The 57,671-nt window shown below is 45.1% G+C and carries 57 protein-coding genes (1 of these 57 running past the window's edge); 30 read left to right on the top strand and 27 right to left on the bottom strand.

Translation table 11 applies throughout. The features are described 5' to 3' along the window. From ABMY42_RS24310 to ABMY42_RS24285, 6 genes are all read right to left on the bottom strand, one after another. On the bottom strand, positions 1-1,447 hold the 5' portion of the coding sequence (locus tag ABMY42_RS24310; protein WP_349266876.1) for a sigma-54 dependent transcriptional regulator. It extends 95 nt beyond the left edge of the window; 1,447 of the gene's 1,542 nt are visible here — the first part of the coding sequence; its start codon is at positions 1,445-1,447; the stop codon falls past the left edge of the window. 213 nt (positions 1,448-1,660) lie between these two features. Further along, the gene (locus ABMY42_RS24305) at positions 1,661-2,044 is read right to left on the bottom strand and encodes an Hpt domain-containing protein (RefSeq protein ID WP_349266875.1); all 384 of its coding nucleotides are present in this window, start codon (positions 2,042-2,044) and stop codon (positions 1,661-1,663) included. Positions 2,045-2,056: 12 nt separating this feature from the next. Beyond that, the gene (locus ABMY42_RS24300; RefSeq protein ID WP_017817416.1) at positions 2,057-2,746 is read right to left on the bottom strand and encodes an AAA family ATPase; all 690 of its coding nucleotides are present in this window, start codon (positions 2,744-2,746) and stop codon (positions 2,057-2,059) included. Next, positions 2,746-4,845, bottom strand: coding sequence for an SLBB domain-containing protein (locus ABMY42_RS24295; RefSeq protein WP_009697760.1), 2,100 nt, complete (start codon positions 4,843-4,845; stop codon positions 2,746-2,748). Before ABMY42_RS24295 ends, ABMY42_RS24300 begins: the two co-directional genes overlap by 1 nt. After that, the gene (locus ABMY42_RS24290; protein ID WP_005445864.1) at positions 4,842-5,690 is read right to left on the bottom strand and encodes an OmpA family protein; all 849 of its coding nucleotides are present in this window, start codon (positions 5,688-5,690) and stop codon (positions 4,842-4,844) included. The genes ABMY42_RS24295 and ABMY42_RS24290 overlap by 4 nt, the downstream gene beginning before the upstream one ends. Before the next feature lie 29 nt (positions 5,691-5,719). After that, complete coding sequence (locus tag ABMY42_RS24285) at positions 5,720-6,040, bottom strand: STAS domain-containing protein (RefSeq protein WP_005445863.1); 321 nt, start codon at positions 6,038-6,040, stop codon at positions 5,720-5,722. A 316-nt stretch (positions 6,041-6,356) separates the two neighbouring features. Here ABMY42_RS24285 and ABMY42_RS24280 point away from each other — a divergent pair, with 316 nt between their 5' ends. Then, the gene (locus ABMY42_RS24280; protein WP_005445862.1) at positions 6,357-7,199 is read left to right on the top strand and encodes a DNA ligase; all 843 of its coding nucleotides are present in this window, start codon (positions 6,357-6,359) and stop codon (positions 7,197-7,199) included. A 7-nt stretch (positions 7,200-7,206) separates the two neighbouring features. On the opposite strand, the gene ABMY42_RS24275 is transcribed toward ABMY42_RS24280, so the two are convergent. Together ABMY42_RS24275 and ABMY42_RS24270 are read right to left on the bottom strand one after the other, a co-directional pair. Beyond that, positions 7,207-8,223, bottom strand: a complete 1,017-nt coding sequence (locus ABMY42_RS24275; protein ID WP_349266874.1) for a DUF3080 domain-containing protein — start codon at positions 8,221-8,223, stop codon at positions 7,207-7,209. 106 nt (positions 8,224-8,329) lie between these two features. Then, on the bottom strand, positions 8,330-9,700 hold the full coding sequence (locus tag ABMY42_RS24270; protein ID WP_005445850.1) for an MATE family efflux transporter: 1,371 nt from the start codon (positions 9,698-9,700) through the stop codon (positions 8,330-8,332). A 281-nt stretch (positions 9,701-9,981) separates the two neighbouring features. On the opposite strand from ABMY42_RS24270, the gene ABMY42_RS24265 reads away from it, so the two are divergent. Further along, complete coding sequence (locus ABMY42_RS24265; protein ID WP_005445847.1) at positions 9,982-10,593, top strand: riboflavin synthase; 612 nt, start codon at positions 9,982-9,984, stop codon at positions 10,591-10,593. A 114-nt stretch (positions 10,594-10,707) separates the two neighbouring features. Here ABMY42_RS24265 and ABMY42_RS24260 read toward each other — a convergent pair whose 3' ends face one another. Continuing rightward, a complete protein-coding gene (locus ABMY42_RS24260; RefSeq protein ID WP_005427574.1) occupies positions 10,708-10,902 on the bottom strand; it encodes a CPXCG motif-containing cysteine-rich protein in 195 nt (64 codons plus the stop codon). A gap of 252 nt (positions 10,903-11,154) precedes the next feature. Next, positions 11,155-12,021, bottom strand: a complete 867-nt coding sequence (locus ABMY42_RS24255) for a fructosamine kinase family protein (protein ID WP_029788481.1) — start codon at positions 12,019-12,021, stop codon at positions 11,155-11,157. A 224-nt stretch (positions 12,022-12,245) separates the two neighbouring features. Between ABMY42_RS24255 and ABMY42_RS24250 the strand changes: the two genes are divergently transcribed. The 3 genes from ABMY42_RS24250 to ABMY42_RS24240 all read left to right on the top strand — a co-directional run bounded on the left by ABMY42_RS24250 (position 12,246) and on the right by ABMY42_RS24240 (position 14,830). Next, positions 12,246-13,214, top strand: coding sequence for a response regulator (locus ABMY42_RS24250; protein WP_009697765.1), 969 nt, complete (start codon positions 12,246-12,248; stop codon positions 13,212-13,214). After that, a complete protein-coding gene (locus ABMY42_RS24245) occupies positions 13,214-14,176 on the top strand; it encodes a sensor domain-containing diguanylate cyclase (protein WP_005445843.1) in 963 nt (320 codons plus the stop codon). Before ABMY42_RS24250 ends, ABMY42_RS24245 begins: the two co-directional genes overlap by 1 nt. Positions 14,177-14,485: 309 nt before the next feature. Then, a complete protein-coding gene (locus tag ABMY42_RS24240; RefSeq protein ID WP_005445842.1) occupies positions 14,486-14,830 on the top strand; it encodes a DUF3802 family protein in 345 nt (114 codons plus the stop codon). A 33-nt stretch (positions 14,831-14,863) separates the two neighbouring features. Here the strand turns inward: ABMY42_RS24240 and ABMY42_RS24235 are convergent, their stop codons facing one another. After that, positions 14,864-15,352: an NlpC/P60 family protein gene (locus ABMY42_RS24235; RefSeq protein ID WP_045489279.1), complete on the bottom strand. Its 489-nt coding sequence runs from the start codon at positions 15,350-15,352 to the stop codon at positions 14,864-14,866. Between the two features lie 141 nt (positions 15,353-15,493). Here ABMY42_RS24235 and ABMY42_RS24230 point away from each other — a divergent pair, with 141 nt between their 5' ends. From ABMY42_RS24230 to ABMY42_RS24205, 6 genes are all read left to right on the top strand, one after another. Then, a complete protein-coding gene (locus tag ABMY42_RS24230; RefSeq protein WP_188015151.1) occupies positions 15,494-17,512 on the top strand; it encodes a methyl-accepting chemotaxis protein in 2,019 nt (672 codons plus the stop codon). 208 nt (positions 17,513-17,720) lie between these two features. Continuing rightward, positions 17,721-18,134 carry an NUDIX domain-containing protein gene (locus ABMY42_RS24225; RefSeq protein ID WP_349266873.1) on the top strand — a complete coding sequence of 138 codons (414 nt, stop codon included), beginning with the start codon at positions 17,721-17,723 and terminating at the stop codon, positions 18,132-18,134. Beyond that, the gene (locus ABMY42_RS24220; RefSeq protein WP_050908090.1) at positions 18,124-18,558 is read left to right on the top strand and encodes an NUDIX domain-containing protein; all 435 of its coding nucleotides are present in this window, start codon (positions 18,124-18,126) and stop codon (positions 18,556-18,558) included. The genes ABMY42_RS24225 and ABMY42_RS24220 overlap by 11 nt, the downstream gene beginning before the upstream one ends. Next, complete coding sequence (locus ABMY42_RS24215; protein ID WP_100224511.1) at positions 18,509-18,829, top strand: hypothetical protein; 321 nt, start codon at positions 18,509-18,511, stop codon at positions 18,827-18,829. The genes ABMY42_RS24220 and ABMY42_RS24215 overlap by 50 nt, the downstream gene beginning before the upstream one ends. A gap of 51 nt (positions 18,830-18,880) precedes the next feature. Next, on the top strand, positions 18,881-19,261 hold the full coding sequence (locus tag ABMY42_RS24210; protein ID WP_005445835.1) for a hypothetical protein: 381 nt from the start codon (positions 18,881-18,883) through the stop codon (positions 19,259-19,261). A 37-nt stretch (positions 19,262-19,298) separates the two neighbouring features. Beyond that, the gene (locus tag ABMY42_RS24205) at positions 19,299-19,517 is read left to right on the top strand and encodes a hypothetical protein (protein WP_349266872.1); all 219 of its coding nucleotides are present in this window, start codon (positions 19,299-19,301) and stop codon (positions 19,515-19,517) included. Positions 19,518-19,523: 6 nt separating this feature from the next. Here the strand turns inward: ABMY42_RS24205 and ABMY42_RS24200 are convergent, their stop codons facing one another. Further along, positions 19,524-19,748, bottom strand: coding sequence for a hypothetical protein (locus ABMY42_RS24200; protein WP_049536023.1), 225 nt, complete (start codon positions 19,746-19,748; stop codon positions 19,524-19,526). Continuing rightward, positions 19,745-20,563 (bottom strand): sterol desaturase family protein, encoded by an 819-nt coding sequence (locus ABMY42_RS24195; protein WP_009697773.1) that lies wholly within the window; start codon positions 20,561-20,563, stop codon positions 19,745-19,747. Before ABMY42_RS24195 ends, ABMY42_RS24200 begins: the two co-directional genes overlap by 4 nt. Before the next feature lie 180 nt (positions 20,564-20,743). On the opposite strand from ABMY42_RS24195, the gene ABMY42_RS24190 reads away from it, so the two are divergent. Then, positions 20,744-21,493: a tRNA-uridine aminocarboxypropyltransferase gene (locus tag ABMY42_RS24190; RefSeq protein ID WP_009697774.1), complete on the top strand. Its 750-nt coding sequence runs from the start codon at positions 20,744-20,746 to the stop codon at positions 21,491-21,493. 172 nt (positions 21,494-21,665) lie between these two features. After that, positions 21,666-22,574, top strand: a complete 909-nt coding sequence (gene nagK / locus ABMY42_RS24185) for an N-acetylglucosamine kinase (protein ID WP_005445828.1) — start codon at positions 21,666-21,668, stop codon at positions 22,572-22,574. Positions 22,575-22,740: 166 nt separating this feature from the next. On the opposite strand, the gene ABMY42_RS24180 is transcribed toward nagK, so the two are convergent. The 6 genes from ABMY42_RS24180 to ABMY42_RS24155 all read right to left on the bottom strand — a co-directional run bounded on the left by ABMY42_RS24180 (position 22,741) and on the right by ABMY42_RS24155 (position 27,708). Further along, on the bottom strand, positions 22,741-23,007 hold the full coding sequence (locus tag ABMY42_RS24180) for a DUF2960 domain-containing protein (RefSeq protein ID WP_005377584.1): 267 nt from the start codon (positions 23,005-23,007) through the stop codon (positions 22,741-22,743). A gap of 74 nt (positions 23,008-23,081) precedes the next feature. Further along, positions 23,082-24,860, bottom strand: a complete 1,779-nt coding sequence (locus ABMY42_RS24175) for a bifunctional molybdopterin-guanine dinucleotide biosynthesis adaptor protein MobB/molybdopterin molybdotransferase MoeA (RefSeq protein WP_349266871.1) — start codon at positions 24,858-24,860, stop codon at positions 23,082-23,084. Then, positions 24,857-25,444, bottom strand: a complete 588-nt coding sequence (gene mobA / locus ABMY42_RS24170) for a molybdenum cofactor guanylyltransferase MobA (protein ID WP_005441549.1) — start codon at positions 25,442-25,444, stop codon at positions 24,857-24,859. The genes ABMY42_RS24175 and mobA overlap by 4 nt, the downstream gene beginning before the upstream one ends. Further along, positions 25,422-26,141, bottom strand: coding sequence for an energy-coupling factor ABC transporter ATP-binding protein (locus tag ABMY42_RS24165; protein WP_005445824.1), 720 nt, complete (start codon positions 26,139-26,141; stop codon positions 25,422-25,424). Before ABMY42_RS24165 ends, mobA begins: the two co-directional genes overlap by 23 nt. A 43-nt stretch (positions 26,142-26,184) precedes the next feature. Then, positions 26,185-26,883, bottom strand: a complete 699-nt coding sequence (locus ABMY42_RS24160) for an ABC transporter permease (protein ID WP_005445822.1) — start codon at positions 26,881-26,883, stop codon at positions 26,185-26,187. A 6-nt stretch (positions 26,884-26,889) separates the two neighbouring features. Beyond that, complete coding sequence (locus ABMY42_RS24155) at positions 26,890-27,708, bottom strand: substrate-binding domain-containing protein (RefSeq protein ID WP_005445821.1); 819 nt, start codon at positions 27,706-27,708, stop codon at positions 26,890-26,892. Positions 27,709-28,051: 343 nt separating this feature from the next. Here ABMY42_RS24155 and ABMY42_RS24150 point away from each other — a divergent pair, with 343 nt between their 5' ends. Together ABMY42_RS24150 and ABMY42_RS24145 are read left to right on the top strand one after the other, a co-directional pair. After that, the gene (locus ABMY42_RS24150; protein ID WP_005445819.1) at positions 28,052-29,503 is read left to right on the top strand and encodes a sigma-54 dependent transcriptional regulator; all 1,452 of its coding nucleotides are present in this window, start codon (positions 28,052-28,054) and stop codon (positions 29,501-29,503) included. Beyond that, complete coding sequence (locus ABMY42_RS24145; protein WP_005445818.1) at positions 29,493-31,535, top strand: cache domain-containing protein; 2,043 nt, start codon at positions 29,493-29,495, stop codon at positions 31,533-31,535. The genes ABMY42_RS24150 and ABMY42_RS24145 overlap by 11 nt, the downstream gene beginning before the upstream one ends. Before the next feature lie 101 nt (positions 31,536-31,636). Here the strand turns inward: ABMY42_RS24145 and ABMY42_RS24140 are convergent, their stop codons facing one another. Then, positions 31,637-32,515: a mechanosensitive ion channel domain-containing protein gene (locus tag ABMY42_RS24140; protein WP_005427576.1), complete on the bottom strand. Its 879-nt coding sequence runs from the start codon at positions 32,513-32,515 to the stop codon at positions 31,637-31,639. A 2-nt stretch (positions 32,516-32,517) separates the two neighbouring features. Continuing rightward, positions 32,518-34,863, bottom strand: a complete 2,346-nt coding sequence (locus ABMY42_RS24135) for an ATP-binding protein (RefSeq protein ID WP_349266870.1) — start codon at positions 34,861-34,863, stop codon at positions 32,518-32,520. A gap of 400 nt (positions 34,864-35,263) precedes the next feature. Here ABMY42_RS24135 and ABMY42_RS24130 point away from each other — a divergent pair, with 400 nt between their 5' ends. Then, the gene (locus ABMY42_RS24130; protein ID WP_050903728.1) at positions 35,264-36,856 is read left to right on the top strand and encodes an ABC-F family ATPase; all 1,593 of its coding nucleotides are present in this window, start codon (positions 35,264-35,266) and stop codon (positions 36,854-36,856) included. Positions 36,857-37,140: 284 nt separating this feature from the next. Here the strand turns inward: ABMY42_RS24130 and ABMY42_RS24125 are convergent, their stop codons facing one another. Beyond that, positions 37,141-37,965 (bottom strand): formate dehydrogenase accessory sulfurtransferase FdhD, encoded by an 825-nt coding sequence (locus ABMY42_RS24125; protein ID WP_005427802.1) that lies wholly within the window; start codon positions 37,963-37,965, stop codon positions 37,141-37,143. Positions 37,966-38,292: 327 nt separating this feature from the next. On the opposite strand from ABMY42_RS24125, the gene ABMY42_RS24120 reads away from it, so the two are divergent. The 10 genes from ABMY42_RS24120 to cobB all read left to right on the top strand — a co-directional run bounded on the left by ABMY42_RS24120 (position 38,293) and on the right by cobB (position 48,121). Continuing rightward, entirely contained in the window at positions 38,293-38,745 is a 453-nt protein-coding gene (locus ABMY42_RS24120) for a DUF3305 domain-containing protein (RefSeq protein ID WP_005441569.1), read from the top strand. Further along, the gene (locus tag ABMY42_RS24115) at positions 38,735-39,358 is read left to right on the top strand and encodes a DUF3306 domain-containing protein (RefSeq protein WP_274876880.1); all 624 of its coding nucleotides are present in this window, start codon (positions 38,735-38,737) and stop codon (positions 39,356-39,358) included. Before ABMY42_RS24120 ends, ABMY42_RS24115 begins: the two co-directional genes overlap by 11 nt. 310 nt (positions 39,359-39,668) lie before the next feature. Next, the gene (locus tag ABMY42_RS24110; RefSeq protein ID WP_274876881.1) at positions 39,669-41,330 is read left to right on the top strand and encodes a 4Fe-4S dicluster domain-containing protein; all 1,662 of its coding nucleotides are present in this window, start codon (positions 39,669-39,671) and stop codon (positions 41,328-41,330) included. Between the two features lie 9 nt (positions 41,331-41,339). Next, positions 41,340-41,972 carry a molecular chaperone TorD family protein gene (locus ABMY42_RS24105; RefSeq protein ID WP_274790017.1) on the top strand — a complete coding sequence of 211 codons (633 nt, stop codon included), beginning with the start codon at positions 41,340-41,342 and terminating at the stop codon, positions 41,970-41,972. 73 nt (positions 41,973-42,045) lie between these two features. Further along, entirely contained in the window at positions 42,046-42,246 is a 201-nt protein-coding gene (locus ABMY42_RS24100; RefSeq protein ID WP_005427585.1) for a twin-arginine translocation signal domain-containing protein, read from the top strand. Positions 42,247-42,256: 10 nt separating this feature from the next. Further along, entirely contained in the window at positions 42,257-45,112 is a 2,856-nt protein-coding gene (locus tag ABMY42_RS24095) for a formate dehydrogenase subunit alpha (RefSeq protein ID WP_038898071.1), read from the top strand. 11 nt (positions 45,113-45,123) lie between these two features. After that, the gene (gene fdh3B / locus ABMY42_RS24090; protein ID WP_005427693.1) at positions 45,124-45,732 is read left to right on the top strand and encodes a formate dehydrogenase FDH3 subunit beta; all 609 of its coding nucleotides are present in this window, start codon (positions 45,124-45,126) and stop codon (positions 45,730-45,732) included. 13 nt (positions 45,733-45,745) lie between these two features. Further along, the gene (locus ABMY42_RS24085) at positions 45,746-46,798 is read left to right on the top strand and encodes a formate dehydrogenase subunit gamma (protein WP_005445799.1); all 1,053 of its coding nucleotides are present in this window, start codon (positions 45,746-45,748) and stop codon (positions 46,796-46,798) included. Continuing rightward, positions 46,782-47,198: a membrane protein gene (locus ABMY42_RS24080; protein ID WP_005427687.1), complete on the top strand. Its 417-nt coding sequence runs from the start codon at positions 46,782-46,784 to the stop codon at positions 47,196-47,198. The genes ABMY42_RS24085 and ABMY42_RS24080 overlap by 17 nt, the downstream gene beginning before the upstream one ends. A gap of 191 nt (positions 47,199-47,389) precedes the next feature. Further along, entirely contained in the window at positions 47,390-48,121 is a 732-nt protein-coding gene (gene cobB / locus ABMY42_RS24075) for a Sir2 family NAD+-dependent deacetylase (RefSeq protein WP_110415410.1), read from the top strand. Between the two features lie 444 nt (positions 48,122-48,565). On the opposite strand, the gene ABMY42_RS24070 is transcribed toward cobB, so the two are convergent. The 5 genes from ABMY42_RS24070 to potA form a co-directional block, all read right to left on the bottom strand. After that, positions 48,566-49,603, bottom strand: a complete 1,038-nt coding sequence (locus tag ABMY42_RS24070) for an extracellular solute-binding protein (protein WP_005445793.1) — start codon at positions 49,601-49,603, stop codon at positions 48,566-48,568. 251 nt (positions 49,604-49,854) lie between these two features. Beyond that, entirely contained in the window at positions 49,855-50,886 is a 1,032-nt protein-coding gene (locus ABMY42_RS24065; protein ID WP_349266869.1) for an extracellular solute-binding protein, read from the bottom strand. 106 nt (positions 50,887-50,992) lie between these two features. Beyond that, the gene (potC, locus tag ABMY42_RS24060) at positions 50,993-51,763 is read right to left on the bottom strand and encodes a spermidine/putrescine ABC transporter permease PotC (RefSeq protein ID WP_005389180.1); all 771 of its coding nucleotides are present in this window, start codon (positions 51,761-51,763) and stop codon (positions 50,993-50,995) included. Beyond that, entirely contained in the window at positions 51,763-52,623 is an 861-nt protein-coding gene (potB, locus tag ABMY42_RS24055; protein ID WP_005441590.1) for a spermidine/putrescine ABC transporter permease PotB, read from the bottom strand. Before potB ends, potC begins: the two co-directional genes overlap by 1 nt. Beyond that, positions 52,604-53,719 (bottom strand): spermidine/putrescine ABC transporter ATP-binding protein PotA, encoded by a 1,116-nt coding sequence (gene potA, locus ABMY42_RS24050; RefSeq protein ID WP_009697791.1) that lies wholly within the window; start codon positions 53,717-53,719, stop codon positions 52,604-52,606. Before potA ends, potB begins: the two co-directional genes overlap by 20 nt. A 401-nt stretch (positions 53,720-54,120) precedes the next feature. Between potA and ABMY42_RS24045 the strand changes: the two genes are divergently transcribed. The 4 genes from ABMY42_RS24045 to ttcA all read left to right on the top strand — a co-directional run bounded on the left by ABMY42_RS24045 (position 54,121) and on the right by ttcA (position 57,519). After that, entirely contained in the window at positions 54,121-54,918 is a 798-nt protein-coding gene (locus tag ABMY42_RS24045; protein ID WP_005445789.1) for a hypothetical protein, read from the top strand. Next, on the top strand, positions 54,911-55,747 hold the full coding sequence (locus ABMY42_RS24040; protein ID WP_029788463.1) for a glucosaminidase domain-containing protein: 837 nt from the start codon (positions 54,911-54,913) through the stop codon (positions 55,745-55,747). Before ABMY42_RS24045 ends, ABMY42_RS24040 begins: the two co-directional genes overlap by 8 nt. Before the next feature lie 17 nt (positions 55,748-55,764). Beyond that, positions 55,765-56,427 (top strand): DUF2987 domain-containing protein, encoded by a 663-nt coding sequence (locus tag ABMY42_RS24035; protein ID WP_005445785.1) that lies wholly within the window; start codon positions 55,765-55,767, stop codon positions 56,425-56,427. A gap of 198 nt (positions 56,428-56,625) precedes the next feature. After that, on the top strand, positions 56,626-57,519 hold the full coding sequence (gene ttcA, locus ABMY42_RS24030) for a tRNA 2-thiocytidine(32) synthetase TtcA (RefSeq protein WP_009697794.1): 894 nt from the start codon (positions 56,626-56,628) through the stop codon (positions 57,517-57,519). The last annotated feature ends 152 nt before the right edge of the window (positions 57,520-57,671 follow it).

The following is a 57,671-nucleotide window of genomic DNA, read 5'->3' as shown; positions in this document are numbered from 1 at the left end:
GCACGTTACCATCACAATAAGCTATCGCATTTTGAATGGCTTCGCGTTCCACTTTCCACATAGGGCGGATCGTGCCATCGGCATTAAAGTATGGTGACGCTACTGGTGTGACAGAGGCTGAGGGCACCAGACTACTCTCCTCAGTAGCAACTGGCATGCTTTCTCGCTCCGAAGCACTCAAGTTAACAGTGCCTGCAGGTGGATTCTCTAAAGGAGAAAAAGATGAATCATTATAGCGTGCATCATGTTCTATTGTTGCGCTACGCTCTTTCGCCGGTTTGCGAGTCAGTTGAGCGGGCAAATGTGCGAGCGAAACTTTGTCTTCATTATTCAATACCACAATGTTACGAATGATGTTTTGCAGTTGGCGCACGTTGCCAGGCCAGTCGTAATGCTTAATCACATGTTGCGCTTCGCTGTCGATATTGTTGAACTTCTTCTTGTCCTGTTTGGCGTATGTGGTTAAGAAGTGTTTAGCCAGCGTGACAATGTCACTACCACGTTCACGAAGTGGGGGCATATCAATGGGGACAACGTGCACACGATAATATAAGTCTTCACGGAAACGACCTTCTTCCACTTCGGTTAATGGGTCTCGGTTGGTTGCGCAGATAATACGTACATCCACTTTCATTTCTCTAGTCGCACCAAGTGGTGTGTAGGTTCCGGTTTGTAGAAAACGCAGTAACTTTTTCTGCATTTCTAATTCCATCTCGCACAATTCGTCGAGGAACAGGGTTCCGCCGTGGGCTAGCGTTGCGGCACCTTTACGGTCTGTGGTTGCACCGGTAAATGCCCCTTTGACATGACCGAAGATTTCACTTTCCATTAGATCTCGGGGAATGGCACCGCAGTTGATGGCGATAAAGGGTTTGTCTCTGCGATCGCTCTGCTGATGAATAGCTTCAGCACACACTTCTTTACCTGTACCACTCTCACCGACGATGAATACGCTAGCAGAAGTAGGAGCCACGGCGTCAATGGTTTTGTATACCGCTTGCATTGGAAGGCTAGAGCCAATGAAACCATGGTAGTTGTGACGATCGAAGGTTGATTGAATGTTCTCGACGAGATTTTCTAACTTCGCGCGTTTTAAATGTAAAGCAACGGAAGTTTTTAGGCGGTCTGCGTTGATGGGCTTCTCTAGAAAGTCTTCAGCACCTTTTTGGATGAGATTGACGGCAAGGTTAACACTGCCGTGTGCGGTTGCAATGATAACGGAGGTCGGGATCTCGTTTTCATTGATCCAATCCAATACGTCTTCGCCTGACATGTCAGGAAGCTTTAGATCGAGAATAATGAGCTGTGGTTTGCTGCGCTCAATGAATTGAATCGCCTCACGCCCCGTTTCTACATGGAAGATATCGTAAGGCTCATCCTTGACATACTGCTTATAAAGTATGGCTAGTGAAGTAGAGTCTTCTACCAGTAACACCCTTGGTCTCATAATCCTTTCCCAACTTTCTTCAATTCGTTGTTTTAATGCGTTAAGTCGGCTTGAGGTTCATGCAGTAATGATGAATTTGTTTTTCTTACCTCAAGCTGATGGCTTCTTTTCGATTCTCATTTTGAGAATCTTTATATTTAAGTATTAGCATATGCTGTGAGGATTGCAGAAAATTCTATATTTTTTAGTCAATTAAATTACTTATTTTTACTTTCAGCCTTCGAAACCTTGTTCTTTTCTTTGGGTTAGCGCAATAAAAGACTGCTCTGCAAGCGCAGGTAATGACTGGCAAAGTTCAAATGCGCGTTTTATGTCGCCTTCTACACAGTGTTTTTCGATGGTACGAGCGTGACGCGATAGAGTCCGGTTTCCGAGGGCGAGTGCCGAGCTACCAAGCGTGTGGACTTCAAACTCCATAATTTCCTTGTCTTGCTCATTAAGCGCTTGCTGGATTTTTTCGACCCGCTCGCGTGATTCCTCAATGTAGTGATCGATTAACGTAGGCATGATTTCCGCACAGGTATCTTTGATCATTTGTTGAAGAATTAATTCGTCGACTAACTCTTGCGCCAACGTGGTGTCAGTTTGAGTATTCATGGTGCGCACTCCCTATAGAGTAAATAATTCGCTGTTCTTTATTTGTTGAGATATTTTCGCTTTCAGCTTCTCTGGCAAAAAGCGCAGTTTCTTCACCTGACGAATCAGTTCGTCCTTTAAACCCGCGTTGTGCTTCATGTTGAGAACCGCACCTAAAAGGTTGGCATTACTTGCTTCTAACAGTGCTTTAGCTTGGTCTATTTGGCTTGTCGTTGTGGAGCCGTAACTGGCAACCAATACGCAAGTATCACAGACTCCTGCCACCACTTGAGCTGGGATATTACTGCGGTTCATACTCAATAGTGGTGAGGTATCTATGACCACTCGGTCGTATTGCTCAAGCCAAGCCTCTATTGCTTTTGTCAGCATGGCTGGGTCTCGGTAGGTGAGTTGGGTGCTTGCCATAGAAGGTACAGGCAGACCAACAAGTGTTTGATGGTCTTCTTCACGAGCGATAAGTTGTCCGACACCCTCGGTCTCTTCATCAAATGCGTGCACAGTACGATAGGCTGGCTTAAACAGATTCAAATCGACATAAAGTGTTTTATGACCCGCTAAAATCAAACGTTCTGCCAATGCAGATGCGACCGACGTTACCCCGTCTTCAGATTGGCATGCAACTACACCGATAGATTTGTAGCCCTTGAGTTCACTTTGAAGGTAGATTTGCTCAATCTCAGCATGTGTTGCAGGAATAGTCATTACAGCGCTCCTATTAACACTATGGTGGTGGTGATTTGTAGCAAGTCACGCAAGCCAGCACGGGCTTTTTCAGCAAAGCTTTCGTCTTTATGCGGAACGTAAATCGTGTCACCCGCACGAATTACAGGCAGGTCGTAAATATTGGCGGTTTTGCTGAATTCAACCAAGTTAAACACGCGTGCCTGACCTTGGCAGCAAGACATGTTCACCACACTGATCTTCTCAACGTAAGCGCTGTCACTTGGTCCACCAGCTTCAGCAAGCAGATCGAGAATGGTCATGTTGTCATTGAAGACATAACGACCTGGTGCGTGTACTTCACCCAGTACGCGAACTGTGGACTCTTTAGAGCGATCTAGCCAGTTCTTGTCTTTTTCTGGAATGTAGATGGTATCGCCGGGGCGCACATCTGGCAGAATCGACTCATCACCAGTTTCAAAGTAAAGCGACAGGTTGAGTTTGCTTACTTTGGCATAACCCAAACCACGATGTGTCACTCGGATGTTGTGAATATCGGCGTCTTTGGTTGGACCATCTGCCGCAGAAAGAATATCTAAGAAATGCATTTCAGTCGTAAAGCGGTAACGACCCGGTGCGTTGATCTGACCAAACACGTAAATCGACGCATCAGAGCTTTGACTTACCCACTGTGATTTGTTGTCTGATGGATCGTCTGGTAATGCATGCACACGAACTACTGTGCCCGCGGATACACTTGGTAGCTTAGAATGTGGCGATCCTTGTAGAATGTATTTATCCAAATCAAACTTGGTCACTTTGCCGTTGTTAGAGATTTCAATCTTGCTGGTGTCCGCACGGCGAGTAGGGCCGCCCACATGGGCTATCAAATCGATTAAGTCCATTTCGTCTGACCATTCGATACGACCAGGACGAACCACTTCGCCCATCACGGCGACTGCGCGACTTGGTGCTACTTTCAGCCATGATTTTTCATTCATGTCCGTTTTCTCAGGGACAAAGATGGCATCACCCGGACCCACTGCGGGCACTCTCTGATTCGACAACCCTTCGGTATGAGCTGTTAAATCGAAATTGATTACGCCGCCATCGGCTTTGATGACGCGGATTTGGCGAGATTCAGCAAAACGCGTTGGACCACCTGCGTTAGCAAGGATGTCCATGAAACTCGCGCCTTTTTTGCCTTCGTAGGCACCAGGATGAGCTACTTCACCCATTACATAAACCACGTTCGCACCGGCTTTGATCTCTTCTTCCTGTTTTGGCACAAAGATGGTTGCTCCCGGTAGGATCTCCGGCAACAAGCTTTGGTCACCTGTATCTAGGTAGCGCTTAAGGTTAAACATAATAGGCGTGTTGTTGGTGATAACACGGATTTGCTCAACACTGGCATAACGAGTCACGCCGCCGGCGCGCATGACCACATCAACAAGGGTCGTGTTAGGTTTGTAGGTAAATGAGCCCGGTGCGTTTACTTCACCGAAGACTTTAATCGCACGAGCAGAATCAGCGCTGTCACCTGAGTTTGCCAGTTTCGCAGCATCGAATTCTTGTTCGATATTACCAACCAAAGGTGAGGCAGGGACGAAGAGCACGTCTAATGATTCTAGGGCTGGTAGTTTTGAATCGTCCCCCGTGTCGAGAAAGCGTTTGTAGTCGAACTCAATGCTCTTGTTACCACGTTTTACGATGATTTTATCAAGTTGAGCACCGGCACGTAGACCGCCAGCTTCATAGAGGAACATCTGAATATTTGAGCCCGATGGAAGCGTGTATTCGCCCGGCTTAACCACGTAGCCTTGTACTGAAATCAGAAGCTGTTGCTGTTTGATGAACACGCGTGCGTTGCTCACATCGCGGAATACAGTTTTAAGGTTGTCGGTGATGACGTTCTGAAGTTGAGTCTCGTTGTAACCCGCAACAAAAACGGGACCGATTTCTGGCAGATTAATGCGGCCACGTTTATCTACTTGAAAGCCTTTGTTTAGCGATGCTTCGCCTGGAAGGTTAATTTGTACCAAGTCACCGACTTTAACTACATCATCTTCCGCTGCCCACGTTGTATTAAAGGTGATCAAACACAACATTAGTAGGGTGGTGATGGCTTTGAGGATTCTCATAGTGTGCCTCCCATCTCTGCGCTTGTGTCAGATTTAGCGTTTAGAACTTCAATACTCACGCGACGATTCGTCAAACGAACTGCAGGAGTTTGTCCTTCGTAAAGGGGGAGTGTTTCTCCCACAGATTTGGTTTGCACACGATCTGAGGTGATTCCGAAGACGTTGAGGTAGCGTTTCACTTGCTCTGCTCGGGCTTGTGCCAACTTTTGGTTGTATTCTGGTGTGCCTGTTGCGTCTGCGTGTCCGGTTACAACCAATGACAAAGAAGGGTGATCGCGGAGAATATACGCCGCTTCAGCAAGATGCCCCATGTATTTAGGGTTGATTTCCGCGGAGTCTACAGCAAATTGATTGTCTACGTTCAGTAAGTCATAGATGTCAGCAACGATATTGAGATCACTACGTAGCGCTTCGATATCTTGTGGCGGTTTACACGTGGTTTGTGACAGAACGTAATCGAGTTGTTGCTCAAGCTGATTTAGGCGACGGCGTTGAATCACGATGTCATTGGCGGCATCAAGAAGCAATCCTCCTTCCAATTCACGTGCGATGCGGTTTTGTTTTTCAAGCGCCTGTACCACGGCCGCAGGAAAACACCAGCGCGCACCTTCCTGAATTAACGCGTCCAAATGCAGCTTGGTTAGTTGCCAATCAAAACGTAAACCGTGCTCAGGTCCAAGAGGCTCGTCTGGCATTACTGGTGAAAACTGATAATTCTCGATAGAAATATCTTGGTAGCTTTCCGCCATGCCACCCTGACCGTGATCGGGGTAGTTGAACGTCGAGCAACCAAACATGCCGACAACGAGACCGCACAACACGCTTTGTCGTATAAGTTTCACCATGCCAACCTCCGTATTAACCGGTATTTTTATTAATGACCTTTAGAATTGACCGGGATAGCGTGATTGATACGCAACAGGCTCATGATTTCTAATGGTTGTCCCGATACATTTTCAATACACATACTGCGTTCACGTTCAACTAGGCGCTTATATAAATAAACAATGGCACCAATCCCTGAAGAATCAAGAAATTGGACGTGTTGCAGGTTGATTTCCACTTCCTTGTGATCGTCACTGTGGATCACTTCATCGATTTGGTGCTGGGCTTGACGACAACCTTTGGCGTCTAGGTCACCGAAAAACTCAACCATCAATGTATTGGGTGCAGTTTCTTGTTTGCGCAGTTCCATGTTCCATTCTCCGTTCTCATTATGTCCTGATTTGAATAGAGCAGAGAATGTGCCAATAAAAAATATCAATATAAACAGTTGGTTAATGGAGGTGCTGAGACGCTCTTATTTTGAGAATGGCTTTCTTCTCATTTTGAGAGTCAAAAAAGACAAAGGCGGCAAGCATTTGAAAGTGCCAAATCTGTCTGATCTTTATGTGTTAGATTGCACTTAATTGCTTATTGGTGTTGTTCTTGATCGTAGATTGGTAAATGTAAGTTGGGTATTTGAGCTTAATACGGTTCAATAGAGATGCTTTTTTGTACAAGGTTCCCACATGCCATTAAGAATGACATTGATTGCCCTCGCTGTAATTGCTTCCGCCCAGCCTCATGCTGATCCAAATTTACAACCACCTGTTTCACTCGCTGATTCCTACCAAGATGGAATTGATGTTTCCCAATATTGGTATAGTGAAAAGCTCGATGGCATTCGTGCTTACTGGACGGGACAACATTTAGTGACACGAAATGGAAATCGTATTTACGCACCTGATTGGTTTATTCGCGTCTTGCCTGATTATCCCTTAGATGGGGAGCTATGGGCCGGGCGGGGCAACTTCCACCTTGTTCAACAAACCGTGTTAGATAAAACCCCAATTGAAAGTGCATGGCAGCGTATCGACTTTATGTTGTTTGATATGCCTTATTCGGCGGGTGACTACAGGAAGCGTTACTACAACATTCAAGATTTGGTATTTGCCATCGACGCACCTCATATTAAGTATGTTGAGCATCGTGCGATTCAAGATGAGAAACATTTGTTCGAACAACTTGACCAAATTTCGCAATCTGATGGTGAAGGGGTGATGTTGAGAAAGGTATCAAGCCGTTATCAGGCGGGAAGAGGCAGTGATTTACTCAAGCTTAAACGCTTTGAGGATGCTGAAGCGACGGTCATCGGTTATAAGCCAGGAACAGGGCGATTGTTAGGGATGATGGGGGCAGTACTGGTAAGGTTAGCTGACGGCACAGAGTTTTACATTGGCAGCGGTTTTACTGATGACGTGAGGAAATCCCCGCCAAGAATTGGGGCAACGATTACTTTCCGATACAACGGTTATACGCATAACGGTAAGCCAAGATTCGCGCGATTCTTAAGAGAGCGAGTGCCTCATTGATGATGCTCTATTGGCTTCCCACTTGAACACCACATCTTTTGAACAAACTTTTCCAGAATTGCACGTGATCCATGGTCTGAAGTCTGAACTGCTCATGTGCATTTTCAATTCCGTAACTTGCACCGTGCGCCGCCATTCTCTGTTCGACTAAGTTGATTCCACCATCAAGTTGCTGATAGGTACTATCGACAAACGCCATGTATGGTTGAACCTCGGCGACATAAATGGACTGAAAGACGTTCCTCAAGTAACGAAATTGCGTGGTATCACGATTCGCACCGCAAATTATTTTGTCTTGGTTTGCTTTAAGCATTTGCGTGGTTTGTTCTAGCCACAGGGTCGCATCAATGAGTGTGTAATAGAGTCGACCAACAAGGCGTGTTTTTTCAATCTCTTCTTGATAATTCACTATGGTTACGTCGGGTAAGCGCGAAAGGGTTCGATAAGGTGTTTGATACATCTCGTCCAGCGCAAGGAAAGCGTCTCGCACATGGGCGACTTGGTCTTTACTGTCCAACGGCAACCATTCAGAGCCCGTAAGTTGTTTGCGCATCGCATCGCTGGTAAGCAGCATATTGTCGAGGTGTATTGTTAGATGATGCCATTTCTGATCGTACAAGCCGTTAAGCTTTGCACTTTCTTCATCACTTAGAGGGTAATCACTCAAACAGCCATTCAACGTTCTAAGCAAACTCGTTTGGTAATCGAAGTCATAAAAAGCATCTTGGACCTTACCCAGTTGCGAGTTCTTTTCTGCGAGCAAGTTAAACAGACCACATTGGCGTAATTGGTAGCTTTCTAGCAAACCAAGTGATAGGCGGGGGAGCTCTTGGAATAGCTCTCTTTTATCAGGAATGGTAACGGCAGGAGAGGCTTCTAGTTGAGATTCTGATACATCTAACACATTCGCCAGGCGTTGATTGTATTTTTCGAATACAGCTTTCTCCGGGTTAAACCATTCGTTACACCCACTGAGTAAGGTTGTCGTTAGCAAAAGCACCGTAGCAACAAGTGAACTTCTCACAGCATTTCCTTTTTAATCACTCAGATAAGTATACTTTGTGACACGCGGGAGAGATCAAAAAAGCCAGCGAGTGCTGGCTTTAATATTTGGGGCGTTGAAGTCCGAATTATTGCTGCGAGAAGTTCAGTTGTACTTCTGGATCTTGGCGGTGCATCCAACGTAGACGAATACCCAATAGGAACGCCGCTGAAGAAAGACCAATGATAAAGCCTAACCAGAAGCCTTGAGCGCCCATTGGTTCCACAATCCAATCTGTACGTCCGAGCACATAGCCGATTGGCAAACCAAGCAACCAGTATGCGATAAAGGTACGATTGAAGATAGCACGCATGTCTTTGTAGCCGCGCAGAGCACCGGCCGCTATCACTTGCACCGCATCTGTACATTGGTAGATTGCTGCAAACAGCAATAGCACCATCGCCAATTCAATTACCTCTGGGTTATTGGTGTAAAGCAGGGCAATTTGTTCACGGAAGATGACAGTTAGAATCGCTGTCATCATCGCAAGCGCAAGACCCACCATGACACCTACGCGAGAGGCAACACGAGCACCATCGACGTTTTCTTCACCCAAACGGTGACCAACGCGAATACTTACTGCAGCACCCACGCTCATTGGCAACATAAATACCAGTGAAGAGAAGTTAATTGCGACTTGGTGTGCGGCAACAATGATCGAACCTAGTGGCGAGACCAAAAGCGCAACCACAGCAAACAGGGTAACTTCAAAGAATAACGCCGCAGCAACCGGAAAGCCCAGTTTGAACAAGCGAATCTGTGCTTTTAGTTGAGGCTTGTGGAACTCACCAAACAGGTTGATGCTTTTTAGTCGAGCAGACGTCGTCACGTATAGAAGCAGTAAGCCAAACATAACCCAGTACACAATTGCCGTAGCAACACCACAGCCCACACCGCCTAGTGCCGGCGCTCCGAATTTACCGTAAACGAAAATCCAGTTCAGTGGGATATTCAGCATCAAGCCAATAAAACCAATCACCATCGCTGGCTTGGTCAGAGACATACCGTCAGTAAAGCTACGCAAGGTTTGGAACAACAAGAATGCTGGTACAGCAAAAATCACAGCATGAATGTAACCCACCGTCTTTTCTGTCATAGCGGCTTCAACGTCCATAAACCCAAGAATGAACTGCGTTTGGAATAGTACGCCGATAATAGGAATACTGATAAGCAACGCAAGGACAATGCCTTGTTGGATCTCAAATGGGATTTTAACGCGTCGACCAGAGCCGTTCAGCTGAGCGACTACTGGTACAAGCGCCATTAATAAGCCCACACCAAACAGAATTGATGGAAGCCAAATACTTGCTGCCACAGATACCGCCGCCATGTCGGTCGCGCTGACGCCACCAGCCATTACGGTATCCACAAAGCCCATGCCTGTTTGCGCGACAGAAGCGATCAACACAGGGGTTGCTAATTTGATAAGACTCGATGCTTCTTCTTTATAGCGATGCACGAAATACTCCAGAGCGGAACAATATGTTGTAAAAGAAATTATTTGAAAAGATAGAGAGCGCTTGAGGACAAAAGACGTGATGAACTGATCTGATGGTTGATTTTAGTCACTATAAGGTGAAAAAATGCCTCGAAGGAACTCCGCGCAGATGATAAACAATTGTATGCTCAGATACCATACCCACAAGATGTGGATTTTTGGTTAATTGATAGACGATTATAAAAATCATCTGCGGACGTTTGTCTTGGCTATCAGTCGCTTCTATAAAATAGGTAAAAAGTATGTTTACAGGAATCGTTCAGGGTACGGCTAAAGTCGTTCATATCGACAAGAAAGATCGTTTTCAAACTCACGTTGTTGAACTTGAAGGCGCGCTAAGTGAAGGTCTTGAAATTGGTGCCTCTGTTGCGCACAACGGTTGTTGCCTTACAGTAACGAAAATTGAAGGATCGCAAATCAGCTTTGACCTAATGCAAGCGACGCTAGCGCTGACCAACCTTGGCGAATTGACAGCAGGCGATAGTGTGAATATTGAGCGCGCTGCTAAGTTTGGTGATGAGATCGGCGGTCATAGCATGTCAGGGCACATTAGCTTAATGGCAGAAATCGCTGAAGTGATTGATACACCAAACAACCGCACGATTTGGTTTACGCTACCACAAGAATCAATGAAATACGTACTTGCGAAAGGGTACATTGGTTTAGACGGATGTTCGCTCACGATTGGTGAAGTCGAAGATAATCGTTTCTCCGTTCATTTAATTCCAGAAACGTTAGAGAGAACCCTATTCGGGCGTCGCCAAGTCGGTGAAAAGATCAACGTAGAATTTGACCCACAAACACAAGCGATTGTTGATACGGTCGAGCGTGTATTAGCAGCGAAGCAGCTTTAAGTCTGTAAGAAATAGCGAGCTTGGTTTATCGAGGTAGTCAAAATAAACGGACATAAATAACAAAGGAGCACTTGCGGCTCCTTTTCATATTTCGATTGGGGGGGATTTGCGTAATTACTCGTAATTGTCGTCGATGAACAATTCAACTTTCTGCTGCAATTCATCAACTTTCATGTTGAGGTGAATGGCATGACAACAAGCCGGACAGTCATCATAGAACTCTTGGTTACCGTTACTTGCATCGAGGGTGATGCCGATTGAGTGCCCACAATGGGGACATTTCACATGTCTTTCAGTGTAATTTTGCATACATAAACTCCTAGTATTGCAGGGCTTTTAATACTTTGTTGTTTAGAAAATACAGCCCTTAGTTACTCGCTTGCCTCTTAGGGTTAGAGATACAACGTAAGCCGAGTTACTTAGAATATTAGGCGCTATGGTTGCTAATTGAGTCGAAATAAGTACAAAAGTTGACCCCAAACCCAACGTTGGACTTGAGGTCATTATCTAGGGTGATATGCGTCGAAAATTTACACTCAGTAATGATCTTTCCCTTCCAAATCAATAGGAAATTATCTTCTTAATTATCGATTGCGCTTGCTCAAGATAATGCCCGCCGAATAGGTTGCAATGATTCAAGATGTGATAAAGATTGTAAATGTCTTTGCGTTCTTGATAGCCGATTGGAAGTGGCGCAACTGATTCATATCCTTGATAAAATTCAGGTTGAAAACCGCCAAATAGCTCGGTCATAGCAAGGTCACATTCTCGATCTCCCCAATAACAAGAAGGGTCATAACAAATAGGACCAGCGGGTGTGAGCGCCACATTGCCGTTCCATAGATCACCATGCAGTAGGGAAGGTTGTGGGGAGTGATTAGCGAGAAGCTGTTTCACGACGTCAATAAAGTCATCGATGTCTACCAGAGAAACGCCTTTCTCTTTAAGCAGTTGTAACTGCCACCCGATGCGTTGCTCCGCGAAAAATACTGACCACTTTTTATGCCATTGGTTTGGCTGAAGTGTAGAGCCTATGTAGTTGTCTGTATCGAAGCCAAATTCTTTCTGTTCACCCCATAAATGCAGGCGCGCTAATTGTTCACCAAATTTAAAGCTGTTGTCGCTATCTTCAAGCGTTTTAGTGGGAAGGAAGTTGAGGATGATAAAACTGTGCGTTTTGGTTTTACCGACCAAAACGACTTCTGGGACAAATAGAGTAGAGGTTTCGCGCAATAGGTGAAGGCTTTCTGCTTCTACTTCAAAATTGGCTAAGAAATCCCGATCATTAATTTTGACGAAATAGCGCTGCTCTCCGTCATTGATCATATAGCTTTCACTGATGTCTCCACCGGAAAGTTTTACCTTCTCGGTGATCTGATATTCGAACATCAAGGTATCAGAAAGCTGCTGCGATATTGCTTGCCACATACAAAACCTCGCTTATCTATTTGACCAACAATAGTTTAGGATAAACGGCGGAACATTGACGCGCAGTTAAGCAAACTTCGACAATAATTCTTCCGCATATAGTAGAAAATGTTTATAAGTGTGAATCACGTCGCCTATAACCCTATGATTTATCGGCTTAACATATGGAGCTAAAACAGCACAGCTAGTATTATTATTTTTTTGACTTTAGTTCCATTGGTGGCATGAAAATACTGATTTGTGATGACTCGGCGGTCGCACGAAAGTTGATTACCCGATCCATCGTACAAGATACATCATTGCACCTACTCGAAGCCCAAGATGGTCACGAGGCATTGAAAATCCTAGCGGAACAAAATATTGACGTTTTGTTCCTCGATTTGACCATGCCAGTCATGGATGGCTTCGAAGTACTAGAGTCCCTGCCTGTTAGTCAATACCAAACCAAAATTGTCATCATTTCGGGTGATGTTCAGCAAGAGGCTAAACAACGCTGCTTAGATCTTGGGGCGATGGATTTCATTGCTAAACCATTATCCGAAGAACAGGTTATTCCTCTCTATGAAACGCTCGGTCTTCATTATGCCGTTAGTGCTCACACTGAAATTGAACCTCAACATACGTTAGAAGTTACGCCGTTAGCAAAGTTCCGTGAAGTTGCCAATATTGCATTAGGTAAGGGCGCTGCAATTATGGCGGACCATCTACGTGAGTTTATTCAATTGCCGGTCCCTCACGTTGGTCCGTTGTCTTACGGTGAATTACATATGACGCTGGTGGATGTGATTGGGCGAGACAGCTCAGTTGCGGTAGCACAAAGGTTCGTAGGGGGAGGTATACACGGAGAGGCGTTGGTTTGTCTGCGTGGTAAAGATATCAACCAAATCGGCGAACGACTCGGATACTTACTTGAATTCACGCCACACAACGAAATCATCCTTAATGTGTCGAACTTACTGGTGTCTTCATTCCTAACTTCTCTTGGGAGCCAGTTAGACAAGCAGTTTTCGTTACGCCAACCAGGAATCATCGAGAACATTACCCCTTACAGCGAAGAGAAAAACGAATCTGGTGAACTCTTTACCATTGAATACACCTACATGGCAGAATCACTCGATTTTGAGTGTGAAGTTCTGTTTTTGATAGATAAATCATCCGTAGACATCATCTATGACATCATGGAGTTAATCTAATGTCCGAAATCACGCTGGACATAGCAGACTTTCACTGGGTTACCCAAATTCTGGATACCATGGACTCTGGGCTTATTGTCCTCGACCAAGACTATAAAGTCTGCGTTTGGAACAGCTTTATGCAGTCGTACAGTGGTATTTTGTCGCAAAACATTCTCGGAGAGTGTTTATTTGACCATTTTGAAGATCTTCCGAGAAGGTGGTTAGAGACAAAACTCAAGACATCAGCAGATTTAGAAACACGTTCATTTTCTAGCTGGGAAAACCGACCATACCTTTTCAAGTTCAACAACTTTTCTCCGGTTTCTAACAGCAGCAACTTGATGTTCCAAGACATTGTGATTACGCCATTGCGCTCGTTGTCAGGTGAAATTAGCCATATTGCAATTCAGATTAATGATGTTTCAGAAACGGCGCGTAACCGTATCCATTTGAGAGAAACTAACCAACACTTATCGGAAATCAGCCGTAAAGATGGTCTGACTGGTCTATTTAATCGGGCTTTTTGGGAACAATCTCTGAAGGACGAATTTGCGCAACTTAAAGTGATTGAAGGGGCGAGCTCGTTAGTGATCTTTGATATCGACCATTTTAAAAAGGTCAACGATACCTATGGACACCACACGGGGGACGAAGTGATTCGTCGTACCTCAAGCTTGTTACGTAAAACGGCACGTAGCAGCGATGTATGTGGTCGTTTTGGTGGTGAAGAGTTTACGGTTTTGCTGCCACACACCAATCAAGAGCAAGCTTGTTACTTTGCAGAACGTTTAAGAAAGCGAATTGAACAAGAAATCGTGAAAGTTGAAGACTTTTTGATTAACTACACGATCAGTATCGGCGTTTGCGAGTATAAATCGTATTTCGAAAGCCACACACAATGGCTTAAGAGTGCCGATGCTGCGTTATATCGCGCTAAAGAAAATGGTCGAAACCAAACTTGTAGTCATGAAGACGACTAGGGGATACTAGGGATTGTTGAATTTTTGTAGTTAAATTTTATTCGAGATAAAGGCGTTTTAATCGCGACGAGAGGCTTGTCGCCTAGTCATTTTAAGTAAATGCCTCTGCCTTGTATAAATAACTCACAAACTGCTGAAAGCATCAGCTCGAAAGGTGAACAGTACCGAACTCAATTGGTTGAAAACCATCCAGTTAGTGCGTCAACTCTCATTAATATGAAATAAGTTAATGAAATTTTCTCGGCATGTCTTACTATTGAAACTATTTCGCTTTCAGCTTCGAAGGCTTGCATTAAACGGAGAAAAACAGTGGTTGTAGAAACCGATGGATATCTCGCTCTAATTGAGCACTTGTCACTTAACTTAGATATTTTCACGTCTGAAATCGGTGACACAGGATCAGAAAGCATTGAAGATGTTGTGACTGACATGGTTGCATCGAACATCATGGCGATATTCGAGCAAAACCCAGAGTTGCATTCAAGCGTGCGTTTTAAGTTGCTAAAAGAGGCAGATGCGGTCGTTGAAGATTTGGGTGAAGTACTTGCGGGTGTATGGTCAAAGAAAGCGACGAATGAGCAGATTGCCTTTTTGGATGAGTACATCGCATTAGTTAAAAACCTGTTTGATACCGCGGTAGCGACCTACGACTGATTCTCTTCTTACGTCATTCAAATTCAAGAAGAGTTACATTGTAACTCTTCTTACTTGCCAAAATTTCGATGCCCAATATGGGTTGTCGATTCTCGAAATGATCACGCCTTTTGAAGTAGAAGCGTGCATGAACTGTTTGTTCCCAAGATAAATGCCCACGTGGTATGTGCTTCGTTTGGTTTTGAAAAATACCAAATCACCTTGTTGGGCGTCCGACCAACTCATTTCAACACCTTGTTTAGACTGTTGGCGGGTAGTACGCGGCAGCGACATTTTGTATGCCTCAACAAACGCTTTTTGAACAAAAGCCGAACAGTCGATGCCTGACTTTTTAGTTCCACCTAGTCGATAAGGCGTGCCTTCCCACTCATTATAGAATTGGTACAAATCCTGATTGTCGGACAACAGCTGATTGACGGGCAGGGAGGCGTTGACTTGTGTTTCTGGATCTGGACCTGACGAGCACGCACTGAGTAGCACACTGATTATTAAAGGAAAAAATAAATGACGAACCTTGCTCACTGGTCATCTCCATGACTTAAAACTGAAATATTAGCGTCACAATCAACACCTAGTATGGGCTGAAAATCACGTTTTTGTCTCACTTATGTGACGAAAAAGCGGACACGTTGATTCAAACTCAGGAAAGAACATCCATTGATTATGACAAAGCGCAAACGTTTACGCCTTTCTTTTTCACTGATTCAAACTATCAGTGCAACATTTCTAACTATCATCGCACTTGTTATAGCCCTTTCTGTCTCAAGTTTCAAAGGAGTGGAGCAGGTGGGTGACCAATTTAATGCCTTGTCTCAAAAAGCGTTACCAATGGCAATGGCAAACGCGACACTCACAAGGAACGTGTTGGAACAGGTGAAACTGCTTAATTATGGAATGCAAATAACCGATCCTAATGAACTTCCTTTGATTACATCTCAAATCGAAGAACTGGCAAGTCAAAGCGACGACCTAATCGAGCAAACGTCCGGCGTTGCTGATCATCTCTCCAGTATGCTCCAAGGAAATGTCGCAGAACTTCATCAAATCACCAACTCCATTTTATCCAAACAGTCTGCGGTGATTCAGATGCAAAGTGACATTAACTCGGCTGTTGGCGGGTTTCGTTACGGTCTTAGTTCGATTGGACCTGAGATGAACCGCATCAGTTCATTTCTTAGTAACGAAAATCCTGAATCGAGTGATGCAGCAAATCGTTTTATCGCCTCTGCAAGTTCAATGGAAAGCACTTTTTTGGTCATGATGATGCAAACTGAGCTAGGAAAAGCGGAGCGAGAATACAAGGAGATGCGCAATCGCATCGCTGGCATCAATCTCGCTTTTGATGATTTCAAAGAATGGCATCCAGAAGTTAACGAGTTTGCTAGCCTCATTGCGCCTTATGAAATGGTACAGGCCGGCTTCAAGGACGATGGTGTACTCCGTTTAATATTGGCAAAGTTGGAAAGGAGTGAGCAGCAAAAAGCTGAGTTTCAACGTGCCTCTCAACTTTCAAATGAAACCATGTATTTACTCGATCAAGTGTCTGATGCGGCCTCCGCTTTGATCAAAGAACGTGAAACCGTGGTCCAGAAAACAATTAAAAACGTTATTTTTATGGTGGTTACTGCCGCTGGTGTTATCTCTCTGGTTATCCTCGTAACGTGGTTTGGTCTAAGAACGTGGATTAATCGAGGTCTTAGAAATATTCTGAATCGCTTGTCGGCATTAACAGAGCATGACTTTCGCGACAAAGCTCAAGAGGTAGGTCCGTTTGAACTCAAAGAAGTCGCACGCAAGCTCAATCTTGTCATCGCCTCAACGCACGACTCTATTTCTACCGTGACTCGTAATTGCGATATCTTGTACCAAACTGCAGAAATCAGCCACGGTGCTGCTGAGCAAACAAATCAAAGCTTAACCACGCAAAATGAAGCGTTAATGAGCATGGTGACGACGATCACTCAGTTAGAAGCGTCGATTCGAGAGATTGCATCGGTCACTAATGCTTCGTCTGAAGATTCTTATTTAGCGACGGAACATACAGTGAAAGGTGTGAGTGTTGTGGAACAAAATCGCCTGCGTTTGGAATCACTAGAGAGCTCTCTCAACACAAACGAACAATCTATGATGGAACTCGATCTGCGCGTAAAACATATTCGTGAAATGGTTGACATGATCAGTGGCATTGCTGACAACACTAACTTACTTGCGTTGAACGCAGCGATTGAAGCAGCGCGTGCAGGAGAGCAAGGAAGAGGCTTTGCGGTCGTTGCCGATGAGGTTCGTAAGCTCGCCAGTGATACCTCGCAGCAAACCACCAATATTCGTGAAATGATGAATGAGTTAGTTATCGCAGCGGATCGTTCTCGGAAGGCTGTGAATGATTCACGTGAGGAAATGTCTTCTGCGTTACAGTCAAGTCATCAAGTGAAATCTACCTTTACTGAAATTAATGAAGCGGTTCAGCTTATCCAGCAACGTGTCGACCAAATTTCTGTTGCGACAGAAGAGCAAGAACGCGCTACCGCTGAAGTTTCTCAAGCTATCTCACACCTTTCTGAGCAAGGTGAACATACCAAACTTCAGTTGGAAGCCATGGTTGAGAGCTCGGAACAAGTCGCAGACATCGCAGGGCATCAACAAACGATGCTGCATAAATACGAACTGCTTAAAGTGAGTTGATCCAACATTAGGTAAGAGCAACCGAACTTCCTATACGACCAAAGGCAGGGCAATCGCTCTGCCTTTTTAATTTTCGACTCCAAGAGTGAGTGACCTAAATCGCAAATTGATTAACGATACGGGAGTAATGTGCCATTAGCATTTGTTAATGCTTTGTTGTCAACTCAGGGTTGTTAGAATATTCCGTTAAATATAGGGAGTGCGATAAATGCCAGAGCGAGCAAGTTTGATATTAATAAACGATCACCGAGAGGTTTTATTGATTGAACGAGTGAGGGGCGATAGACACTATTGGGTGTTTCCAGGCGGTAGTGTAGAGGATGGAGAAAGTCTTTCTGAAGCGGCGAAACGCGAAGCTCTAGAAGAGACCTCTATAGAACTGACATCGCTCAAATTTGTGTTTCAGAATCAAAATCAAGGTCGACAGGAGCATTACTTCTTATCACATATCGGCTCAGCTACCCCAACGCTAGGTAAAGGTCCCGAGCAACAAAGGCAAACGGTTTCCAATCAATATATTCTGAGATGGGTGAGTTTTACTGAGCTAGCCGTGCTTCCTCTCTTTCCAGTAGAAGCGAAACAAATATGCCTTCAGAGCGAGGAGGTACTCTTTGGTCGATAAAGTATGTCCAGTGGTATTAAGAGACCAAAATAACGAGATTCTTCTTTTCAAACATCCTCTTGCAGGCGTTCAGTTGGTGAAAGGCACTGTTGAACCCCTCGATTACGACTTCTTAAGTGCGGCAAAAAGAGAGTTGGCAGAAGAGTCGGGGATTGAACTGGTCAATCAAACAACCTACTTAGGGGCTTGGGAGAGTGGGTTTCAAGAGCAGATTTGGCATTTCATTTTGTGTGAATGTGAAGCGTTGCCGGAACAGTGGGTCTTCCACACTCAAGATGATGGTGGGCATGATTTTGAATTCTTTTGGCATAAGGTGACAGAAGACATTTCTTTTCGTGCGCACCCTGTTTTTCAACATGCTTTAGAGCAAGTTCGTGAGTTTATTCGTCGAGACGACAACGCTAGGTCGTTGGTTTCGGTTTGATGTGAGGGAGCTTGGCTTTGATAAAACCAATACCGTGATTTTCTGGTCGCCCAATCAAGAATTTGGTGATTGGAAAGAATCAAAAGAGGATTTTATGCCTTACAAAGAGACCGAACTTTTACAACTCAGCGAACTTCCGAGCAAAACGCTATGCTTTTATCAGGAGCGAATTCATAAGGAAGAAGTGCCATTGTTATTCTTTCGTACCCCTCACGTACTGTTTAAAGGCTCTGTCGGTCTCAAAAATGGTCATGAAATTACAATTGTTTAGCTGACTTCTATATGCTTTGCGCATTCATTCAGATAAGGAAAGGAAACGATAATGGATAAATTCGTAGTGTTTCTCCTATGCCTTTGCCTGACAGTAGGTGGCGTTATTCACCTTTACGACAATATTGTCGATGGCTTTTTGCCTTACGATTTTGCCCCAGGCTGGTTAAACATGTATTGGAGTGCTTTGGGTCTCCTAGATTTGCTTGCCGTGTATTTGTTGATCAAGCATCGACGGACCGGGCTGGTTTTAGTTTTATTGATTATGTTAAGCAGCGTAGGCTTTAACTCGTATGCACACTATGGATTGGGTATCTTCGAGAGCAGTGGACAACTGCAATGGCAAACGTTGCTATTAGGATTTTCTATTGGGGTATCAATTTGGTTGTGGAATTCGCAAAAGAATCGTCACTCTCGTCAGATATTCCGTTAACTTTTTGACATTACTTATTTTTCAACAGGGAAGTGTTATGGATAACTTTAAGGAGCTGGCGAGCTTCGGTAATTTTGCTGCGCTATCAGGCTTTAGCTTTGGTGCCATCTTTTTTGGTATTGCATTTGTATACGCAGCAATAAATAAACAACAAGACGTGAGTGTACTCGCCATCTCATCGATTATTCTGGGGATTATCGGCTTGTTTGTCGGCGTCACTCAATCAAACAAGAAACGTAATTTGATTAAAGCCTAAAGATTTCTATTCAATCCTAAATACACTGGGGTGAGTAGCGGTTGCATGTTCGTGATACATATCATCGAGGTAGGTCAGCAACTCATCTTCTTCTAGAAATGGCGGCACTACCAAATCTCTGATTGGGCGCTTTATCGATGTTTCTGAATCGATATAAAGCGTCCAAACCCCATCTTTGCATTCCGCAAGCATGACTTTTCCAAACACATTCACTTTCATTGAGCGGCTCATGAGGAAGACTTTTCTTTGTAACGAAATGGCTGGGTAATCAGTTTATCTAATCTTTGCTCGTCTTTGTCGCGAATCTCTGGAACACCAATCACAACATCATCATGTCCTAACTCCGGTTGAGCTCGATATGTGCCAAACAAGCGATCCCAGATAGACAAGAAGAAGCCAAAGTTTGAATGTGTCTCGCGCACGATGACGGAGTGGTGAACGCGATGCATGTCTGGTGTCACAACCAACTTACGTAACGTCGCGTCCCAAGGCAGTGGCAGCTTTGCATTGCTATGGTTAAACATGGCGCTGGCATTCAATACGATTTCAAACACAACGATGCCAATAGGAGAGACGCCTAAAGTAAACACAGCGGCGATTTTTACCACCATAGAGAGAATGATTTCTATCGGGTGGAATCGTGTCCCGGTTGTGACATCGATATCCAAGTCAGCATGATGCATGCGGTGAAGCTTCCATAGCGGTTTAACTCGATGGAAGACTAAATGCTGCAGGTAGATGATGAGATCGAGTAGCACAACGGTTATCAGCACATTTAACCAAGTCGGGAAGGCAAGAGCATTGAGTAGGCCCCAATGGTTTTCATAAGCGATGATGGCCGCTTGAAAGGCTGCAATCGGCATAACTATGGCAATAACGACACTATTTAGTGCGACCAATGTGAGGTTGTTAAACCAGCGAAATGAACGGTCGACAGTCAGCTGCTTTCTCGGTCGCTTGTTTTCCCACAAGGTGCACAGCAACAAAACACCAATGAAGATGCTGAGTCGTAGCCAAGAAGGGTCGTTAAATGCAGTTTCGGGCACACTAATTTCCTTGTTTGATTCGCTTATTTGTTAAGACCTTAACACTCCACCGTATCTTTCAACGAGAAGAAAGGAATGTGAATGTCCGTCCGTTTATCAGCATTTCTTGAGACTAACCCTCTATGCAAGTAGAATCGCGCTCTACTTTATGAAGACCCTAACAACTGGCACTTTCTATCCATGAGAATCCACGCTTTCCATCGTTTATACCAGCACCGTCAATCTATCTCAACGAAGCCGTTTAACGCTCGCGGTTGTAAAGTGGTTCGCTGTCCTTATTGTCAGGTTTCTGAACAATATTGTTTGTGCGAGATTCAGCCGAACATTGAATCCAATATTGCCTGTATGCTGATCGTATCGGAAAACGAAGTGTTTAAGCCAAGTAATACTGGGCGTCTTATTGCTGATACGATTCAAGAGACCTACGTGTATCAATGGAATCGTACCGAACCTTCTGAAGAGATGTTGGCATTGCTAGAGAACGATGCTTATCAACCTGTGGTTGTCTTCCCAGCAGATTACGTGGATGAGCCTGAACGTTTGTTGGACGGTTTAAATCCAGAGCGTTTGAAGACATCCGATGGCTCGGATAAAAAGTGGCTAATGATCTTCATTGATGGTAGTTGGCGTGAGGCACGTAAGATCTTCCGCCGTTCAGAGTTTCTTAAATCTTTGCCTGTGCTTTCTATTGAGCCGGAATCACTGTCTGAATACATTATGCGTCGCTCAGATAACGAGCAACACTTATCAACGGCAGAAGTGGCGACGTTAGTATTCAAACAGGCAGGTGAAGAGCAAGCGTCTGAGTGTCTGCAGTTGTGGTTTGAAGCCTTCCGTGAAACCTACATGCTGACGAAAACTCGAGTAAAAACCGACTGGTCTCGCCCGCATCTGAAACGTTTCAAAGAGTGGGCTAAAATCGAGAGCTAACTCTAAGGAATGAACTTTTGTTGATGGCTTGTTGTTCAACTGGCTTCAACGAGGGGATAAATCTGCATTCCGTCACGGTTTGCAGGCGTACAGATATGGATAATGCCTAAAGTTTATCTTTTTGACTCCAGCATATTTTGGGAGTCGTTTGAGCATTTTAGGAGAGAATTGCATGTATTACGGCTTTGATGTCGGTGGCACTAAAATCGAGTTTGGTGCGTTTAACGAAAAACTTGAGCGTGTAGCAACTGAACGTGTACCAACACCAACAGACAACTACGATTTGCTGGTAGAAACCATCGCAGGTCTGGTTAACAAATACGATGCGGAATTTGGTTGTGAAGGTACGATTGGTCTTGGTCTTCCTGGCATGGAAGATGCGGATGACGCAACCGTACTAACGGTTAACGTACCTGCCGCAAAAGGCAAACCACTTCGTGCGGATCTGGAAGCTAAAATCGGTCGCAGCGTAAAAATCGAAAACGATGCAAACTGTTTCGCGCTTTCTGAAGCATGGGATGAAGACCTTCAAGACGAACCATCTGTACTAGGTTTGATCCTTGGTACGGGTTTTGGCGGCGGCTTTATCTACGAAGGTAAAGTGTTCTCTGGCCGTAACCACGTTGCGGGTGAGGTAGGTCATACACGTCTTCCTATCGACGCTTGGTTCCACCTAGGCGAAAACGCGCCTCTACTAGGTTGTGGTTGCGAAAAGAAAGGTTGTCTAGACAGCTACCTGTCTGGTCGTGGTTTCGAGCTTCTTTATGCGCATTACTATGGCGAAGAGAAGAAAGCGATCGATATCATTAAGTCACACGCAGAAGGTGAAGCAAAAGCGGTTGAGCACGTTGAGCGTTTTATGGAGCTTCTCGCAATCTGCTTTGCGAACCTGTTTACTGCGACTGACCCACACGTTGTTGTACTAGGTGGTGGTCTATCTAACTTCGAACTGATTTACGAAGAGATGCCAAAACGTATTCCTAAGTACCTGCTTTCTGTCGCGAAATGTCCAAAGATCATCAAAGCAAAACATGGTGATTCAGGTGGCGTACGTGGTGCTGCGTTCCTAAACATCAAATAATCGTCTGAGTTTTCGGTAAGCGAAAATACATAAGACCTATATTGAAAGCCTCGTTTTCCTTTAAGGTGAAACGGGGCTTTTTACTTATAGAGTACGAACAAAAAGAATAGGTATAAAAAAACTCGCGACGAATCGCGAGTTTTTGTTTTGATCTGTGTAGCTTGGCTTATTTGTTCTTTTTGCCTACACCCAAGTTTTCTTTTTGAGCTAGGGTGATTTTGCTAAAGCCTAATTTTCTGAAGTAGTTATCACGGTAGTTGCGCACTGCTTTAGTGTCAGACACTGCTTCGATTTGTTGCTCCATCTTTAGGAACTCAGTGATGTCGATACCTTCTGCTTCTGCAACCGCTTCTTGAATGTTGCGGTGTTGCTGGTACGAGAACGTCAGTTCTTTGTCTTGGTCTTTGTAAGTGTAAAGAATGGTGCGAGCCATAGCTGTCTCTCTGAAAAGTTTTTCTGTCATCAATAAAAAGGTCAGACGTGCTGACCTTCTCATTTTTAGTTGGGCTAGATTCTGCCTTGAAGTGGGATAATTGTCACGCTTTCTCCCGTTTTTACTATATCAACAGCAGGGGAGATTTCGATCAGGCAGTTTGCCTCGCTCATTGAGCGCAAGATACCAGAGCCTTGTTTACCCGTTGTGCGGACCGTTAGACGACCTGTTTCGTCTAGTTCGTAGATACCGCGACTAAACTCGGTACGACCTTGGCGAGAACGGAGGTTTTCTGTGGCAATGGCACTGACTTTGAGTGGCTTCCAGCCTTGCTCACCTTGCATCTTACGCAGCGCAGGCTCAACAAAGTTGATGAATGAAACCATCACGGCAACAGGGTTCCCCGGCAAACCAAAGAAAGGTTTATCGTTGATTTGACCGAACGCAAGCGGACGACCAGGACGCATGTTGATACGCCAGAAATCAATTTGACCGAGCTTATCCAATGCCAGCTTAATGTAATCTGCATCGCCAACGGATACGCCGCCAGAAGTCATCACTACGTCGGCTTGCGCAGAAGCATTTTCGAGCGCTTCAATCATCAACTGCTCGTTGTCTTCTAGAATACCGAAATCCAAAATTTCACAGCCAAGTTTCTCTAACATGCCCATGATAGTGAAACGGTTTGAATCGTAGATTGAATTCGCTTTCTGATCTGTACCTGGCGCTTGCACTTCGTCACCGGTAGAGAACACTGCAACTTTCAACTTGCGGAACACATTGGCTTCACCAAAGCCAAGAGAAGCAATCATGCCCATCTCAGGGGAGGCTAGGCGAGTGCCTGCGGTAAACACATCGCTACCAATTGCTAAGTCTTCACCCGCTTGGCGAACGTTTTGACCGGTTTTGATGCTTGCACCATTGAACGTGACTGTATCGCCATCCTGTGTTGCCTGTTCACGCATAACAACGGTATCACCATTGATAGGTGTTGGGGCGCCCGTCATGATCTTAACCGCTTGACCAACTTCCAGAGGTTGATCGTAAGCGTGACCCGCCATCACTTCAGCAACCACTTGGTAGTTGTCGCGCTCGATGTCATCACCGCGAATAGCGTAACCATCCATCGCTGAGTTGGTGTATTGCGGCACGTTAACTGGTGACACCACGTGGTCTGCTAGCACACGACCATATGCATTTTCAATCTTGCACGCTTCGGTTTCAGCAACTGTGTTCACCAAAGATAGGATCTTTTCTTGGCCTTGAGCGACAGAAAGGAAAGCTGGAGAAAGGGTATCGCAGCAAGCGGCTTCTTTCTCTTTACTCTTTGGTGCTTTCGCTTCTTGAACATACTGAATAACGAACTGGGCAATCGCCTCAAGATCGTTGATGTTCATTTGTGGCAGCTCAGAATCCAGTTCGCCGCTGTCTGAAGCAATCGCGATGATGTTTTCATCGTTTGGATGAAGCCAAGGCTTGCCGACTTCTTCTCGGTGCAATTCGATCTTAGGAAAGGCAATGTTTTTGCAGCCTTCCACCAAAACCACATCTAGCTTCTCTTCATCGAATCGCGTCAGTAGGTAATCAAACTCCGATTCTGATTCTGGTGTTTCTGTCATCAGTGCGAAGCGGTTACGAGAAGAGATCAGCATTTGCGATGCGCCCGCTTTACGTAGGCGATGGCTGTCTTTGCCCGGTTGGTCGACATCGAAGTTATGGTGTGCGTGCTTTAGCATACCGATGCGTAAACCTGCTTCGGTCAACTTTGGTAGTAATGCTTCAAGTAGCGTAGTTTTGCCGGTACCAGAGTAGGCAGCAAAACCAAGAATAGGGATGTTTAGCGTGTGTTTCATGATTCAAGTTGTCCAAATTGCGCCAATTCTTCAGGCGTATTTAAGTTGACGAAACAGTTTGGTGAGTCGCTAAAGTCAACGTAACTGGTGTTGCACTCTTTGTAGAGTAGGATGATCTTACGATCGCCACGTTCTAAAAACGCGGTCAGCTTTGGCAGTACGCGCTTGTGGTAAAGCGTGAAGACAGGCTGCTGGTGGTCGCCATCATGAGCAACCAAAATATCGGTGTCTTCTTTTACTGCATTGCAAAAACGTTCAACAAGATCAGTGTTGATTTGTGGGCTGTCGCAAGGGACGAAGCCAACCCAATCGGTTTCTGCATGAACCAAGCCCGCGTGGATACCGCCCATCGGACCTGGGAAATCTTTAAATTGATCGCTGAAGACGAAACCAAACGCACGGTAGGCGTCTTGGTTTCGGTTCGCATTGATTAGAATGCGCGGTGTTTGCGGAGATAAACGTTCGATAACGTGTTCGATGAGTGGCTTCTGATTCAGTTCGATCAGACCTTTGTCTTTTCCACCCATACGGCTGGCTTGACCACCAGCCAAAATGACCCAACTAGTTTGTGTTGGCTGAAGCATATGCGTTCTCTTGGGATGTTTCTTTTGGTATGACATACAAGAGTGGAGACTCTATCAAAGTCTTGTCTTTAATCCACCACTGTTTTTTACATAAATCCGTCAACGCGTTCGCTTGGTGGCTAGTCACAACAATACTAGAGCCACGATCAAGCAGATCTTTTGCCATGATAACCAGACGTTCAATCGACTCTTGGTCGAGAGAGGCACTTGGTTCGTCCATCAACAAAATCGATGGTTTTAAAATCCAAGCTCGTGCCATTGCTACGCGTTGCTTTTCACCGCCGGACAATACAGAGATGTGTTCGTCGGCTAAGGTTTCTAACCCTACCATGCGCAGCGCACTAATAACTTGAGCTCGCTTATCTTTTGCCGTGTCTTGTTGATATTTAACTCCATAAACGACGTTTTCATACACAGTGCCGTCAAAAAGGTAAGGAGACTGATGGAGATAAATCACGTCAACACGACCATTGCGACGCGTCCACTTCTTCAACCAAGTATCTTTCGGTGCCACCACTTTACCCGTTGAAGGCTTGAGCAAACCTGCAAGGATCTTAAGTAAGGTGGTTTTACCAACGCCATTGTCACCTTTTAGGTAAATCGCGTCGTTTGGACCAATGGCTAATTCAGGGATGTGGAAAAGCACACGCTCTTTAAAGCGCATGGACAATTGCTCGGCGGTAATTTTTATAGTCATAATTCACCCTTACATTGGGTCGATGGCGAGTCGATTGCTTGCTTCATGTTCTTAGATAGCCTTTGCCTCTCATGCTCGATAAGAGGAAGTTGAGCGCTAACGCTAACGATAGTAATACAATTCCTAATGCAACTCCTTGCGCAAAAGCACCTTTACTACTTTCCATAGCAATGGCAGTCGGAATATTACGGGTTACGCCCATAATGTTGCCACCAACCATCATTGAACAACCTACCTCTGTGACGATTCGTGAGAATCCCGCAATGATAGCCGCCAATAAAGGAAAACGTGTCTCCCAGATCATAGTAGCAGCGATACGAGGTATTGACGCTCCTAACGTAATCGCCGTTTCAACCGCGCGACGGTCACTCGATTGAAGCGCACCGTGCATCATAGAAACCAGAACCGGAAAACAGACGATCATTTGTCCTAAGATCATGGCTTTTTGCGTAAACAGCATTTGCCAATCACCTAAAGGTCCCGCTCTCGATAGCAGCATGTAGAGCAGCAAACCGATTACGACCGTTGGCACGGCCTGTAAGGTGTTCACAATGGACAGCAAGAACCACTTACCACGAAAGTCGGTGTAGGCGAGGACAAAGGACATCAAAATAGACGGCAATACCACCAAAGATATTGCCGTAATAGAAACACTAAAGGAGACCGCAACGATCTCCCATAGGTCTGCATCAAAATTCACCAGTAAGCGCAAGGCTTCTAGTGTTGTATCAGCAAGATTCATATTGCGTTATTTGGTCTCAGCATTCGCAACGAACAATTGTTTACCATTCAGACGGAAGCTGTTGATCAGCTCTTGACCGTGCGGATTTACTAACCAGTCACTGAACGCCTTCGCACCTTGGTAGTTGATGGTTGGGTAACGCTCTGGGTTAACCAAAATCACTTGGTATGGGTTAAATAGTTTTTCGTCGCCTTGGAATAGAATCGCAAGATCCAATTTGTTTTGGTAAGCCAACCATGTACCACGGTCAGTCATGGTGTAGCCTTGCATCTCTGAAGCCATATTCAGAGTAGGACCCATACCTTGGCCTACGCTGCGGTAGCCACCAAAGTTTGGTTCCATCTTAGTTTGCGCCCAAATGCCCAATTCTTTTTTGTGTGTACCAGAATCATCGCCACGAGAGATGAAAGTTGCATCTTTGTTTGCGATCTCTTTGAACACGTCGAGTACGGATGCATCGTCTTTCACTTGTGCTGGGTCAGACTTAGGACCAACGATAACGAAGTCGTTGTACATCAGTTTACGTGGAAGGACGCCGTAGCCATTCTCAACAAACACACCTTCTGCTTTAGGAGCGTGTGTCATTACCAAATCAACGTCGCCGTTTTCACCCATCTTCAGCGCTTTACCAGTGCCCGCCGCGATGATATCCACTTTGTAGCCAGTGTCTTTTTCAAATTGAGGAAGTAGGTAGTCCAGTAAGCCAGAGTGGTAAGTACTTGTTGTTGTTGCCAGGCGAATGTGTTCGCCATCTTGAGCTGAAAAAGCAGAGTAGCTTACAAGAGTGATTGACGTTGCAGCTAGAGTCAGCGCAATTTTTTTCATTTTAGTTGTTTCCTTTCCAATGATTCTTTGGCTTCTAAAGTCTTGGGTTACTAAAGAAGTCGCCAGAGCGTCATAGCGCGCTCATATCACAAGTCACCTTAGGGTGAGGGAGCGAGAAGCGATGATTACGCGTTGATGTCTCCCGCATCCTGAGACCACTTGGACACTCCATATAGCAAACAAGATGCCAACATTTTACAAGCTCAAAATGTTTGATTTATGCGCTAATTCATGGACTTATTTGCATAAAAATTTGCGTTGGTACAAAATGTCGCACTTTTTGTAGGGTATCTCTGTTTAAACTTGGTACACTCTGTCCCATTCAAATCCAACTGGGGTAAATATGTCTACTCAATCCCATATTAGTACAAACCAACAATACAACGCTTTTTCAGTACTGGTCGTTGATGATGAACTCGGTATGCAAGCCATCCTTAAAAAGGCTCTGGGCAAGCTGTTTTCTCAAGTCGATACAGCGGGCAGCATTGAAGAAGCGGAAGAGCTACGTAACTCACGCCACTACGATTTGATTCTGTTGGATATCAACCTGCCGGGGCGTTCAGGGATTGAATGGGAAGAGGCGTTTGAAGATGACGATAAACGCGCGGATGTCATCTTTATGACAGGCTACGCGGATTTGGAAATTGCGATTCGAGCCCTTCAGCTTGGTGCATCGGACTTTATCCTCAAGCCGTTTAACCTAGAACAGATGCTGAAAGCGGTCAGTCGTTGTATGGATCGCCGTTTGAACGAACGCATGCAATACGCGATGAAGCGTGACTATCAGCGTCACAACACCTCAGAGATTATTGGCGGTTCGGAAAAAACTCGCCAGCTCAAACAACTGATCACTCAATTTGCGCCGTCTCGCGCATCTGTCCTAGTGGAAGGTGAGTCGGGCACCGGTAAAGAGTTGGTAGCGAGAGGCATTCACCAAGCAAGCGGTCGAACAGGTCCATTCGTCCCACTTAACTGTGGCGCGATTGCACCAGAGCTTTTAGAGAGTGAGTTATTCGGTCATACCTCAGGGGCTTTTACTGGCGCTAAGAAATCTCGCGAGGGTCTTTTCCGCGTAGCCAATGGCGGCACATTATTCCTTGATGAAATCGGTGAGATGCCTTTGTCCATGCAAGCGTCACTGCTACGCGTGTTAGAGCAGCGCACCATTCGCCCGGTTGGTTCTGAGCGTGAAATCAGCATTGATGTTCGTATTGTCGCGGCGACCAACCGCAACCTGCAAGAAGAGGTCAACAAAGGTAACTTCCGTAGCGACCTTTACTACCGTTTGAACGTGCTGAAGATTGAAGTTGCCCCTCTACGTGAGCGTAAAACAGACTTGTTTGAACTGGTTCCATATTTCAGCAATATGCTGACCAGTGAGCTGGGTATGCAAGCACCGAAGTGGGCGCATGAAGATATGGAAGCGATGAGTGAGTACGAATGGCCAGGTAACATTCGCGAACTTAAAAACCTCATCGAGCGTTGTATTTTGTTAGGTAAACCGCCTGCGCATCACTGGCGTGAACTCAATGGCGGTCATGCTTTACCTAATGTCTCCATTACCGTGTCACACAGTGAAGAATTGCCAACCTTCAAAGAGGGCAAAGAGTTCTCTGGTGAAGGCTATCCAAACACTTGGACACTAAAAGAAGTGGAAAAAGCGCATATCCAGCAGTTGGTTAATTTGCACGAAGGCAACAAGTCGGCGGCGGCTCGAGATTTAGGAGTGGCACGAAAAACGCTAGAGCGCAAATACAAAGAGTGGGATTCTGAGGACGAGGATTATGCCGAGTAGTAGTTGGCAGCAACACAAAGGATTGTCTAAATGGACGTACCGATTCAAAACCATGGTGCGTTATCGACTGTTGATTTTGACATCTGCGCCAATCTTTCTAACGCTAATAGCCCTTATTGGCATTACGATCTATTGGTCGATTCACTATACGTGGCAAAACGCGTTGTTAGACGTATCGGAGCGTTTGGGTGTCGCTAATAACAGCATTACGCTGCTGCAACAAAAGCAGGCGAACTACGTCAAATCGTTCGCGGACTCTTATGACTTCCGTACCAGAGTGAACCAAAATGTCCCACAAGCAGAGTTGCAAAAGTGGGTGACGGCGCAGAAGAAACGTTACGGTTTGGACTTTTTGTCCTTCCAACGTGTTAATTCGATGGAAAACAAATTCCGCTTTATGGATTTAACTAAGCGCGAATCTTTCTTCGATGTTCTCGACAGAAAGGAACTGGAAAAGCTAGACCCTGAACTCGCCAAACGTGCTGAAGTACCGATTCTAAAGACTGGTGGAGTGGAAGCGCGTGGCTTGGTGAGCCGAACTGTGATCCCAGTTTACAGCCAACAGAACGACTTAATTGGCTTCTTAGATGGCGGTTTGCTGCTTAACAACAGCACGGTATTGGTCGATCAAATTCGTGATCTTATCTATTTGAGTGATAACGACACCCTCCGTCCCGTGGGGACTCTGACGGTATTTTTGGATGATCTTCGTGTTAGTACTAACGTTCCCTTAGACAGTGACCAACGTTTAGGTCGCGCTATCGGTACGCGGGTGAGTTCAGAGGTATACAACAAGGTATTGGCGGAAGGTGAGCAATGGGTCGATCGCGCGTTTGTTTACGATGCTTGGTACATCACTGCTTATCAACCAATCAAAGACCAGTACGACAATGTCATTGGTATGCTCTACACCGGTTACTTGATGTGGCCATTCGTAAAAGCTTACATGACCAATATCGTTGAGATCAGCTTGATTACCTTAATGCTGCTCTTAGTTTCTGGCGTGATGGTGTATCGCGGTTCTCGTGATCTATTCCGTCCAATCGAGCGCATCTACAAAGTCGTGAAGCTTGTCCAGTTGGGTAAAGAAAAGCGCATTGGTCCATTAGGGCTGGATGAACACCACGAACTCGCTCAGTTAGCGCGTCAGTTCGATAACATGCTTGACGCTTTGGAAGATCGTAAAGTCGAGCTGAAGAACTCCGCCATGGAACTGGAAGGTAAAGTTCAACAACGCACGGCGAGTTTGAAAGACAAAACTGAAGAGCTTGAACTTCATATTCAACTGCTTAACCAAACCCGTGACAAGCTCGTCGTCAACGAAAAGCTTGCCGCACTGGGTGAGTTGACTGCTGGGATCGCCCACGAGATTAACAACCCAACCGCAGTGATTCTGGGTAACGTTGAATTGATTCAGTTTGAGCTAGGTGAAGAGGCAAGTCGCGTTCAGGAAGAGATTGATGCGATTCACGCTCAAATTGACCGTATTCGTAATATCACTCGCAGCTTACTGCAATACAGCCGTCAGGGCGGTGTACAAGACGAAATTACGTGGCAGCACGTGAATCCAATTATCGATGAGAGTATTACGCTGGTTAAAACCGGCACTAAAAAGCGCGACATCGATTTTGTCACCGATTTACAAGCCCATACCTCGGTCGAGATCAACCGCCACCACTTGCTGCAGATTCTGGTGAACTTGCAGATGAATGGCATTCACGCGATGGACGGCAAAGGCAAGCTAACCGTCGTGAGTGAAGATTGGATTGAAGACGGCGAACTGAAAGGTGCCGCGATTCATGTCACTGACGAAGGTTGCGGTATCAAGCCAGAAAACTTGAGTCGTATCTTCTCGCCATTCTATACCACTAAACGCGACGGTACTGGGCTAGGGCTTTCTGTTTCGCAAAGTATTCTTAGTCAAACAGGCGGCGAGCTAAAAGCTGAATCGGAATGGGGCAAAGGCAGTACGTTCAGTATCTACCTGCCAAAGAAAGCCGAGCTACTGCTTGAGGTAACGAATATCGCTTAACCGGCGATTCCAATTCGCCAACTCGCAAAGAAAAAGGGTCAGTGTAATCACTGACCCTTTTTGTATCTGTCCTTCTCTAAACGCGAGAGGAATACGCAGAATTAACCCGTATGCACTGCAATCTTCGGTGGATTGATACCGTGCTTCTTGAACTCTTTCATCACACGTAGAGTAATGTCGGTTTCAAACAGCTTCTCGTAGGCGGTATCCACCACATAAGCCTTACACGTTAGCTGAATCGCCAAGTAGTTATCCGTAATGGTCTGCTTGACAAGAACCGTTACCGGCTTAGGTAGGTGAATATAACGACTTGAAGACGCCGCTTCCTGAATCAAGTCACGCGCTAACGTAATGTCTTCATTCATGCCTACATAGAACGGAATCACCACCTGCATATCCAGTGCACCATAGTTACCGCTGACCACAACTTCACTCAAGAACTTGTTGTTTGGAATCGTAATGATGTCATCGGTTAGGGTGCGCATACGCACAGAGCGCAAACCAATCGCAATGATATCGCCGTAGTTACCTTCGAACGTGACGCGGTCACCAACTTGGAACGGGCGATCCACCATAACCGTCATACCCGCGATGAAGGATGCGGCTAGGTCTTTCAATGCGAAACCAACCGAAACCGCTAACGTACCACCAATCAAAGCAAGGATTTGATCGTTAATACGGAAGCTCATCATAAACACGACAGAGCCAGCGGTTAAGTAGATAAAGAACTGCAAGAAAGATTGAAGCTTTTGCAGCACCATGCGGTATTGCACGAACTGGCTACCAATGCTCTCTACCATCGAGTTCATGAACTTAAGCAGTAGCCACGTTGAGGCAATCACAATGATGGAGAAGAACACGCCGCTCCAACGAATTAGGCTAGCGATTTGCGAGATATTATCCACACTCGCGATCTCTTCAGTCGCTAATGCAGAGGTGCTTAATAGCGATAACGCTAATACGGTGAGTAGTTTTTTCATCGTTATTTCACCAATAAATGTTGACGGTCGAGAACGTTGGTTATGTGACGGAACCAGTGATCCGACACGCGAGCTTTGTCTTCGCTCCACTCAATAAAGCCGCGGCTTTGGAAGTAGCGCAGAGTACCGATAACTTCCGCAATACTCAGTTGAGTACATTCAGACAACTCTTCCGGCGATGCCACTTCAAGCTGAACAATTGAGCGCAGCACTGCCAGCATTGGCTTCGGCATTTTTTCTAGTTCTTGAGACTCTGGTGCATGGAACAATCGAACCACCACTTGTTGCGTCTCTTTGTCTTGACGCAGAGACAAGCGGAAAAAGCGCAAGCCCACTGTCGGGTTACCATCAGAGTAATGCCACAGAATACGGTAGAAACCTTGTTTAGCACGTTCTTCTTCCGTGATGTCTTCTTGGTCCCATTGCTTAGGTACGACAAGACCATCAAACGTTACTGGATTCTCAATTTGTTGGTTAATACGCGTATCAAACAGCGCAGACAGTTGTTTTTCACTCCAGCGCGGCATAAACGCCACCCAGTCAAACAACAAACGTTCGCCACGAGCACGGTCGACGAAACGCCAGCTTGCTTTCTCAATCGCCATCACAACGCGGTGGTTCTTCTTAGAACGACGAAGTAGGTTAGTCAGTTTAATCAAACCGCTTAAACCGCCTACCATTGGCTTAACTAAGCGCTGGGCGTTATCAACTGCGATAAGGTAAGGCGTATCACTTTTACGTAAATGCGCAAGAACCTGAATCTCAGACGCGTCTTCTTCTAACCCAAGTTGTAGTGCCAGCTCTTTTAGTAGTTCACTGTAACCTGCGTATGGACAGTTCAGATAAAGCGGTTCGGCGTTCTTCACTTTGTTCAGGATAGTGCGAAGGAAGGTCGTTGTACCAACGCCACGTTCACCAGAAATCACACATACCGCAGGGCTATCTGTCAGCAGGTATTTAGACAGTTGCTTTATTTCGTCAGAGGCATACTCGACCAACTCGCTGTCTTCGCTACCAGGGAGAATATACTCGAATGTTTGCTCGCCTTTGATTCTTACTAGATTGGTATCACCACCGTTATTACCCGTTTGTTTGGCTACTTCGATACGGAACAAGTACGCCAACGCTTGGCTGAACATGGTGTAGTTAGACAACATTGCGACAATGCGGTGTTTAAAGCTGTGCAGCATAATCCACACAGCACAAATAGCCGTACCGATGATGCTTAACAACAAGGTATCTTTACGACGGATTGACCAGTTTACCCAAACAGGACGATCAGAGAGCTTCTCCGCGACTTCAAATACCTTCTTACGCCATAGGCGCAATACCGACAGTGTCACCAATACAAACCAGAAGAACAGCGCGCTGTAGATCCACGAGTAGATGGTGCCTTTACCCAGCGTACGAATCGAGATTTGTAGAATTACGCCAGCAACAATAGCGCTCCAAACGTAACGACGAATGGTTGAAAGACGTAGGGCAATCACCTCCTGGCTAGTGCTGCGGCTGTTGCGATAAGTAAACTCGAGAATAAAGCTAATCGCGATAGAACCACCTAGAACCCACCAAGTGAAGATTTCTAGAATGATCAAATGCTGCAAGCTAGGGATTTCTGATAGCACCCGAAGAGAAAGCGTAATCGCAATCAACCAAGCAATTGCTCTGTGCGCACGACTGATATACCAAATCAAACGAACCCAGATTGGCGGTTTAGCCACGTTATCTAGTTGTGTTTCGCGGAATAGGGTAATGATGCGCTTGCTGTTAGTTAACCACCAGACCAGACCGAAATAGATAAACAACACTTTGATGCCAGCCCAAACAACCGGAATCGGTGAAATCAGAATTTCTTTAATCAGAGATTTGAAAGAACGAATCTGGAAGAATACCAAGTACTCGACGTTAAGCTGAGTTTGACGCCACTCTTGCTTAAACTGCGTGACACCATAAGGACCGAAACCAGTCAGTTTATCGTGCGTGATGGGGTCAGTAAGCTCTAATAAACGCTCTTTACTTTGTCCTAGGCTGTTAACCGTAAGGTAACTGGATTGTGTCTCAAACCACTCTTTGTCTTCACCAGAATTGCGGTATGTCTTTAGGTGTTGATCAAAGATAAGGGTCTGTTTGCGCTGCTCATTCATTACTGCATTGAGCAGTTGGTTGACCTTACGTTTGTCTTGATCAGACATAAACAAAGGCTCTGGCAGCTTATTGATCTCCTGAGTGATCTCTTGCGCTACAGGCAAGATTTGAGGCTCAGGTTGGAATTCGTACTCCCACTCAGCGTGAGCGGGTAAAGAAAGCACGAGACCGACTAGCATTAAAATGCGCGCCATGAAATGCATAAAATTCTCTTAAAACTTAGAAGGTTAGAGTTAGTGTAGTTGCTTTATCGCGATATGCGAGTTTTACCCAATGACCGTACGTTTAGTTTCGATTCTTTAATAGAGACTGACGCTTAATAAAGGAATAACGTACGGAATTGATAAAAGGGGACGCACTATAAACCCAATTTCATGGGGTATGTCAATGATTAGTCATGACGGATTTATGTCTCAGTTTTGAGTCGGTTAGAGTGAGAACACTTAAATTTAGCAAGGTTTATGTTAGCCAAATCTCAAAAATCAGTTCGCTAAACAGTGCTTTTTCTCATTAATTAATAAAAACAAAACTTGAAGTGTGTAGCCTTAAGCAGTAACGTTGCGCGGTTTTTCCCAATAAACTTGAATTGCTAAGGTAAAGGTTTTGATTTCCACAGCGAATATTACTCAACAATTTGGCGCTAAGCCGCTATTTGAAAACATCTCAGTTAAGTTCGGCGAAGGTAACCGCTACGGCTTAATTGGGGCTAACGGTTGTGGTAAATCAACCTTTATGAAAATCCTGAGCGGTGAGCTTGAACAAACAAGTGGTAACGTAAGCTACGATCCAAACGAGCGCGTTGCAAAACTGAACCAGGACCAGTTCGCGTACGAAGAATTCACTGTAATCGATACAGTAATCATGGGTCATAAAGAGCTATGGGAAGTGAAGCAAGAGCGTGACCGCATCTACTCACTTGCTGAAATGAGCGAAGAAGACGGCATGAAAGTGGCTGACCTAGAAGTTCAGTTCGCGGAAATGGACGGTTACATGGCAGAAGCGAAAGCGGGTGAGCTTCTTCTTGCTGTGGGTATTCCAATGGAGCAACACTTCGGTCTAATGAGTGAAGTTGCACCGGGTTGGAAACTTCGTGTGCTTCTAGCGCAGGTTCTATTCGCAGACCCAGACGTTATGCTTCTTGACGAACCTACCAACAACTTGGACATGGACACTATCCGTTGGTTGGAAGACACGCTAAACGCGCGTAACTGCACAATGATCATCATTTCGCACGACCGTCACTTCCTAAACTCAGTATGTACGCACATGGCTGACTTGGATTACGGTGAGCTACGTGTTTACCCAGGTAACTACGACGAGTACATGACAGCGGCTTCTCAAGCTCGTGAACGTCTACTAAACGACAACGCGAAGAAGAAAGCACAAATCGCTGAGCTACAAACGTTCGTTGCGCGTTTCTCTGCAAACGCATCAAAAGCAAAACAAGCAACATCTCGTGCTAAGCAAATCGACAAGATCAAACTGGATGAAGTAAAAGCGTCTAGCCGTCAAAACCCATTCATCCGTTTTGAGCAGTCTAAAGAGCTTTTCCGTAATGCTCTGATTGTTGAAAACCTAAGCCAAGGTTTTGAAGACGACCTGTTTGCTAACTTCAATGCGATTTTTGAAGTTGGTGAGCGCGTTGCAATCATCGGTGAGAACGGTGTGGGTAAAACAACCTTGCTAAACACGCTTGCTGGTGTAATAGAACCACGTACAGGTGAGTTCAAATGGTCTGAAAACGCGAACATCGGTTACTACGCGCAAGACCACGCACACGACTTCGAAGAAGACCTAAACCTAACGGATTGGATGGGTCAATGGCGTCAAGAAGGCGATGACGAGCAAGTGGTTCGTAGTTTCCTAGGTCGTATGCTGTTTGGTCAAGATGACATTAAGAAGTCAGTAAAAGTACTGTCTGGTGGTGAACAAGGTCGTATGCTGCTTGGTAAGCTAATGATGCACAAACCAAACATGCTGCTAATGGACGAACCAACCAACCACATGGACATGGAATCGATCGAATCATTGAACACGGCACTAGAGCAGTACAAAGGCACACTGTTCTTCGTATCGCACGACCGTGTATTCGTAGACTCGCTAGCAACACGTATCATCGAAATCCGCGATGGTAAAATCACAGACTTTAAAGGTACTTACTCTGAGTTCCTAAAATCTCGTGGTATCGAAGGCTAATCCTTCTTCCGAATAAAGAAAAAGACCTCATTGCGAGGTCTTTTTTTATGTCTATTCTGTGTTAGTGCTAATGCTTTGCTAGCGCTATATTGTGGCGTTCAATCCTTAAATTGCCTCATTAGATAAGCATAAATCCCAACGAGCCCGAAGGTAATGATCATCGAAACGATGATGCCGCTTGGGGTGAGTAGATAATTCCACAGCTGATCGTTGTTCATAGTTCACATCCTTTGTGAATCCACATGATGACTTAAGTCTAACTCATTTGGTGAATTAATGATGAGTTATTGATTTCCCTTCACGTCAAAATCAATCTTCTCTGCACCAGTGAAGACTTGGAAACGTAAGCCTTTCGCACGAGCGATAGTAGTGATGCCAAACTTTTTCGCCAGATCCAAACCCATTTGAGTTACGCCCGAGCGAGAAAGTAAAACAGGGATACCCATCTGCGCCACTTTAATCACCATCTCTGATGTAAGGCGCCCCGTTGTGTAGAAAATTTTATCTTCACCCGTTTCTTGATTAAGCCACATTTCACCCGCTAGCGTATCAACTGCGTTGTGACGACCAACATCTTCCACAAAAGACAGCACTTCGTTGCCTTTACACACCGCACAGCCATGCACAGCGCCCGCTTTTTTGTAGGTATCGTTGTAATGCGTTAATGCTTCAAGCGCCGCGTAGATTTCAGATTGCTTCAAAGGCACTTGTGGGACTTGGTAATCTTCAAGCTGCTTCATCACGTTGCCGTACATAGTGCCTTGACCACAACCAGACGTCACCGTCTTCTTCTTCAGCGCGCCTTCTAGATGCTCGGTATTTTCTTTGGTGATAACTGCAGCTGAGTGCGTTTCCCAGTCAATAATGACCGATTCAATCGCTTCAGGATCAGACAAGAAGCTCTGGTTCTTCAAATAACCCAACACAAGCGCTTCAGGGCGAGAGCCAAGCGTCATTAGCGTAACGACTTCCTTCCAGTTCAACATCACCGTAAGAGGGCGCTCACAGGCGATTTGCTTAGTTAGCTTCTCACCGTATTCGTCAAACACTTCTACTTCGATGGTCTGTAGGGGATTTTCACTGGTTTTAATAATGTTTGGTTTTACCACAGTCATGTCCTAATGAATGAGAGAGCCGATACACGCTCTCATTAATGGGTCTATTCGTCTTAACGCTACAACAAAGCAATTCTCATTCCAAAATAGCTGTTATAAGGAAAATTGCGAGGCATTGCTTCGATTCTGGATTAATTCTGCGATATCGCAGCAATGACACAGGTGCTAATTTGAATTTCTACTAGTTTTGAACTTATGAGCTTAGCGAAGGTAAGGCTTAATCTGGCGCGTTTATTGCTTTGTACCGCTAAAATGGTTGAAAGCAAAGTACAAAATGTCCTTTTCTGTCTTAAAGCCAACATAGAACAAACTGGGTGAGTTATGTCGGATAAGAAACAGTTCGAGAAAAATGAAGATTCATGGCCGGTAGGTGTGGATCTTGTAGAGCATGAGATCAGTACCGGTATTTGGGTTACGACCCAATGGCAACTGACGGGATTTGAAATTAACCCAACCGAAGACACTCAACACGTGTGCTTGCTGCAATTGCACAAAGACGAGCGCACCGATTACCGCTTTAACCTGAGCTCGCAACAACCAAAGCTTTTCTTGGTTATGGACAATGTCGACTCTGGTGATACACCGACGATTCAGTTGCTTACGGCGTCTCAAACTGTCGCTGCGCAATATATGGATGGCGATAACCTAGTATTATCTAATGATATGCCGTTAGCCATTCAAGCTTGGATGGAAGCCTTTATTGGGCGCCACGGTGAGTTGTTAGAAGTAAGACGTAAGAAACGCAAAGGAGCGGGCAGAGCAAATGGCAACTAGTTTTTTTAGCCGTTGGTCGAAACGTAAATTAGAAGAAACCACAACCGAGCCTACAGACGCTAAGGTCGTGGAGTCTGTTGAATCTACTGAACCAGAAACCGCACAAGCTCATGAAGAATTAAGCACTGAAGCGCAAGCATTAGCTACTGAGGCTTCTGCGACAGAGACTGAATCTCAACAGGCATCAAACGAAACTACTGATCCTGAAGAGATGTCCGTAGCGCAGCTATTAGTGTCTGAGGCTTCAGAGAGCGTTAAGAAAGCCGCACTGCGTAAGATGTTCTTGTCAGAAGAGTTTAACGTTCGCGATGGTTTGGATGATTACGACGATGATTACAGTAACCTCAAGTCGCTTTCTGAAGGGGTGGCTGAAACACTTCGTGATTGGGTGAAAGAGAAAACGGAAGAAGAACCAGCAGAAGAAACGACACAATCAACTGAATCTCATGAAGAAAGTGATATTGAATCGGCTGATGTAGAATTTGCTGACGGTGCCGAAATTCCCGAAGAACAAAAAGAACTGGATATAAATACAGTGTCTAATAAAAGTGATATTCTAGAGACAAAACTAGCCCCTGAAGAGGTGGGACAAAATATACCACACAAAGAATAGGTACATTTTGACTAAACGCTCAATGAACCGGCTGAGACAAAATGTCCCAGTCGGTTTTTTTATCCCTACAATTTCTAAGATAAATAGCTAACCTATTGAAAATTAGCTGATATTTAATTGGCACGACATTTGCTATCTGTTGCTCATTACCATTCTTGTTGAAGTTAGACCATTTGCCCAACAGGCAGTGATAACCCGGGTGGGACTACCTAAAAGGGGTAGTTACTGACGAGTTAATCAGCAGAATCGCCTGCGCTAACTACAATGAAAGATGGAAGAAACTATCCATGCGTATAAATGGAACTGAGCAATGTTGAAACAACTATTAGAACAAGCAACTTCCAATAACGGTAAAGCGCGTCTGTATGCGTTTGAGAATACCGTAGAGTTGACCAACCTTATTCCACCAACGGTGAGCTACGAGAGTGGCGGTAATACACTGATTGTTGGACCGACTGCCATCATTGAGAGTGCAGCCGCGCAGCTATCTCAAATGAACAGCCTGACACTTCTTTCTACAGACGGAGAGAAAGGCACCAGTCCAGAACTGTACTTTGCAAACTCTGTTCAGGTTTCTGGTTTCCTAGGTACGTTTGAAGTGCTTATCGAAAATAACGGTCTAACAAGCAACCTAGCAAAAGTCGCTATTAATAGTGATTGTTTCGATGTTGTTCTCGATCTTTGTCTAAGTAGCTGTATGTCAGAAGAGGTTCCGGTTCCGGGTTACTACCCAGTAGGGCGCGGTTATCCAAAACTGGCAGAAGCGCTAGAAGAAATCCCAACATTAATGGGTACGTTTGATAAGCCAAAGTTCTTCCGTCTGGACACTGATCTATGTGCGCACAGTTCTCGTGGCGTGAAAGGTTGTGAGCGTTGTGTGGATGCTTGTCCTGCTGGCGCACTATCAAGTGAAGGCAGCGATAAAACGGGCCATCGCATCGAGATTAACCCATACCTGTGTCAGGGCGTAGGTACTTGCGCAACGGCTTGTCCGACAGAAGCGATTCATTACGCAATGCCTAATCCTGAAGATACGCAAAAATTCATTGAACGCACGCTAGCGAACTACGAGCAAGCGGGTGGTCTGGATCCTATCGTTCTTATATGTAGTTCTCGCCACGAGACTTACAACGTGATGGCACTGAAAGCGCTACCAGATAACGTGATTCCAATTGTGGTTGAAGAACTGCCTTCTATCGGTATCGATACATGGTTTGCAGCTCTAGTTAATGGCGCGACGCAAGTGCTATTTGCGGCTTCTCGTTTTATGCCTGCAACCATCATTCGTGTTCTGAACAACGAAGTGGGTATCGCGCAAGAGCTATTGGATCAACTTGGTATCGCAAAAGAGACCATCGATATCCTTTACTTGGAATCGCTTCGAGAAGGTCCTCCAACACTATGTACAGATTCGTTCGATCTTGCCCTTGGCGACCTTCAAGGTAACAAGCGTCAACGTCTGTTTACTGCGCTTGATGCTATGTCTTCTTCTCGTATTCCGGTTGAGAACATTGTTGAACTGCCTGCTAACGCCCCTTACGGCAATGTTTCTTGTGAAAGCAAAGATTGTACGTTGTGTATGAGCTGTGTGGCGGTTTGCCCTACACGTGCACTTCATACCGACGGTGAGTCTCCATCACTTAAATTCGTTGAACAAGATTGTATTCAATGTGGTTTGTGTGAAAAGGCATGTCCAGAGAAAGTTCTGGCTCTAACGCCACGCATGAACTGGGTGAAAGAAGAGCGCCAAAAAGCGGTGGTGATTCACGAAGAGAAAGCAGCGGAATGTATTCGCTGTCATAAGCCATTCGCACCTCAGTCTATGATCGACATGCTACAAAACAAGTTACGCGGTCACTCTCATTTCTCTGATGAAGCGGCGATCAATCGTATCGCGATGTGTGAAGACTGCCGTGTGATCGACATGTTTGAGTCGATGGCAGAAGACCCAATGAAACAACTGAAATACTAGGAGCTCGCAGTGGATACACAACGAGAACAAGAACAAACACTGAGAACAGAGATCTACTTGGTTTTGTCAGCGCTTTTCCGTAGCGCACCAAGTGAAGAGATGATCGAGTTCCTGACTTCTCTAGAAGTTGAACCATCAGAAAGCGCAATGCAAAAAGCGTGGATTGCACTTCAGCTAGCGGCAAAAGACTCCAACCGTGAAGCGCTAGAAGATGAATACCAAGATCTTTTCATTGGTATCGGTCGTGGTGAAGTGATGCCGTTCGGCTCATGGCACATGACGGGTGCAATGATGGAAAAACCACTGGCTGAAATTCGTCACGATTTGGAGCTGCTTGGTTTCGAGCGTGATGAGAATGTGAAAGAGCCGGAAGACCACATCGCGGCACTTTGTGAAGTGATGTCGATGCTAACGGGTGAAGAAGAAGATCTTCAACAAGCTGTGTTTAATAAACACATCGCACCTTGGTTTAACTCTTTCACTCAGCAACTAGAAAACGCAGAGAGCGCGAACTTTTATAAGCCAGCAGCTCAACTGTGTGAGGCGTTCTTAACACTGGAACAAGTGCGCTTTAGCGTGAACACCAAAAGCAGTAAGCACAAATTAAAAATTGATGTGAAAAACGTCACTGATTACGAGTAATCGAGCAGTACTTGGTCATATCGATAGAGGGGCAATAGCCTCCAAAGATCTACCGTAAGGTAAGGAAGCAATGATGAAAGATAATAAAGAAATAAACACAAGCCGTAGGGATCTCCTGAAAGGCTTAACGACTGCAGCCGTAGCTGGTGCGGTTGTCGCTGGAACAACAAAAGTGGCAAGCGCTTCAGAAACGGTTGAGCCTTCTGAAAAAGACGTGAAGAAGAAAGGGTATCGTGAAACTCAACACATTCGCGATTACTACGACACACTTTAGGAGATAACGGATGAAACTTGTCAAACGCTCCGACAGTGTGAGCAAAGAAACCAATCAGCTTGGCGTTTCTCGCCGTGCATTCATGAAAAACACCTCGCTTGCTGCTGGTGGTGCGGTTGTAGGTGCAAGTCTTTTTGCACCGGGCATGATGAAGAAAGCACAAGCTAAATCGGTGGATCCAGAAGCGAAAACAGAAGTAAAACGTACCATCTGTTCTCACTGTTCTGTAGGTTGTGGTATCTACGCTGAAGTTCAAAACGGCGTGTGGACAGGTCAAGAGCCTGCATTCGACCACCCATTCAACGCAGGTGGACACTGTGCAAAAGGTGCTGCACTGCGCGAACACGGTCACGGTGAGCGTCGTCTGAAATACCCAATGAAGCTTGAAAACGGTAAGTGGAAGAAGCTTTCTTGGGATCAAGCGATCGAAGAAATCGGTAACAAGGTGATGGACATCCGCAAAGAGTCGGGTCCAGATTCCGTTTACTGGTTGGGTAGTGCGAAGCACAACAACGAACAAGCGTACATGTTCCGTAAGATGGCGTCGCTTTGGGGTACCAACAACGTTGACCACCAAGCACGTATCTGTCACTCAACAACCGTAGCAGGTGTAGCAAACACTTGGGGTTACGGTGCGATGACCAACTCTTTCAATGACATGCACAACTGTAAGTCAATGCTGTTCATTGGTTCAAACCCTGCAGAAGCACACCCTGTTGCGATGCAGCACATCCTAATCGCGAAAGAGAAGAACAACTGTAAGATCGTTGTTGCGGATCCTCGTCGTACTCGTACCGCTGCAAAATCGGATCACTACGTGTCTCTACGTCCAGGTTCTGACGTTGCGTTTATTTGGGGCGTGCTATGGCATGTCTTCGCGAACAACTGGGAAGATAAAGAGTTCATCCGTCAACGCGTATTCGGTATGGATGAAATCCGTGCAGAAGTAGCGAAATGGACACCAGCAGAAGTTGAGCGCGTAACTGGCGTTCCTGAGTCTGAAGTTTACCAAACAGCGAAACTGCTTTCTGAAAACCGTCCGGGTTGTATCGTTTGGTGTATGGGTGGTACTCAGCATACGACTGGTAACAACAACACACGTGCTTACTGTGTACTTGAGCTTGCGCTAGGTAACATCGGTAAATCAGGCGGCGGTGCAAACATCTTCCGTGGTCACGATAACGTACAGGGCGCAACTGACCTTGGCGTACTATCTGACACGCTACCAGGCTACTACGGTCTGTCTGAAGGTTCATGGCGTCACTGGTCGAAAGTGTGGGAAATCGATTACGAGTGGGTGAAAGGTCGTTTCGATGACAACGCTTACGGTGGTCAAAAACCAATGAACAGTGCAGGTATCCCTGTATCTCGTTGGGTGGATGGTGTTCTTGAAAACAAAGACAACATTCGTCAACGTGAAAACATCCGCGCCATGTTCTACTGGGGTCACGCAGTAAACTCTCAGACTCGTGGTCCTGAGATGAAGAAAGCGATGCAAAAGCTGGATATGATGGTTATTGTTGACCCATACCCAACAGTCGCGGCGGTAATGAACGATCGTACTGACGGCGTTTACCTGCTTCCTGCAACGACTCAGTTCGAAACACACGGCAGTGTGACAGCATCTAACCGCTCACTTCAGTGGCGTGATCAGGTTATCGAGCCATTGTTCGAATCTAAACCTGACCACGAAATCATGTACCTGCTAACTAAGAAGCTAGGTTATGAAGATCTGCTGTTCAAAAACATCCGTGTTGAGAACAACCAGCCAATGATCGAAGACATCACGCGCGAATTCAACAAAGGCATGTGGACCATCGGTTACACAGGTCAAAGCCCGGAGCGTCTAAAAGCGCACCAACAAAACTGGCATACATTCCACAAAACGTCTCTAGAGGCAGAAGGTGGTCCTGTGAATGGTGAGACTTACGGTCTACCTTGGCCATGTTGGGGTACGCCAGAGATGAAACACCCAGGCACACACATTCTGTACGATACGTCGAAGACGGTTGCAGAGGGTGGCGGTAACTTCCGTACGCGTTTCGGTGTTGAGTTTGAAGGTCAAAGCCTACTTGCTGAAGACAGCTACTCAAAAGGCTGTGAAATCAAAGACGGTTACCCAGAATTCTCTGACAAGCTAATCAAACAGCTTGGTTGGTGGGACGACCTAACGGCTGAAGAAAAAGCAGCAGCGGAAGGTAAAAACTGGAAAACTGACCTGTCTGGTGGTATCCAACGCGTAGCAATCAAGCACGGTTGTATCCCATTTGGTAACGCTAAAGCGCGTGCGATTGTTTGGACATTCCCGGACCGTGTACCGCTACACCGTGAGCCGCTATACACGCCTCGTCGTGACCTTGTAACGGATTACCCAACTTGGGACGACAAAGAAGCAATCTTCCGTGTACCAACGCTTTACAAGTCTATCCAGAAAGAAGACAAGTCTGGCGAATACCCAATCATCCTGACTTCTGGTCGCTTGGTTGAGTACGAAGGTGGTGGCGAAGAGACACGTTCAAACCCATGGCTTGCTGAACTTCAACAAGAAATGTTTGTTGAAGTGAACCCGAAAGACGCAAATGATCTTGGCTTCAAAGATGGCGATGACGTTTGGGTTGAAGGCGCAGAGAAAGGTCGCATCAAGGTGAAAGCGATGGTCACTCGTCGTGTTAAACCGGGTCTGGCGTTCATTCCGTTCCACTTCGGCGGTAAGTTCGAAGGTGAAGACCTACGTCCTAAGTACCCAGAAGGTACGGATCCTTATGTTGTTGGTGAAGCAGCCAACACGGCAACCACTTACGGTTACGACCCTGTTACTTTGATGCAGGAAACTAAAGTAACCCTATGTAACATTCGTAAAGCGTGAGGAGTCTGACAATGGCACGAATGAAATTCCTATGTGATACCAAACGCTGTATCGAGTGTAACGGCTGTGTTACTGCATGTAAGAACGAAAACGATGATGCGCTTGAGTGGGGTATTCAACGTCGCCGCGTAGTAACACTGAACGACGGTGAACCAGGCGAAAACTCAATCTCTGTTGCTTGTATGCACTGTACAGACGCGCCTTGTATGGCGGTTTGTCCAGCTGACTGTTTCGAGCACACAGAAGATGGCATCGTCCTTCACAACAAAGATCTTTGTATCGGTTGTGGTTACTGTCTGTTCGCTTGTCCATTCGGTGCGCCTCAGTTCCCGAAACAAGCATCGTTCGGTGAGCGTGGCAAAATGGACAAATGTACTTTCTGTGCAGGTGGCCCAAACACAGAACCAGGTTCTCTAGAAGAGCGTGAGAAGTACGGCGCGAACCGTATTGCTGAAGGTAAGCTACCTATGTGTGCGTCACTTTGTTCAACAAAAGCACTGCTAGCGGGTGATGCAGAGAAAGTTTCTGACATTTTCCGTCAACGTGTGGTTGAGCGCGGTGCGAAAAACGCAGGTTGGACAGACGGTAACGATCTTTCTTACGACGCAACTAAAAGCTAAGTAGGAGAGACACATGTTAAATACTCTTAAACGTGCGTCTCTTGTAATGCTGTCGATGATGACAGCATTACTGCTGACCTTTGCGATGCCAGCGTCTGCGCAAGAAGACACATCTCCAGTGGTACAACAGGAGATGACGCAACTTGCAGGTGCAGACTTTTGGCGTCAGGTCAAAGAGGGGCAAGAAGGCTATACCACGTCGAAATCAGCGGAACACGGTGTGCTGATCAGTACTCCGGGTGAGACTTGGTACATTCTTAAAGAGAAATGGATGTCTCCTGCGGGCGCTGTCGCAATTTTCGGCAGTATCGCAATGGTTATCATGGCTTACGTATTCGTTGGTCCTCTGATGCTAAGCAAGCCACGTACTGGCAAGAAGATGAAACGCTGGTCTCGACTAGACCGCGCACTACACTGGAGCATGGCGTTTACCTTCTTAACGCTAGCATTCAGTGGTTTGATGCTGGTTTACGGTAAGCACTTCTTAAAACCGTACGTGCCGACTGAGTTCTGGGGCTTCATCGTCATGTTGGCGAAGCAGTACCATAACTACATGGGTCCGCTGTTCTTCATCTTGCTGATGTTTGTTCTACTGAAATGGTGGCGCAAATCTATCCCTAACATGACAGACATCCGTTGGTTCATGAAAATGGGCGGCATGGTAGGTAAACATAAAGGCACGCACCCATCGGCTGGCTTCTCAAACGGTGGTGAAAAGGCGATCTACTGGTTGCTGATCTTCTTTGGTGCTATCGCTGCAGTGAGTGGCTTAATTCTGGACTTCCCAATTTTCGGTCAGACTCGTCGCCATATGGAGTTGTCTAACCTTGTTCACGCGATTTCGGCACTGATTCTAATCTGTGGTTTCATCTTCCACATTTACATCGGTCTATTCGGTATGGAAGGTGCGCTAGAGGGGATGGTCACTGGTGAAGTTGACGAGACATGGGCGAAAGAGCACCACGATCTCTGGTATGAAGAAGTGAAATCCAAAGAAGCGATGGGCGAAACAGATACGGTACAAACGGAAGCAAAAGGAGCAAAAGCGAATGAACAAACCTCATAACGGGATTTGGGTTGCGTACATCCTGAGCTGTTTGACCCCGTTTACGTTTTTGATCTCAGGCGTTGTCGCAATCATTTACGCTGGGTACCGTTTGGATAAAGGCGAAGACAGCGACGTAGTGAACTCGCATTACTACGGTTTGATTCGTACTTTCTTCCTGTACCTGACATTCTTTGTTGTTCTGATTGTAACGGTAGCAACATCAAATGGTGTGTTGATTGGTGTAAGTGATTACTGGATGCATAGTACGTTGCTAGACTCTGTTGCGTACTTTATTCCTTGGATTGGTATGTTGTTTGCTGCGTTGGCAATTCTTGTGTGGTTCCTACGCATGTACCAGGGTATGAACCAACTGCGCAATAACATGCCGCACAGACCGTCTACAGGTCCAAACCTGTAAACCGGAACCTTTGCTCAAAAGCCTCGCCATCGCGGGGCTTTTTTATGCCTGAAAGACGGAATGATTCCATCAGTTTTTAAACAGAAATTAGAGGCAAACCAGCAGGCTTACGACCATGGTCTAATCCTTATTGCTATTGTTGTTTTTCTATCGGTGTTAAGCTTAATAAAAAAGAGCAACAAGGATCGGTTATGAATTTCCCATACAGAAATATTGTCGTACTTACTGGCGCAGGCATCTCGGCTGAGTCTGGTATTCAAACATTTCGCGCTCAAGATGGTCTCTGGGAGAATCACCGTATCGAGGATGTCGCAACACCGGAAGGCTTCTTGCGTGATCCGGATTTGGTTCAGAGCTTTTATAATCAACGTCGAAAAAAACTACAGGGCGAAGATATCAAGCCTAATGCTGCTCATATCGCGCTAGGGCGCCTAGAAGAGCAGTTGGAAGGTAAAGTGACTATCATTACTCAAAACATTGATAATCTGCATGAGAGAGGCGGTAGCGCCAATATTATTCACATGCACGGTGAATTGCTTAAAGCGCGTTGTAGTGAATCTAATCAAGTCATCGAGCATTCAGAAGACATTGAAACTGGCGAATTATGTCACTGCTGCCAGATTCCTGCTCAAATGCGTCCACACATTGTTTGGTTTGGTGAAATGCCACTGCGTATGGGTGAGATATACGCGGCATTGGAAGAAGCAGACTTGTTTATTTCTATTGGTACATCTGGCGTGGTATATCCAGCCGCAGGTTTTGTACATGATGCAAAGATGCACGGTGCACATACGATTGAAATTAATTTAGAGCCAAGTGCCGTCGAGAGTGAGTTTGAAGAGAAGCGTTACGGTAAGGCAAGCATCGAAGTACCGAAGCTTGTTGACGAGATTCTTGCTCTGGAAAACGAACCTAGCGCTTAAAAAAGAGTTAACCCCAAAATCTAACAAAGGCATCGAGTGATTCGATGCCTTTTTGTATACCCAAGTGACTTCAAGATGCAGGATTCAGAGCGTTGTCATTGATTCGAGAACAAGGAAAACAACGCAGTGTAATAGCCAGCTCTTTCCAAGTTGTTTGACGCAGCAATCGGGTCAATGACACGCTCCCAAAGGGCGAGCTGCCTTGGCTTGTATACTTTGTTGCCGATTCTTGATTTAGACCCACTAAACCTTTAAATCGCCGCCGCGTCTACAAACCAAGTCAGTCTCGCTGAACCTAGCATCTCGAGGTTACTTGGGTATATCTTGAAACTTTGTATTCTGCCGCTTTGTAATTCGAGCAGTATAGATTGAGATGCAAAGCACGATCTTCAGATACAAGAAAAGCGACCGAAGCCGCTTTTCTAAACTATTTCGACAGACTGATTAGTTGTCTACTTTTAGCTTTTGGAAGTACTCATCGTAAAGCACGCTAGCTTCACCAACTTCGTCTTGCCATGTACCGCTGTCCATCACTTCTTGTGGTGGGAAGATGCTTGGATCGTTAGCAAATTCTTTCGGTAGTAGATCGTGAGCTGTTTTCACTGGAGTAGGGTAACCAATCTCTAGTGCAATCTTAGCTGCGTTCTCAGGGCGTAGTAGGAAGTCGATCATCTTATGAGCTGCATCAACGTTCTTAGCACCCGCTGGAATTGCGAGGCTATCCATCCAGAAGATAGTGCCTTTTTCTGGCCAGATGATATCGATGTTCGCGCCTTCTTGACGAGCCATGTAAGCAGAACCGTTCCAAAGCATACCAAGTGATACTTCACCTGCTAAGTATGGGTTCGCTGGGAAGTCTGAATTGAATACCAATACGTTCGGCATTAGCTTTTTCAGCTCTTCGTAAGCGGCTTTGATCTCGTCTGGGTTAGTGGTGTTTGGTGAGTAACCAAGCTTAGTCAATGCGATGTGGAATACTTCGCGAGAATCATCCATTAGCATTAGTTGACCTTCCCACTTGCTATCCCAGAAGTCATCCCATTTAGTCACAGAAGACTTATCTAGCATATCAGCATTGATACCAATACCGGTCGCACCCCAAATGTATGGGATAGAGTAGTTGTTGTTCGGGTCGAACGGCTTGTTCAGGAAGTTAGTGTCTAGATCAGCAAAGTGAGAAAGTTTCTCTTTGTCGATCTTTTGCAGCATGCCTTCTTTACGCATTTTAGATACGAAATAGGTAGACGGTACTACCAAGTCGTAACCAGAACCTTGAGTTTTCAACTTCGCGTACATGCTTTCGTTAGACTCGTACGTAGAGTAGATAACTTTGATACCAGTTTCTTTTGTAAAGTCTTCAAGAACTTCGTTTGGAATGTATTCCGACCAGTTGTAGAAATACAGTTCTTGATCAGCAGCCATTGCAGGGGTAGCGATTAGCGTCGCCGCACACAGTGCGCTTGCGTAGAATTTACTTTTCATTTGTTTTCCGTTTTGTTCAGCAACAGGACAAATCAATACTAGTAACAAATAACGATTTGAGCCAAATTGCGATAAGCACAATCCTGTTTATCTGAGCCACGAAAACCAGCATTAGGGTCAAAATAGAACGTAATGCTTGAACTCGAGTCAAATAAACCTAGCAACATACAATTATATCAGTCAATTACAAAAATAGGCAGCGTATTGCTGCCTATTTTCATTTAGTAGATGGCTTATTAAGCAAGATCAGATTATTGACCCGCTTTTAGCTTCAGGAAGTAGTCTTCATACTTCACTGTCATGTCGCCAACAGAGTCTTGCCATTCAACACGGTCAAGGTCGTCTTGAGAAGGAAACAGTGGTGCAACGTCTTTGAATTTAGCGTTAGATTCTGCAACCGCTGTTAGGTAACCCGTGTCCGCTGAAATTTGCTCTGCGATTTCTGGACGCAGTAGGAAGTCGATCATCTTGTGAGCCGCTTCTACGTTCTTCGCGCCAGAAGAGATTGCGAAGTTATCAACCCAACCGATGCCGCCTTCTTTAGGGAATACTAGTTTCAGGTTCATGCCTTCGTTTTGAGCAGCTGCTGCGCTACCGTTCCAAAGCATACCAACGCCAACTTCGCCAGACATGTATGGTGCGCCTGGGTTGTCAGAGTTAAATACTAGAACGTTTGGCATTAGCTTTTGTAGTTCTGCGTATGCTTCGTCGATTTGTTTTGGATCCGTAGAGTTACCTGAGTAACCCAGCTTGCGTAGTGCAATGTGGAACACTTCACGAGTGTCGTCCATCAGCATTACTTGACCTTCTAGCTCTGGCTTCCATAGGTCAGCCCAGCTTTGGAAGTCGTTTGGATCATACATGTCTGCGTTAACCGCTAGACCTGTAATCGCAACAACGTGTGGAATAGAGTAGTCGTTATTTGGGTCGTAAGGCTTGTCTAGGTAGTTTTTATCTAGGTTGCCGAAGTTTTTCAGCTTAGTCTTATCGATCTTTTGTAGCATGCCTTCGTCACTCATCTTCGCTACGAAGTACGTAGAAGGTACCACTAGGTCATAACCTTGGTTATGAGTTTTTAGCTTTGCATACAAAGTCTCGTTCGACTCGTAAGTCGAGTAGATCACTTTAATGCCAGTTTCTTTGGTAAATTGCTCTAGGATATTACTGTTGATGTAAGGACCCCAGTTCATAAATACCAATTCTTTATCGTTCGCTGCCGCTGTACCAGAGAACAGAGAAAGCGCACATGCACTACCAGCTAATAGAGTAGCCCATTTTTTCATTGACGTTAGCTCCAAACCAAACGTTGTCCAATTAATTTTGGACGATAGATAGAAAAACAGAATGGCATGTAACCATTCTGTTTCGTGATGTTAACGGGTGCGGATTTTACTTCACTTTTTCTCTTGCTAGCAACTGAGAAATTACTACCAGAACCAAAGAAACAATCAGCATGACCGTTGCTAGGGCGTTCACTTCCGGTGAAATGCCCACCTTAACCATTGAGTAAATCTTCAATGGCAAGATTTCGTATGTTGGGCCTGTTACAAACGAGCTGATAATTACGTCGTCCAAAGACAGCGTAAAGCTCAATAGCCAACCTGCAGCAACCGCTGGTTTAGCAAGAGGAAGGATGATCTGTTTCAAGATAACCCATTCGCTTGCACCAAGGTCTTTTGCAGCTTCCAACATTTTCACATCAAAGCCATTTAAGCGGCTGTACACTGTTACCACAACGAACGGTAGACAGAAGGTGATGTGAGCAATTAACAGAGTAAAGAAGCCAAGCTGTGCGCCCAATACAAGGAACAGAGCAAGTAATGAAATCGCCATGACAATATCTGGAGACATCATTACGACAAACAGCATGCCGTTTACCGCACCTTTACCTTTGAACGAGTAACGGAATAGGGCAACAGCCGTCAAGCTACCAATAATGGTTGCTGCTGTCGCTGAGAATACCGCTACGTTCAATGAATGCCATGCAGCCTGCATCAGGCTGTCGTTATTTACTAAGGTTTCGTACCATTTCGTGGTGAAACCGCCCCATTTCATACCAAATTTGTTGGCATTAAATGAGTTAACAATTAAGACGATGATTGGCAAATACAAAAATGCATATACCAGCGCCATAAAGCTAAATCTAACCGTGCGTCCCATTAGTCTAGCTCCACTTTCTTATTCAATAGTTTGCCTGCTCTGTAGTAAGCGTAAAGCATCACAGCCATTGCGAAGGTGAGGGCGATACTGGTCGCGGCACCAAATGGCCAGTCACGAGCGTTCAATACTTGGCTCTTAATTACGTTACCGATCAGTAGGTTCTTCGCGCCGCCTAGAAGGTCAGAGATGTAGAACATACCTAGTGCTGGTAGTAGAACCAACAAACAGCCACCGATAATGCCTGGCATTGTCAGAGGCAAAATCACTCGTGTAATGGTTTGAAACTTGTTCGCACCAAGATCTTTTGCTGCCTCGATGTATGTGTTGTCTAGTTTCTCTATTGCCGAGTAAAGCGGCAAAATCATAAATGGAAGCAAGATGTACACAAGACCAATCATTACTGCTGTTTCGGTATACATTAAACGCATCGGCTTATCGATGATTTCCATTGCCATTAACGACTTGTTCAAAATGCCTTGAGTACCGAGAACAATCTTTAAGCCGTAAGTACGGATAAGAGAGTTAGTCCAAAATGGCACAATCACCAAGAACAACATGAACGGACGCCATTTTTCAGGCATTTTCGCTACGATATAAGCAAATGGGTAACCAATCACCAAGCACAATAAGGTTGCAATGATCGCCATGTAGAAAGAGTGCATCAACACTTTTGCATACAGAGGATCGAGCAGGCGAAGGTAGTTGTCGAAAGTAAACGTTAATTCAATTAGGTTCGCTTCATCACGCGTCAAGAAACTCGTACCGATAATCATTAGGTTTGGAACTAACACAAACAGCGTTAGCCAGCCAACGATTAGGGTAATGATCGCGTTCTGAAGATTAAGCTTCTTGCTTATCATTTAGTACTACCTCCCAGCTCTCAACCCAAGTAATAGCGACTTTCTGGCCGAGTGAGTGGTCCACATCTGGATCATCTTCGTTAAAGAATTCGCTTACCATCACGCGCATGCCTGAATCCAACTGGATAACTGAATCAAGCGTCATACCTTTATAGGTACGTTCTGTTACGTGACCTACGATGCCTTTTTCTTCAGACTCTTTGATCTCTTCGATACGTAAGTCTTCTGGGCGAAGTAGTACTTGTAGTTTCTCACCTGCTTGAGCTGCTTGATCGTAATAAACAACAGACTCAACGCCTTCAATTTCTGCTCGGATGCGTTTCTCGTCGATACGCTCTAGCATGGTTGCGTTGAATACGTTGATCTCACCGATAAAGCGAGCAACAAATAGGTTCTTAGGCTCTTCGTAAATCTCACGTGGGGAACCATCCTGCTCGATAACACCGTCGCGCATAACAATAATGCGGTCAGACATCGATAGGGCTTCTTCCTGATCGTGTGTAACAAAGATAAAGGTAATACCAAGTTGACGCTGAAGCTGTTTAAGCTCGATTTGCATTTGCTTACGTAGTTTGTAATCAAGTGCAGATAGAGATTCATCTAGCAGCAGTACTTTTGGTTTATTAACAACCGCGCGAGCGATCGCGATACGTTGTTGTTGACCACCAGAAAGTTGGTGAGGCTTACGCTGTGCCATTTTTTCTAGGCGAACCATGCGTAGCGCTTCCATAACTCTTGGTTCAATCTCAGCAGCAGGTGTTTTCTGCATGCGAAGACCGAAAGCAACGTTTTCAAATACGGTCATATGAGGGAAGAGTGCATAACTCTGAAATACCGTGTTGACGTGCCTTTGCTCTGCAGGAACCTGTGTTACATCTTGGTCATCTAGTACGATTTGACCGTTGTCTGCCGTTTCAAAGCCCGCGATCATGCGTAAAACCGTTGTTTTACCACAACCAGAAGGACCAAGAATTGTCAGAAACTCACCATGATTAACATCCAGATTTAAATTACCGATGATTTCCTTACCATCGAAACTTTTGCTAATACCAGATAGACGAACTACTGGCTTTCCTGCTTGCTGTTTAGCGTTCAACGTCTGTATTTCTCCCACGTTCAAATTGGGGTGTATCCAATTGATGTGACATTAGTCATTCACTTTTGAGGCGCGCATCATAATCACCAAAATTGTGAAATCAAAGCATTTTCTTATCTTGAAACAGAAAAAATTTTGCAGGCAAAAGTAAACATTCCTTACCATACTGTTTTTGTAGGGGTATTTACATTTCAGCTATACATAAGAAAGGCATTAATTTCTTGTGCAAATGTTTTCAATTTCATAGATTTGCGAGTGGTTAATTATCGACCAAATAGCAGATATTGCAAGTATTGAGGCCGACTTATGATTTTAGACGTGCAAAGATTTCTTTATAATGACGCCCTTATTAATTAACTGGTTTTCCAGAAAAAATTTTACAAGTTAGCCTTGGATAAAATATGAACAACGATTTTGAGAAAGATTTCAATCTTGGAGGGAGTGTAGAGCGAGCTCTTTCTGGCAAGTATGAACTAAAAGCAGCAGCCGTTTTTAGCGAAGCTTGGCGCACAACCATCCAACAGTTTTTGTCCTTCTCGCCAGCGATTATTCTCCTCCTATTCGTTCAGCTGGGTATTTTCTATATTGCACTTCAACTTCAACTCGGAGATCCAAGTGTTATTTTGGATGCGCTTCAAAACCCTGAATCTTTTACCACAGATATCGTGTCCGCTATTTATGTCGCTAACTTCAGTTATGAAGTGATCAGTGCGCCGATTTATGCTGGTATTAGTTTAATGGCAATGAGCCACGTGGCGGGGTTGAAGACAAAGGTACGTCATGTTGGTAAAGGTCTTCAATTTACGGTTCCTGTGATTTTAGCAACACTATTTAGCCTGATGATGCAGGGTGTTGCTGGAATGATTTTCCCTTTGCTATCGCTATACCTTTCTTTAGCATTTAGTCACTCTATCTTATTGATTTGTGAGAAAAGAGTACCACCAATGCAATCGCTTTTATTGTCTCTTCGTGCCATAAACAAAAAGCTTTTTGTTGTCGCAGGGCTTTACTTAAGCGTGATGTTGATGTTTATTGTTGCTGCAATGTTCTACGGAATTGGCTTGATCTTCGTGTTACCGTTCTTCTTCCATTTGAAGGGAATCCTGTACCGCGAAATGTTTGGTATCAAGTTGAAGATCGTAGCGACGCAACAAAACGATAACGATCACGATGGTAACTCTCAGGTGTTTGATGCCTAAATCTTTAAAATCTATGAGTTTACGAGTGGCGGCTATCACAATAGCCGCCACTTTTGTTTCTATTGGTCCTTATTTGCACTATGACCGTGAGTATCGCAAGGCGATTGATCCGCAAGTTGTGCATGGACCCGTTTCACACCCAGATTTGTCGCATCTTCCTTATATTGGTGACATTCCGGATTTTAACTCGATTAAGGACACGAAAGATAAGAAGACAGCATTCTTTGACTTTCTTCGTCCGAAAATCGCGTTAGAAAATAAGCGCATTGAAAAAGAACGTGCATTCCTAACGTCTTTGACGGTTGGAGAGATTAGTTCAGAGCAAACATCCTATGCCGAGCGTTTGGCTGCACTATATTCTTATCCTTTGAAAGATGGAGCGGTCACACAAGCTTGGCTGGATGAAATGCTTAAGCGTGTCAATGTGTTGCCGGAGGCGCTGGTGTTAACTCAAGCTGCCAATGAATCTGCGTGGGGTACCTCTCGTTTTGCTAAACAAGCAAACAACTTGTTTGGTCAATGGTGTTATAAGAAGGGCTGCGGAATTGTCCCTGCAAAACGTGGCGCTGGTAAAACGCATGAAGTAGAGAAGTTCGATACTGTTCAAGAATCTGTACATGGATACTTTATGAATGTGAACCGTAACCGCGCGTACGCAGATTTACGAGACATTCGTGCGAATTTAGCAGGGAAACACAAGGATTTGTTATCTGTGGCGACAGCATCGGAGTTGACTCATGGCTTGCTTGCGTATTCTGAACGTGGCATTGCCTATGTTAATGACTTACGTGCGATGATTCGCCACAATAACGCTTACTGGACACAATAAAAGAAATAACGGATCGGATGAAGAAGTTAAGCCTAAGTTTACTAGGCAGTGCGGTACTGGTCTTAGCATCGCCTGCAACTCACGCGCAAGAATACATGTTTACGTATTCCAAGCTCTACACACAATTGAAGAACAATGCGAAAGAAGGGCACGATGACGTTAAAGTCGGTGTGTTTTTTGTGGATGCAGATACCAAGCAACTGTGTGAGATAGAAAAAGCATGGATGGAAAAAGAAGAGCATTACGAAGAGTTTGTGATTCCAGCTTCTAAAGAGCTTCCAATTCCGATCGATAAGAACTTAAAGTCTGCGAACCCGCTTGTCTTCGTCCAAACACCAAAAGATACTCGATGTGATTATTCTTTAGTTGTAATGACCAAAGAACCATTACAGGGTAACGTATCTTACGAACAACTCACGCCTTTGATGCCTCAAATGCAAGCACTACTTGAAGATCTAGGCGGTATGTTTGCTGGCTGGTTTACACCTCAAGTACAAGGCGTGACGATGGAGTTTGCTGATGCTCTTAATGATACGATTACCTTCTCTAATGGGACAGAGAAAGCAATCGTGGATGGAAAAGTTCAAGTTGCACTGAGCGAAATTGGTGAAGGTGGGCACATGACACTCCCTCAACCAACAACTCGTGTATTACCTTATCTTCCCAACGCGAAAAAATAAGCGTTAAGAAAAGCAAGAAGGGTCGCAACTGCGGCTCTTTTTTATTTCCAACGTACTCTCACCATTTTTTCACACTATTTATTGACGACTCCATCACACAAACATTTAATCCTACGCAAAAAGCTCGTATAATCCACGCCCCAAAGAAACCCATGTTAGGAAGCCCTGGTCGATTTATCGGCGATGTGAGAGCCCGCAATGAACCAAGTAGATACAAGAAAAGAAACCCTAGAATTCAACAAGCTTCAGAAACGCCTAAGAAGAAATGTTGGAAATGCCATTACTGATTACAACATGATCGAAGAAGGCGATGTTGTAATGGCATGTATTAGTGGTGGTAAAGATTCATTTGCGATGCTTGATATCCTGCTGAATCTACAAAAGGCAGCACCAATCAAGTTTGAAGTGGTCGCAGTTAACCTTGACCAGAAACAGCCAGGTTTCCCTGAGCACATTCTCCCAGATTACTTTGAAACGCTGAACATTCCTTACTACATCGTAGACAAGGACACTTACTCAGTCGTTAAAGAGAAAGTGCCAGAAGGCAAAACGACGTGTGGTCTATGCTCACGCCTTCGTCGTGGTACGCTTTACTCGTTCGCAGAGAAGATCGGAGCGACTAAATTGGCACTTGGTCACCACATGGATGACATTGTAGAAACAATGTTCCTGAACATGTTCCATGGTTCTCGCCTTAAAGCGATGCCGCCAAAACTTCGTTCAGACGATGGTCGCAACGTTGTGATTCGTCCTCTTACTTACTGTCGTGAGAAAGACCTGATCAAATACGCAGAACATAAAGAGTTCCCAATCATTCCTTGTAACCTCTGTGGCTCTCAAGAGAACCTTCAGCGCCAATCGATTAAAGCAATGTTGATCGATTGGGACAAGAAAACGCCTGGTCGCGTAGAAGCGATCTTCAAGTCAATCCAGAACGTAAGCCCAAGCCAGCTTGCTGACCGCGAACTGTTTGACTTTGAAAACCTTCCACTAGATCGTGAAGGTAACCGTGAAGAATACGAATTCAGCGAAGCGATTGTGTCTTCGACGAACATTGACGAGTCAATGTTTATCGATGTCACCAACATTTGATTCTAGGAGGCTAAGTTAGCCTCCTTTTTAGGTTCATCGCGGATAAGCGGGAACTGAAAACAAAAACGGTAGTAAGTGATAGAGTTTTATCGCCAAACAAAACCTACACAAACTACCGTTTTCATGTCGAATCATACTTTCCTATCTTCATT

This window comes from Vibrio sp. SSH13-20, from assembly GCF_040104475.1.
GTDB lineage: Bacteria > Pseudomonadota > Gammaproteobacteria > Enterobacterales > Vibrionaceae > Vibrio > Vibrio harveyi.
Note: the sequence above shows the minus strand (reverse complement) of the source record. Positions and strands in the feature narration are given on the sequence as shown.

Bases quoted from the DNA above. Each gene is read 5' to 3' on its own strand.
- ABMY42_RS24140 (WP_005427576.1), bottom strand. From the start codon at position 32,515: ATGAAAAAACTACTCACCGTATTAGCGTTATCGCTATTAAGCACCTCT.
- nagK (WP_005445828.1), top strand. From the start codon at position 21,666: ATGTATTACGGCTTTGATGTCGGTGGCACTAAAATCGAGTTTGGTGCG.
- ABMY42_RS24040 (WP_029788463.1), top strand. From the start codon at position 54,911: ATGCCTAAATCTTTAAAATCTATGAGTTTACGAGTGGCGGCTATCACA.
- ABMY42_RS24035 (WP_005445785.1), top strand. From the start codon at position 55,765: ATGAAGAAGTTAAGCCTAAGTTTACTAGGCAGTGCGGTACTGGTCTTA.
- ABMY42_RS24110 (WP_274876881.1), top strand. From the start codon at position 39,669: ATGTTGAAACAACTATTAGAACAAGCAACTTCCAATAACGGTAAAGCG.
- ABMY42_RS24070 (WP_005445793.1), bottom strand. From the start codon at position 49,603: ATGAAAAGTAAATTCTACGCAAGCGCACTGTGTGCGGCGACGCTAATC.
- ABMY42_RS24245 (WP_005445843.1), top strand. From the start codon at position 13,214: ATGTCCGAAATCACGCTGGACATAGCAGACTTTCACTGGGTTACCCAA.
- ABMY42_RS24085 (WP_005445799.1), top strand. From the start codon at position 45,746: ATGTTAAATACTCTTAAACGTGCGTCTCTTGTAATGCTGTCGATGATG.
- ABMY42_RS24260 (WP_005427574.1), bottom strand. From the start codon at position 10,902: ATGCAAAATTACACTGAAAGACATGTGAAATGTCCCCATTGTGGGCAC.
- ABMY42_RS24100 (WP_005427585.1), top strand. From the start codon at position 42,046: ATGAAAGATAATAAAGAAATAAACACAAGCCGTAGGGATCTCCTGAAA.
- ABMY42_RS24225 (WP_349266873.1), top strand. From the start codon at position 17,721: ATGCCAGAGCGAGCAAGTTTGATATTAATAAACGATCACCGAGAGGTT.
- ABMY42_RS24250 (WP_009697765.1), top strand. From the start codon at position 12,246: ATGAAAATACTGATTTGTGATGACTCGGCGGTCGCACGAAAGTTGATT.
- ABMY42_RS24305 (WP_349266875.1), bottom strand. From the start codon at position 2,044: ATGAATACTCAAACTGACACCACGTTGGCGCAAGAGTTAGTCGACGAA.
- ABMY42_RS24300 (WP_017817416.1), bottom strand. From the start codon at position 2,746: ATGACTATTCCTGCAACACATGCTGAGATTGAGCAAATCTACCTTCAA.
- ABMY42_RS24145 (WP_005445818.1), top strand. From the start codon at position 29,493: ATGCCGAGTAGTAGTTGGCAGCAACACAAAGGATTGTCTAAATGGACG.
- ABMY42_RS24135 (WP_349266870.1), bottom strand. From the start codon at position 34,863: ATGCATTTCATGGCGCGCATTTTAATGCTAGTCGGTCTCGTGCTTTCT.
- ABMY42_RS24255 (WP_029788481.1), bottom strand. From the start codon at position 12,021: ATGTGGCAAGCAATATCGCAGCAGCTTTCTGATACCTTGATGTTCGAA.
- ABMY42_RS24155 (WP_005445821.1), bottom strand. From the start codon at position 27,708: ATGAAAAAAATTGCGCTGACTCTAGCTGCAACGTCAATCACTCTTGTA.
- cobB (WP_110415410.1), top strand. From the start codon at position 47,390: ATGAATTTCCCATACAGAAATATTGTCGTACTTACTGGCGCAGGCATC.
- ABMY42_RS24120 (WP_005441569.1), top strand. From the start codon at position 38,293: ATGTCGGATAAGAAACAGTTCGAGAAAAATGAAGATTCATGGCCGGTA.
- ABMY42_RS24150 (WP_005445819.1), top strand. From the start codon at position 28,052: ATGTCTACTCAATCCCATATTAGTACAAACCAACAATACAACGCTTTT.
- ABMY42_RS24165 (WP_005445824.1), bottom strand. From the start codon at position 26,141: ATGACTATAAAAATTACCGCCGAGCAATTGTCCATGCGCTTTAAAGAG.
- fdh3B (WP_005427693.1), top strand. From the start codon at position 45,124: ATGGCACGAATGAAATTCCTATGTGATACCAAACGCTGTATCGAGTGT.
- ABMY42_RS24065 (WP_349266869.1), bottom strand. From the start codon at position 50,886: ATGAAAAAATGGGCTACTCTATTAGCTGGTAGTGCATGTGCGCTTTCT.
- ABMY42_RS24205 (WP_349266872.1), top strand. From the start codon at position 19,299: ATGGATAACTTTAAGGAGCTGGCGAGCTTCGGTAATTTTGCTGCGCTA.
- ttcA (WP_009697794.1), top strand. From the start codon at position 56,626: ATGAACCAAGTAGATACAAGAAAAGAAACCCTAGAATTCAACAAGCTT.
- ABMY42_RS24290 (WP_005445864.1), bottom strand. From the start codon at position 5,690: ATGGTGAAACTTATACGACAAAGCGTGTTGTGCGGTCTCGTTGTCGGC.
- ABMY42_RS24160 (WP_005445822.1), bottom strand. From the start codon at position 26,883: ATGAATCTTGCTGATACAACACTAGAAGCCTTGCGCTTACTGGTGAAT.
- ABMY42_RS24200 (WP_049536023.1), bottom strand. From the start codon at position 19,748: ATGAGCCGCTCAATGAAAGTGAATGTGTTTGGAAAAGTCATGCTTGCG.
- ABMY42_RS24210 (WP_005445835.1), top strand. From the start codon at position 18,881: ATGGATAAATTCGTAGTGTTTCTCCTATGCCTTTGCCTGACAGTAGGT.
- ABMY42_RS24180 (WP_005377584.1), bottom strand. From the start codon at position 23,007: ATGGCTCGCACCATTCTTTACACTTACAAAGACCAAGACAAAGAACTG.
- ABMY42_RS24045 (WP_005445789.1), top strand. From the start codon at position 54,121: ATGAACAACGATTTTGAGAAAGATTTCAATCTTGGAGGGAGTGTAGAG.
- ABMY42_RS24190 (WP_009697774.1), top strand. From the start codon at position 20,744: ATGAGAATCCACGCTTTCCATCGTTTATACCAGCACCGTCAATCTATC.
- mobA (WP_005441549.1), bottom strand. From the start codon at position 25,444: ATGCTTCAGCCAACACAAACTAGTTGGGTCATTTTGGCTGGTGGTCAA.
- ABMY42_RS24285 (WP_005445863.1), bottom strand. From the start codon at position 6,040: ATGGAACTGCGCAAACAAGAAACTGCACCCAATACATTGATGGTTGAG.
- ABMY42_RS24295 (WP_009697760.1), bottom strand. From the start codon at position 4,845: ATGAGAATCCTCAAAGCCATCACCACCCTACTAATGTTGTGTTTGATC.
- ABMY42_RS24280 (WP_005445862.1), top strand. From the start codon at position 6,357: ATGCCATTAAGAATGACATTGATTGCCCTCGCTGTAATTGCTTCCGCC.
- ABMY42_RS24080 (WP_005427687.1), top strand. From the start codon at position 46,782: ATGAACAAACCTCATAACGGGATTTGGGTTGCGTACATCCTGAGCTGT.
- ABMY42_RS24230 (WP_188015151.1), top strand. From the start codon at position 15,494: ATGACAAAGCGCAAACGTTTACGCCTTTCTTTTTCACTGATTCAAACT.
- potB (WP_005441590.1), bottom strand. From the start codon at position 52,623: ATGATAAGCAAGAAGCTTAATCTTCAGAACGCGATCATTACCCTAATC.
- ABMY42_RS24265 (WP_005445847.1), top strand. From the start codon at position 9,982: ATGTTTACAGGAATCGTTCAGGGTACGGCTAAAGTCGTTCATATCGAC.
- ABMY42_RS24095 (WP_038898071.1), top strand. From the start codon at position 42,257: ATGAAACTTGTCAAACGCTCCGACAGTGTGAGCAAAGAAACCAATCAG.
- potC (WP_005389180.1), bottom strand. From the start codon at position 51,763: ATGGGACGCACGGTTAGATTTAGCTTTATGGCGCTGGTATATGCATTT.
- ABMY42_RS24175 (WP_349266871.1), bottom strand. From the start codon at position 24,860: ATGAAACACACGCTAAACATCCCTATTCTTGGTTTTGCTGCCTACTCT.
- ABMY42_RS24115 (WP_274876880.1), top strand. From the start codon at position 38,735: ATGGCAACTAGTTTTTTTAGCCGTTGGTCGAAACGTAAATTAGAAGAA.